Here is a 57,435-nt window from a genome sequence, read left to right as displayed (position 1 = left end):
CGAAAACCGGAACATTGTCGAAAATCTTGGTGATGTAGGCCTCGATCTTCGCCTCGTCGCCCTCATAGGCCTCCTTGGCCCAGGCGTAAGCGGCAAGATAGGTGTAGCGGGCGTTGCCTGACGTCTTCGGATTGGGGAAGACCGCGTGGACATCGTCGCGCGCCAGATCGGCCCAATCCTTGATGTTCTTCGGATTGCCTGCCCGCACCAGGAATGACGGGAAGGAATAGAACGGCGAGGCATTGTTCGGGAAAGCCTTCGCCCAATCCTTGGCGACGAAACCATTCTTGGCCAGGAATTCGATGTCCGTGGTCTGGTTGAAGGTCACGACATCGGCCTCAAGGCCTTCGAGGATCGAGCGCGCCTGCTTGGAGGTGCCCGCATGCGACTGGTCGATCGTCACGCCCGGATGTTGCTTGATGAACGCTTCGTTCTCAGCAACGAAAAGCTCGCGCGAAACGTCGTATGAGGCGTTGAGGAGCTTCGTGGGCTCCTCAGCCAGCGCGGGTGTCACGAAGTGCGCAGCAAGGGCTGCGCCGAGAATGAGGAGGCGTTTCATGCAATTCTCCGGTGTTGTTTTCCCAGAGAACCTACCGGTGGGCGTGGAGAAGCGCGAGGGACCGGGCACTTTGGTTGTGCACCGCCTTAGAAATTCCGTCTAGTTTTCGCCACAATTCGCGGAGTTTTTTGCCCGCAGGTCTTCAATTGGTCTGCCCGGACGCAATCATTGCGCAAGGCACCTGCCCGCCGGCGACAACAGCCGGGTAGGTCCGCGCTACATTCAACAACGCACCTGAAACTCACCCCATCATGCTGCTGCGAAGAACGAAGACATGGCCGCGGGCGGCGCGCACGGAGCGCCAGACGGGGTCTGATTACGCCCCGCCCGTGTCTTGCGTCGCCGTCAGCACGCCTTCCTGCAAACGGTCTCATCGGCGAGAATGGCGGCAGCCTCGTTCAGCAAGACGTCCTTTGCATTCTTGCGGGCATTCTCGATTGCAATGTCAGCGCTCAGGCTACGCTCGTTTGCATTGAGGCCATCATCTCCGCCAGTGTCGTCGCCATCACCTGCGAGAGCGCGCGACTTCCGTCGTTTTTCACGGTCAGCCTGTTCTTTACGGCGTTCGGCTTCATTGAGGGAGACCTCACCTTTCTCGCGCTGCGCTTTCACCTCAGCAATGTCCTTCAGCAGGCGCTGGAAGTCCGGATCGCTCTCGACCCGCGCATCATGGCGGCGTTGCAGTTTCGGCAGCAACGTCGTCACGGTGTCGGCGTGCGCATACTTGGCGGGCTTGATCTGCGCCCACGGCAGGGCATTGTCATAACTGGTCTCGCCGAAGCTTGTCGGGTCGGAAAGTCCCGGCAGGCTGATATCAGGGGTCACGCCGCGCAGCTGCGTCGTGCCGCCGTCGATCCGGAAGAACTGGGCAATCGTCACTTTCAGCTCACCGAGTTCTGGTTTGCTGTTGCGAACCATCTCGTCAAGATTGACGACAGCTTGAACGGTGCCTTTACCGAAACTGGGTTCGCCGATGATCACGCCTCGACCGTAATCCTGGATTGCCGCGGCAAAGATCTCCGAAGCCGAGGCAGAACCGCGATTGATCAGGACGCCCACGGCGCCTGTCCACACGGGCGCCGGAAAATCAGCGCTTCTTACGTCAACCTTGCCGTCACTGCCGCGCTGCTGGACGACCGGACCGTTGCCGATGAACAGGCCGGTCAAATCGATCGCCTCGTCCAGTGAACCGCCGCCATTGTTGCGCACGTCGATAAGAACGCTGTCGATTTTTTCCCGCTTGAGTTCGCCAAGAAGTTTTCGGACATCGCGGCTCGCGCTTCTATAGTCCTTGTCGCCTTTGCGCCGGGCTTCAAAATCCTCGTAAAATGCCGGCAGCGTGATGACGCCGATCTTACGCTCGGCGCCGCCGACTTTCACCGTGAGTACGGTCTTCTGGGCCGCCTGCTTTTCAAGGCTGATCTTGTCGCGCACCAGTGTGACGACGCGATGAGTGGCATCCGCTCCGGCATCTGCCGGCAGGATATCCAAGCGCACGACGGAGCCTTTCTTCCCGCGGATCAACTGCACGACTTCATCCAGCCGCGTGCCAACCACTTCCTTTATCGCTCCGTCCCTGCCCTGACCGACACCGGTAATGCGGTCACCGACCGCAAGCTTGCCGGACAGCTGCGCCGGCCCGCCGGGCACGAGCTCGCGGATCGTCGTGTAATCGTCGCGCTCCTGCAGTACCGCACCGATACCAACGAGCGAAAGCTTCATGGCGATGTTGAAATCGGCCGAAGCGGTCGCGCCGAAGTAATCCGTGTGCGGATCGACGGACGTTGTGTACGCGTTCATGAACGACTGGAAAACGTCATCGCTCTTGTACTTGTAGGCGCGATCGAGAGCGTTCGTGTAGCGCTTGGTGAGCGTTTCGCGAATGGCCGCGTCGGACTTGCCGCCCAGTTTCAATCGCAACCAGTCGCTTTTTACGCGCTTGCGCCAAAGGTCGTTGCTCTCGGCCTCCGACTGCGGCCAAGGCGCCTTGTCGCGCAGTACCGGATAGTTTTCCTGCTTGCTGAAATCGAAATCCTGCTTGAGCAAGTCGCGCGCGTAGGTCATGCGGTCGACAACGCGCTTCCCGTACACGTTGAAGATTTTGAACGGGATCTTCAAATCTTTCTGCTTGATGGCGTCGTCGATCTCGCTGCGGTCAGACATGAACCTGTCGATGTCCGTCTGCAGGAAGAGCACGCGATCCGGATCGAGTGATTTGATGAACCGATCCATGACCTTGGCCGACAAGGCGTCGTCGAGTTCAACCGGCTTGTAGCTGAAACGCGTGAGAAACTTTGCACTCAACTGCGCAGCTTGCGCCTGTTGCTTCAGCGGCTCCAGAACAGGAGGTGGGGCGACTTCAGCATAGGCGGACTGCACGATTGCAAGAAATGCACCAAGGAAGACGTATGATATGCGCATTCAGCGTTGATCCAATTCTTAATGCCGAGTGTCGATGTCAATCTAGGTGAAGCAATTATGGTTTTTTGGCAACCGGCAGGATCATCCGCGGCAGTCCTTGCGACTGAGTAACCGTTCAATAGACGGCGAGGCCGATCCCACCGCTGTTCACGCGTTGCCGTCAGAATGACCTCCACGTCATCAGAAAAACCGCATATGATGGCCGCCCGCCCAAAAGCTTCCCGGAGGATCCTGATGATCCGGCTCGAACCACCGCTACGCATTGCAAGCGAGGCAGATGCGAAGGAGTTGGCTGATCTCGTCAACTTCGCGGGCCAGGGTTTGCCCCTATACATATGGGAGGGGCTTGCAAAGGACGGGCAGGATCCGTGGGACGTTGGCCGCGCCCGACAAATGCAAAGGGTGCGCGAGGGCCAGATTGTCGTCGTGGACTTTGGCGATGGCGCCGTGGCAAGCCTGACCGGTTACCCGATTGGATCGGAGCCCGAGCCAATCGCCGATGATTTCCCTGCCCTGTTCCGACCACTGCAAGAACTGGAAAATCAGGCACTCGACAGCTGGTATGTGAATGTACTGGCCTGCTATCCCGAGTACCGAGGGCAAGGACTTGGCTCGCGGCTGCTCGGTCTCGCAGAAGAGATAGCGCGGGACCAGGCGCTCCGTCGGATGAGCGTCATCGTCGCCGATAACAATGTCGGTGCCAGGCGGCTCTACGAGCGCAGCGGCTACGAGCAAGTGGCAACGCTCGCCTGCGTCAGGGAGGGCTGGAAGGGCGATACGGAAAACTGGGTGCTTCTGATGAAATCGCTTCGTCCATCGGATGGCTGATGAGCCCTCCTGCCCTTAAGGTCCGGAGCTTTCCACACTGCGGTCATGAGATCCAAACGAAGCACCTGGCCAAGACGCCAAAATCGTCGCGCCGCACGTGCTGAACCACAACAGCCGCTTCCCGATTCGCATCGATACGACCGCGACTTCTCCCTCTCGCGCAGTCAATCCTGGGGCCGTCAATCCACTTCCACGGCGCCCGTCTCCCTTGCGGCAGTTCACGTTTTGAAATGAACGGTCACGCAATATGACTTCCTATTCTGGGCCAGTGTGGTCATGTGACGATCAAAATTCGTCTGAGTCCTCCCTCGACGACTAACGGACCAAAGAGCTGACAGTATGGAAAACCCGATCGCATTGAACCGTCTTGCCGAGAACAGCGTCTTTCGCAAAGGAGATGTTTTCGTTCTCTTCGGCGAACTGTTTGGTCGCGGATACGCGACTGGCTTGCTCGACGAAGCCCGGCGGGCTGGAATGGAAATCGTTGGGATCACGGTCGGGCGGCGCGACGAGAACAACGCGCTGCGGCCTCTGGACGCCGAAGAACTCGCCGCCGCCGAAGAGCGGCTTGGCGGCAAGATCATCAACATCCCTCTGATGGCGGGCTTCGATCTCGACGCTCCGGCCGGTGGCCCAACTCCGACCGATCTTCTCGCGGACATGACGCTGGAGAGCTGGCAGGACGACAGGCTTGACTGGAACTACATCAAGCAGTGCCGGGACATCGCCACGACGCGGTTCACGAATGCGCTCACGCAGGTCATGGCCGTTCTCGACGGAATGATCGCCGACGGCCGCAACGTCTTTTTCGCCCACACGATGGCCGGGGGCATCCCGAAGGCGAAGGTCTTCCTGGTTATCGCCAACCGAATCTACAAGGGTCGCGGCGCGCGCCACATGTCGTCGCAAGCCCTGCTCGACAGCGATATGGGCAAGCTCATCCTGCAGAATTTCGACGAGGTCTCCGCAATCACCTTCCAGCATCTCATCGACTTCAGCACGGCGATCCGGGAGCGGATCGAGGCATCGGGCGGTCAGGTTCGCTATACGGCCTACGGCTACCATGGAACGGCTGTCCTGATTGACGGCAGCTACCGTTGGCAGACCTACACCAACTACACGCAAGGCTACGCCAAGATGCGGCTTGAAGGCATCGCGCAGGATGCCTGGACCGCGGGTATCAAGGCGACCGTCTATAACTGCCCCGAAATCCGGACCAATTCGTCCGACGTATTCACCGGCATCGAGCTCCCACTGATACCGCTGCTGCTTGCATTGAAGAAAGAGAACGGCGGCCAGTGGGCAGAGCACCAGTGGCAGGCCTGCCAGCAGCTTCTGGCAGACGGCTTCACGATGAAGGATGTGTTCCAGAAGATTACCGACATGCAGGCCAACGAAGTTATGAGTCCGTTTTACGACTTCTCGGCATGGCCCATGGCGAACAGCCAGGCACAGTCCGACCTGACCATCGGCACGTCCAACGAAATCACGCAGATGCACCGCGACGGCAAGATCATGATCAGCGACCACCTGAGTGCGCTGGTGGTTGAGGCGACGGGCCAGCTCATCTTCGGCGCATCTTCGGAACCGTCGGGCCCCGTCCAGTGGCTCAACCACGATATCGTGGCGCGCCGGCTCAACGCTTCCCACATGCAATGGGAAGCGCCGTCGAGCGCGGAAGGGGAGAGAGACTCTCAGCTCCAGGTGGCCTGAAAGCGGGAGAACGGGTGACGAAAGACGCGGTCCGGCGCGGCGACGTCATTCTCGCCCCCGCACTGCACGCCCCGACAAACCGGATCGACGCGACGGTCTAGGTTCTCGCCTCGGAGGCAAAGCCCATCGACCCTTCTGCAAGTCAGGATCGGGCTTGTTCGCCTCGGCTTCGAGGCGCTTGTCGAGCTGGTCCTGGTCGGGCTTCGTGAAATACAGGTCCGGGGACTTGAGGCCGGCTGCTTCACCGTTTTCGCGCTGGATCATCTGCACCATCAACATGTCGCGTTCCCGCGTGCCGGCGCCGAGTCCGGTGTTCACGGTCGCATCCATACCGGCATTCCAGTGCCGAGGGTCGAACGTCGTCCACTGACCGCGTAGGCGCACGGTGCGCGGCTGATCCTGATGCTTGATGGTCAGCTTCAGGAGGCCCTGGAAAACTCGCTTCAGGCCCTGAGCGAAAGTGCGAACTATCAGCTCGGTCTGGCCGATGCCGGCGGCCTCGATCATCGCCGAGGCCTTGGCGGTCATGTTCTGCAGGGCATCCGGCGCCATACCGCTCGATGCGTCTGAAATGCCGGTGCGGTCGGTCGCCTCCTGATCGAGATAGGACAACATCGCAGAGGACTTGTTAGCGACCATCGGCACGACGTTGTAACCGACGGCGACGCGGACGTCGGTCCCTTGGCTAACCAGGATCGGCTGACCGAATTTCGGATTGAGCACCGCCTCGGGGTTCTCGATCGTGCCTTCCTGGACGATGGGTTGCTGGTTGTTCTGCCAGTACAGGTTTGATGTTGACATTCAAATCCTTCGGCATCAGCGAGGCGACAACCTTCAGGAAGTTCCTGGGGGCGTTTCTCGATCACAGTGTGAATGGCCGCCGCGCCTTTGCTCTCCCAGGCTGCGAGCATGTCCTCGATGAACATCTCTCCTAGCTTGTTGCGCGCGCCTTTCGGACGACCGGGGTTACCGGGCTTGAATTGATGTTCGACGGGAGGGCTGCCCCTTCCCGTTTTCTTCCCGTTGTTTCGGGGTTCGTTGCTCATGTTCAGAAATCCAGATTCAGGACAAAGCAAGCGCATTTGAACGAAGTTTGTAAGAATTCTCTCAAATACGCCTTGTATCAAGGTGGCACACGCTCAAGGCGCTCTGGGCTGGACAGGACCTAGCGGCGCCGGCCGTAGAATCGGAAGCTTCTTTCGGGGGTTGCGATGATCGAAAAGGCATTCCGGATTACGGCGATTGTGGTGGTGATCACTTCGGCCGTCGCACTGATCTGGCTGATTCTGTCGCTCACGTGAGCGCCACTGGGATTGGTTGCCGCGCGTCTGAAATGCCTGAACGAAACCGACGGAGAGCGGGCTTGCGGACTGAACATTACCGGCAGAAATGCCTCGAATGCGGCGCAGAGCACGTTGTCACGGAAGAGTACCATGACAACGCCACATACAACCAAGAGCGCATCACAGTGTCATGTGTACGCTGCCAGACGACGCTGGCGTCAGCTAACTGTGTACGCCTTTCTGCGCATCTCGCCTGACAACGGGCACTCTGGGGCGCCTCGCGGTCAGCCTTCACCTTCTGCAGGTCGATGACGGTCATGCAATCAAAGCCCAGATGAGCCAGGTGACAAACCGGGCGGGTTGGGCGTACCCTTGGATAGTGGGCTGAAAGCGGTATTGCTCGTCCATCAACCAGAGGAGTTTAGGGGTGATGGCTAAAGGTCAGGTTCGAAGCAATAAAGAGACGCGCAAGCCGAAGAAGGATAAGGTCGAGAAAACGGCACCAGCCCTGGGCTCGCAGGTAAAGAATAGCGAGAGCACGCTCAAAAAGAAGTGAGTGTCGCACGCTGTTTCGCAAAACTCTGCCTCCGGGTGACCCTATCTTGGGAGTAGGTTCTATGCCCCAGAGGCAGGCTCCCGACAGGACTTGAACCTGCGGCCTCCAGCTTATGAGGCTAGGCGAGCTACCGGGCTGATCTACTCCGACAAACCCTGAATTTCTACTGAAAGTATAAGTTCTAATACTCACCAAACGTCGTAAGAACGTGGCGTGTACGAAAGTGGATTTCTACCCCTTTCGGATGAGTGGAAAATTGACGCGCTCAGATCCTGATGCGGTCGCGTGTCGGTTGAGAAACAGGAGGAGCAGCCTCAATACGCACCAGAACGATCCGAGAACGACTTGTTTGCCAAAGTTGGACACCTCAACCCAGTAGAATTTAGGGACAGCGACCACCCAGCGCATAGACGGTCGCCGAGTTCGCCCGTTTCATCTCCGGTTTTGGTTGGCGTGGTACAATTCGCTCGTCTGATGCATCCAGTAGGAGTGAAGCTTGAGCCGAAATACCGTCCTCGGAACGATTCTCTGGCTGATCACGGTGCTCACTTAAGCGTCGGTCAGGCTCCGGTCAGTTAGCGCGAGTAAAAGGGCCGCCGCGCGCGCACCTACGGAAGACAGCAGATGCAACGACATAACAAGCTGGTCACATTCACCGCCGTAGGCGATTTCCATATCGGAGGAATCGACTTGCCGCCCGGCAGCTATAGTGGGGTTGCGCGAGCAGTTCAGGTGAAGCGCACAGATGGTAGCTCTGCCTTGACGACGAAGTATGAGCTACGTGTCGGGGACGCGGATTTTGACATCACTGTCTGGGTGAAGACGGGTATCCTGAACGTCGTCTAGGCCACCCTAAGCTGGCAGGTGCCGCATGCATGCGCGATGATAGAGGTACCGCCCCTTGCGCTTCTCGTCTTCGCGCTGGCGGCGGCGTTCGTTTCTCGCTGTGGCGCCCACTTATTCCGAGGGCGGGTCGATCTGGACGAATTTGTCCTTTGGCAAATTGTTCCAATCAGTGAACATCGGTTGGCCAAAACCCGCCTTTTGAGGCGGGTGATTGGCGACGCCCGGTCGCACTTCTGACGTTGGGAAGACGCAACCGGGGTTTCGCGTCGAAAGTCAATTCATTTCGTGAACGAAACGTTACTTGTACCCAAAGCATTCGAAGTCGACCGAGAAATAGATTGGGTAGCAATTGGGTAGCAACGAGACTCTACGGCGACACCAAGACGGTAAAAATAGCTGCATGAAATCAATAAATTGAGGGGATTCATGCCCGGTTGCATGGCCGGACTTCAAATCCGGTTGGGGCAGCGAGCCTGTCCCGGGTGGGTTCGCCCCCTCCGCCAAGGCGACCGTGCGTGGAACGCGAAAATCTCGCCCGTTTTGCTGTGGTTCCAAAGCACGCCATTTCTGCCACAACCATAGCTCTATCGCTCAACGCTCGAGTTGCAAGTACGCGCCTGCATTGGCATTGTTCCGCCTTGAACGAGGAGCGGACAATGCCTAAGGTCGTTGGAATAGGTGGTGTGTTCTTCAAGGCGGCAGACCCGGCCGGCCTCGCAGCGTGGTACGAAAAGCACCTTGGGATCGACGATCTGCACAAGTCCGTGTGGAAGCAAGAAGCGGGCACAACAATTTTTGGGCCCTTCTCTGCAAACACCGACTATTTTGGACGTCCAGAACAGCAGTGGATGATCAACTTCCGCGTCGATGATCTCGATGGGCTCATTACCGAACTCAGAGCGAGCGGGATGGCGGTAGAAACCCGCACCGAGTGGGATTCGGAAGTCGGCCGGTTTGCGCGCATTCACGATCCTGAAGGCAATCCGGTCGAGCTCTGGGAACCGACGACCCCGTAAATGGTGGTGAACGGTTTCCCGACATTCGTGCCACCGACCCCGTGTCGCCATCACATTTGGCTTTGGAACTCCGTGTAAGCCGCGGAGCGGAAATCGAACAGCCCGATCCCCGTCAAGACCGCCGTCGCCGCCTGATTTCGTGCCCGCGCCTGAACGACCTGCTGGCTAGATTTGCATGGCGTTCTACCGCGCCGGGTCAGCGGCAAGGGCGGATCCGCCTTTGGCGCATCCGAACGACGGCCGGTAAATCCGTGGTCTTTGAAGCTAGTGACCGGGCAAGCTCGGCGGCGCGACAAACTGGTAGTATGACCACACCCCGATCAACGCAGCGACCAGCGCAAACCAAATCAACGCCTTTCGCTGCACTCGACTGGCCGGCCTGGCCTCCTTCTTTGGCTTCGGTCGCTCAAACTTGATGATGTTGTCGTCGTCCATCTTGATCCCATCCTAAACAAGCTCACTCGTCCCGCATCCCCATGCATATAGCCGGCACGCCGTGATTGATACGCCCTCAAGCTCGCCTTCTTGACCTAAGCTCCTGAATTGGCGTCAATAAGATATGAGCACAGGCTCACCCTCACCCTGGTTATCAAGACGTGGGAGGCAGCAGCATGGCTTGGCGCTATGAAGTACCGCAGCATTCCAACGCCGCAGATGGGTACGCGGACGACCTGTACGTCGAGAAATTGACCTTGGCTTTTCTGCTTCGCCTATCGGGCCCCGAACGGTGCCGACCGGAACGTCAGATCCGTACCGGCCTGGCCAATTACCAACTGCGTCGGATCACCGAATATCTATGCGCGCATCTTTCGGAAGGCACAAACCTGCGGGAACTGGCGAGCATCGTTGGTCTGTCGCGGCTCTACTTCAGCAGCGGGTTTCGCCAATCCACCGGCATGCCGGTGCATCAATGGCTGATGCAGAAGCGCATTTCGAAGGCGAAGGACTATCTGGTGGCTACTGAATGTCCCGTTGCTCAAATCGCCCTTGTCCTGGGGGTTTCGACCAGATTCATTTTACCAGGGCATTCAACCAGACCGTCGGGATAAGTCCGGCGAAGTGGCGCCGCGCGCGACGCCACTGAAAATCCAAGGCAAATGCTTGTTCTCCTCAAAGGAGCATCGCCATGAATTTCAACACTCAACGACTTGAATTTGCGGGCCATTCCGGCGCGACCCTCGGCGCGCGCCTCGACCTTCCCAACGGTCGCGTGCGGGCCTACGCGATTTTCGCCCACTGCTTCACCTGTTCCAAGGATTTGGCCGCGGTGCGTCACGTCGCGGCTGAACTTGCGCGTGAAGGGATCGCGGTCCTTCGTTTTGATTTTACGGGCTTGGGGTCGAGCGAGGGTGAGTTCGCCTCAACCAATTTCTCCTCCAACATTGCCGACCTGCTTTCGGCTGCAGATTATCTGCGCCGACACTTCGAGGCGCCGTCACTGTTGATCGGCCATTCCCTCGGCGGTGCCGCAGTTCTCGCGGTTGCCGGGCACATTCCCGAGGTCCGCGCGGTGGCGACGATCGGCGCACCCGCCGATGTCGGCCATGTGCTGAAAAACCTCGGGGCCAGCCTCGAGGAGATCGAGGATCGCGGTAGCGCCAAGGTCGATCTTGCCGGACGCAAATTCCTGATCAGAAGACAATTCGTCGAAGACGCCCGCGCGCATCGTATCCTCGATGCCGTCGCAAAGCTGAAGAAGCCCCTTCTCGTTCTTCATGCGCCGTTGGATCAGACGGTCGGTATCGAGAATGCGAGCGATATCTTCCACGCGGCAAAACACCCCAAGAGCTTTGTCTCCCTGGACAAGGCTGACCATCTGCTAACCAATCCTGCCGACGCCGCCTTCGCTGCCCGGATCATTGCCGAATGGCTGGGCCGCTATCTCGTGGCGGACCCGCAACAGGGCACGGGGCCGACGGAACAGGTTCGCGTGATGGAAACGGGGGAAGGCAAATTTCAGAACTTGGTCCAAGCCGGCAGCCACCGCCTTTTTGCCGACGAGCCACAAAGCGCGGGCGGGCTGAATTCCGGTCCATCGCCTTATGACTTTCTCGCGATCGGGCTCGCTGCGTGCACTTCGATGACGCTGCGCCTTTACGCCGACCACAAGAAACTGGCGCTGGGGCGCATCAAGGTGGAAGTCTCGCATTCCAAGGTTCACGCAAGAGATTGCGAAGAATGCGCTGCATCCGAACGCGCCGAAAGCGGAAAGATCGACCGATTCGAGCGGGTCATATCAGTCGCCAGCGAGGTTTCGGACGAACTTCGCGCCAAGATCTCCGAAATTGCCGACAAGTGCCCAGTTCATCGAACACTGGAAGGGATAGCCACGATAAAGACGGCCGTGAGATAACCCCAAATCTCACACATCGCACCGGTCCCGAACGCGCACGCTAGGCTTTGCGCGGGCGATCCGCTGCTTGAATTGCGTCTCGCCGTTCCGGCAGGTTCCTGCAACCGGCCATCGATGGCAGGGCGGTCTTGCATGCCCGACTTGGAGAGCCCCGGAGCGCATGGCGGCTCTCGGCCCACGTGCGGCAATCACGCCAGGCATGCTCACCGTCTTGCATCAGAGGTCGATCGGTTGAGGGCGAAATCAGCGGCGATCTAAACTATCGTAGCCCGGGTGGCGAAACTCGTCCGGAAAAGTGCGTCATGCGCGACGGTGTCGGGATCGAAGCAGCAGTCACGGACGATGTAGACTTTGTAGTCTGCATCGCTTGACCACCCGACGCTGGAGAAGAGGACTCCGCTGCTTGCTATCCCGGCCATGACCAACGTCTTGATGCCTTTCGCCTGCAGGTCCTCGTGCAAGGTGGTGCCATGAAATACGTTGGCGCGCGGACATGCGTATCGCCAGTCGCTTTCGGCTACATCAAGCCCATTGACGGGCGCAGGGTCACGAAAGAACCCTGTCTTCATGATGTTGCTGATCAACATGTTGTTGTCACTGGGCGTATCATAGTCGATCGCGAAGTTCGCGAAGATCGTCGGGTTCCCCGTTTCACGCCACCGCCCAATCAGTAAATTGGTGCGGTCGAGCAGATCCGTTGGAATTTCGTTTGCAAGGATCGAAAAGACGTCGGCCTGATAATGCATGACCAACAAAGCCGCATCGGCGACGTCCAAATCATCCATATACGACACAGCAGCCCTCCCGCTCGCTTCGACATAACCAGTTGGCCGAACGCGCAAATCATCGAACAGCCCTCGCCTCATTCAAAGTCGACACGGCGGATCGTGTCAATCGCGGCAACGGGCGATCAGGTTGGTGCTGCAGAATTCGACGACAGGTCGGTCCGCAGCAAGACGAGCATGGTTGGGCGGCAGCGTACGTCCTCCCCAGCAGGCTGCGCCAGCGACCGGCCATTATCGATGATGTCGGCTCCCGGCGCGATCGGCTCTTCCATGCTCCAAGCGCCCCCGAGGCGATCTTGGAGCCTGAAGACGACGAGATGCCTTGCTAGTGCTTCAGGATCTGGCTGAGGAACAGTTTCGTCCGCTCGTGCCGCGGATTGGTAAAGAACTCGTCCGGGTTTGCTTCCTCGACGATCTGCCCGGAGTTCATGAAGATCACACGGTCGGCAACCGCCCGGGCAAACCCCATCTCGTGCGTGACGCAGACCATCGTCATGCCGTCCTTCGCCAGGCTCGTCATGGTTTCCAGAACCTCCGACACCATCTCCGGGTCGAGGGCGGATGTCGGCTCGTCAAACAGCATCACTGCCGGCTGCATGCAGAGCGAGCGCGCGATCGCGACGCGCTGCTGTTGTCCACCTGAAAGCTGGACGGGGAACTTGTTGGCCTGTTCCGGAATTCGTACCCGCTCCAGGAAATTGAGCGCTCTTGCCCGCGCCTCCGCTTCCGGGACGCCATTGATCCACATTGGCCCGACCATGCAGTTCATCAGCACGGTCATGTGCGGAAACAGGTTGAAATGCTGGAACACCATTCCAACATTGCGCCGCACGTCTGAGACATTGCGCATCTTGGTATGCAGGTTGATGCCGTTGACAACGATCTCACCTTCCTGGTGTGCCTCCAGGCGATTGAAGCAACGGATCAACGTGGATTTTCCGGAGCCGGACGGGCCGCATATGACGATGCGCTCGCCTTTGCGAACCGTCAGGTTGATATCCGTCAGCACCTGGAAGGCGCCGTACCATTTGGAAACGTTTCTGACGTCGATGATGGTCTCGGCATTCATCTGACTTTGCTCCTGGCATAGTGACGTTCAATGCGGGACTGGATCAACTCGAGAGCGATGGACATGGTCCAGTAGAGCATCGCGGCGGAGATGAGCATTTCCATGTGCTGGAATGTCTTCTGGCCAAGTGTGCGGGCGAGAAACATCAGTTCCCAGACACCAATGACGGAGACCAGCGAGCTGTCTTTCAGCATGGAGATGAACTGGTTGCCGGTCGGCGGGATGATGACCGGCAGCGCCTGTGGCAGAATGACCTTGCGCATCGTCAGCCCGAAGCCGAAGCCGATGGAGCGCGATGCCTCCCACTGGCCGCGGTCGATGCTCTGGATGCCGGAGCGGAAGATCTCCGTCATGTATGCCCGTAGCAGAGCGAAAGCGCCAGGATGCCGGCCGGCACCGCGTCGATGATGAAGCCTAGCTGCGGCAGGCCGAGATAGATCAGATAGACCTGCATCAAGAGCGGCAGGCCGCGAAAGAAGGACGTGTAGAAGCTGGCAATCGCATAGGCAAAGCCGTTGCTCGATAGCTTGGCCACGGCGCCGAGGATGGCGATCGCCGAGGCAATCACGATCGAGATCGCCGAAACGTAGACCGTCGTCACCAACCCTTGCGTGATGAGGAACGGCAACTTCTCCTCGATAAAGGGCAGGCTGAGGTTGAAGGTCTGGAAGAAGGCGAGGAACAGCGCGAGCAACTCGAGCCAGACGACGGCGATCTGGACCCTGAGGCTCGCAAAACCGATCAGGACAATGTTGAGGCAGAACAGCACTGCCACCACGAACGCGGTCGCAAAGCGGCCGTAGAACCCGCTTTCGAGCGGCTCGCCGATCACCGGCCGCATCAGTTCGCCCATCGTCGTTCCGGTCAGGCCGAAGGCCGTGAAGGCAATGAGGACGGTGGCGAAAATACTGGCCACGAACCACGGCTTGTGGACGAGTATTTCGGACTCAACTGTATCCGGATAAAGCATCTTTGGTCCCTTTGGACAACGTGCGGTCCGGTCTCCCGGACCGCCAGATATGGGTGCCTTACTTCACGATGGTGTAGTCGACGCCGTACCACTTCTCGGAAAGCTTGCTCAGCGTGCCGTCGCTCTGCATTGCCTTGATCGCTTCGGCGATCTTGTCGCTCAGTTCCTGGTCGCCATGTTCGATGGCGACTGCCAGCGGCTCGTAGAAGACAGGTTCGCCAACCTGCTTGATCGGATAGCCGGCCTTGATCGCATCGCGGATGCTCGGCTGCGACGACACAACCGCATCGAGGCGGACACCGTCGCCGAGGCGCAGATCATCAAACGCGGTCGTCGAGTTGGCGTAGGATTTCACCTCCTTCGGCTTGAACGTGTATTCGAAGGCAGGCGCGCCAGCGGCATCGAGCGTCAGATCCTGTTTGGCATAGGCTTCGAAGGTGGACGTCGCCGTCGCACCGACAACCTTGCCGTCCAGATCGATCAGGCCGACGACAGGGCTATCCTTGTGCACGGCCACGGCGGCCGGCGTGTAGTAGTAGACGGCCGGGAAATCGAAGACCTTGGCGCGCTCCTTGGTCGGCGTCATCGAGCCGACATGCATGTCCCAGCGACCCTGCCAGTTGCCGGCGGTGATGATGTCCCAACCCGGAGTGACAAACTCGACGCCGACACCCAATCGCTTGGCGAGTTCCTTGGCGACGTCGACATCAAAGCCGTCCATCTCGTTCTTCTCGTTCATGAAGGATTGCGGCGCCCAATTGGCGTCGGTCGCTACCTTCAGCGTCTTTGCATCGAGCACGTGGTCGAGCACGGCACCGGCGTGAGCGGGAAGGGTCGCGAGCGACAGGGCAAGCGATGCCGCCGCGGTGAGTTTTGCGAATGTGTTCATGCTGTCGTTCCCTTTGTCGTTCTGGTTTTGACAGGATCCTCTTCCTGCCATCGGGTTGATCTTGAGTTCTGAGCCCGCCTTCCGTCTTCCGGCGATACGAGGTAGCGCGGCGCTGCCCTTTCCTAGAAACCGTGGAAGTCAGCGCTCTCCTTTCTCAGCCATCTCGTCGCGGACGCTACGCGCCACACGGAAGGCTTCGACGCCCGCGGGAATGCCGCAATAGATCGCGATCTGGACGAGTGCTGCGCGAAGCTCGTCATCCGTCAAACCGTTGCGGATCGCCCCGCGGAAATGGATGCCGAATTCGTGCATGCGGTTGAGCGCTGCAAGCATTCCGAGGTTCAGCAGGCTGCGGCTCTTCAGATCGAGGGCCTCGTCCGTCCAGGCGGTCCCCCAGCAATACTCGTTCAACAGATCCTGGAAGGGACGCGAGAAGGCATCGCTGTTGCCGACTGCGCGATCGACATAGTCGTCGCCGAGCACCTGGCGCCTGATAGTTTCTCCCCTTGCCCGCAGTTCCTCATCCATCAACCGTCTCCCCCTGGCTCATAAACTCGCCCATCAGCGTTGCCACGACGTCGGGCGCCTCGATGAGGATGGAGTGGCGCAGGCCCGGCAGGATGCGAAGCTCGGACCCGGGAATGCGCTCGTGCATGTAGCGCGCCATGCGCGGATTGGAGCCGGCATCGTCTTCGCCGGTAGCGATCAGGGTCGGGCAGCGGATCTGGTCGAGAAAGCCGCCGAAATCCGTTTCCGCCAACACACGATAGGCGGCCGCGTAGCAATCGGGATCGTTTTCGGCGTCCCGCGCCCTGAGCCGTTGGATTACCTCCGGGTTGTTCTCCTGGAACTCTTCCGTCAGCCAGCGCGACAGCGAGGCATTGTGATGATCGGCAGGCGTGCCGGCCCTGAGGGCCGCGAGGCGGTCGAGAACCCGCTCACGCTCGGCCGGCGTGCGACCGGCAACCGTCGACAAGAGCGCCAGCCTGCGCAGACGACCCAGATGGGTCAGAGCGAGACGCTGGGCGATCAGGCCGCCCAGCGAAAAGCCCGCGAGATGGAAGGTCGGAAATCCCGCCGCGTCGGCGAGGCCCAGCGTCTCGTTGACGAAGTCATCGATCTCGTAGCGGCCCTTGACTCGGCTGGAGCGGCCATGACCGCGAAGGTCGAATGTCAGGATCGTGAACCGATCCTTCAGGCGTTCGACCACGCCCGACCATGCCTCGAGATACGAGCCGACGCCGTGGATGCAGACGAGCGGTTCGCCTTCCCCTTCGATGCGATAGTTGAGCGTCACCTCTCCAATGGTATGGTGCTGAGCCCCTGCCATCGTCAGCCACCCACCGCAACGCGCTTCTGTTCCTTCTCTCGCGCTGCAAAGAAGGGCATGATTTCCCTGATGAACAATTCCAGCGTCCGCTTCTGCAGTTCGAACGGCAGATTGAAGGTCAGGCCCAGGCAGTACTGGTCTACGCCGGCGGCCTCATAGACCAGCAGCTTCTCGATCGCTTCGTCCGGCGTGCCGAACATCAGGTTCTTGCGGATGTTTTCCGGATTGTAGTTGTCTTTGCCCTTGACCGCTTCATAGGGCACTGCCTCGGGGAACCCCTCGCGCACGGTCCCGATATTCTGCATGAGGTTTTCGAAGGCGCGGCCGTAGTCCATGCTGTGCTTGACGGCGCGCTCCCAGCCATCCGGCCGGTCGTAGACGCAGGTGCGACGCTGCATCATGAAGCGCGGACGCCGTACTTCAGGATGATCGGCAACCGCCTTGCGAAACTTCTCGGCGAGCACGTGGATCTCGACCTCCGGAGCGGAGAGCGGTGTCGACAGGATGCTGGCGCCGTTCGCGATCGCCCAGTCGAAGGTTCCGGGATCGCGCGCCGCCACCCAGATCGGCGGGTGAGGCTGCTGCAGCGGCTTCGGCACGGCCGCCGTGATCGGGAAGTTCCAGTATTGCCCCTCATGGGCATAGTCACCGGACCAGAGCTTCTTCACGGCCGGCACGATTTCCTTCATGTAGGCCACGCCCTCCTGCTGAGGCATGCCGCCTGCCATGCGATCGAACTCGTACTGGTAGGAGCCGCGTGCAATGCCGAACTCCAGGCGCCCGTTGGTCAGGTGATCGCAGAGCGCCGACTCTCCGGCGAGCCTGATCGGGTTCCAATAGGGTGCAACCAGGGTAGAGGTGCCGAGCCGGATGCGATCCGTGTGCTGAGCAAGCCAGACCAGCGTCTGGAACGGATTGGGAGAGATCGTGCATTCCAGCGTGTGATGTTCGGCGGTCCACAGCGTTTCGAAGCCGCCTTCGTCGGCAAGCCGCGCAAGGTGCAGCAGGTTGTTCTTCACCTGCTCCATCGGAATATCGGGGGAGAAGCGTTCCATCGTGAGGGAAACTGCGAACTTCATGTTTTCTGCCTTTCCTGTGCCCGTGCTTTTGCTGTCATTTCAGACGGATGACGAAGGGGTCCTGCATCGCGCCGGAGTAGTCGACGATGACGTTCTTCAACCGCGAGAACTCGTGCATGACCTCGAAGCCGCCGCGCCGGCCGTAGCCGCTTTCCTTGAAGCCGCCGTTGGCGGACATGAACGAGGCGGAGCGGTAGGTGTTGATCCAGACGGTCCCAGCATCGATCCGGTTGGCGAACCGCAATGCCCGGTCGATGTCCTTGGTCCAGATGCCGGAGGCGAGGCCGTAGCGCGTGTCGTTGGCGAGCCGGATCATTTCTTCCTCGTCGCGGAACGGCATGACGCCGACCACCGGGCCAAAGAGTTCGTCGCGCATGAAGGTCATGTCGTTTTCCGCATCGACCATCACGGTCGGCTCGAAATACCAGCCCCCTGACGAAAGCCCTTGCCGCTGCGGACGCCGCCCGCCGGCCGCAATGCGTGCCCCTTCCCTGACGCCGGAGGCGACGTAGGATTCGACCTTGGAGAGCTGATCGGCGAGTGCCAGCGGACCGATGTCGGTATCTTCGACCGTCGGGAGACCGACGCGGATGCGTTGCGTTCGGGCGACGAGCGCCTCAACGAAGCGATCGTAGATGCGCTCCTCGACGAAGCAGCGAGAGCCGGCAACGCAAGTCTGGCCAGCGGCTGCGAAGACCCCGGAGACGACGCCGTTGACCGCATGTTCGATGTCGACATCGCCAAAGACGACGTGAGGCGACTTGCCGCCGAGTTCCATCGAGCACGGAACAAGGTTCTGCGCGGCGTTACCGGCGATGCGGCGGCCCGTGGCCGTGCTGCCGGTGAAGACGTATTTCGCCACACCGGGATGGCGGGTCAGCGCCTCGCCGGCGCTCTGGCCGGTGCCCGTCACTACATTGACGACCCCGGCGGGAAAGCCCGCCTCGTGGATCAGCTCCGCGAGCGCCAAGGTCGAGGCGGTCGCATGTTCCGAGGGCTTGATGACGACCGTATTGCCGATTGCAAGGCAAGGCGCCAGCGTGCCGGTCAGAAGCATCAGCGGCGAGTTCCACGGCGTGATCATCCCGACGACGCCCAGGGGTTCGCGCAGATTGAAGTTCAGCGTATCGAGACGATTGATCGGGATCGTCTCGCCCTGCAATTTGTCGGCCATGCCGGCGAAATAGTGGTAGCTGTCGGGCATGGAGCGCATCTGCGCCCGGGTTTCCTTCAGCAGCTTGCCGTTGTCGCGTGTCTCGATTTCGGCGAGCGTGTCGGCGTTGGCGCGAACGAGTTCGGCGAGCCGGCGCATCAGCGCGCCGCGATCGGTCTGCGTCATGCGGCGCCAGGCCGGATCGCGAAAGGCGGCATTGGCAGCGGCCACTGCCGCCTCGACATCATCCGCATCCGCTTCGGCGAAATGATACCAGGGCTCGCCCGTGGTCGGGTCGAAACTGGCGATGTAGTTGCCGTTCTTCGGCGGCACGAACTGCCCACCGATGAACAGGAGCTGGCGCGAACCTTCGATGGAACTGACCGTCGTCTTCATATCATTGTCCTTGGTCTTGGGAAGTCTGAAGCCAGGTACGGGCTTCGCCGTCGATCATCGCGATACGGCCGCCGTCGTCGGAATCCATGTAGATGCCGAAGCGGCCGGCCTGCCTCTCGCGCACATAGCGCCGCAACATGGATCGCAGTTCGTGCGTCGCGATCGCATCATCGGGAAGATCGTCGAGCGGAAAGAAGCGCAGATCGGCCGGAAGCCTGGTGTCGACGCCACCTTCGCCCGCCAGTCTGGCGCGATAGACGAGGTAGCCCGGGTCGCTGTCGGCGACATCGAAGACCGAGTAGAGGAAGGTCTCGTCGGGGACGAGCCGAAGTGCATCGCCGCCGTCGATGACGAGCTGGCTGTCCGCCTTGCGTCGCCGGGCAGACGGCAGAACCCAGCCGCCCTTGCCGTCCGAGCGCAGAAGCAGGCCGTCACCCGCTTCGATCAGATAACCGATGATCATTCCATGCGACGCGAGCCAGCCGTTCGGCAAGGGGTCTTTGACGCTGGCATAGCGGCCGCGGCAGAAGCCGAGCGGCGCGGTCGGACTGGTGCCAAACGCCCTCACCTGGCCGATCAGGATCGCATGATCGCCGGCATCAACAGTGCTGTAAGTCGTGCAGTCGAACCAGGTCAGGCTGTCGGTCAGGACCGGCGCGCCCGTGTGAATGTGATCGTGAGTTACCGACTGGAATTTGTCCGGAGACTTTGAGGCAAAGGTTCCGGAGACGTCGACCTGTCCCTCATGGAGGATATTGACCGCAAAGCACCCGGCATTGGTGAAGGCAGGATAGCTCGAAGCCGACTTCGCAACGCAGACCAGAAGCAGCGGAGGATCGAGCGAAACCGAGGTGAAGGAGTTCGCCGTCATTCCACGTGGCGTGCCATCGTCATCGCGTGTGGTGATGACGGTGACACCGGTCACGAACGTGCCGAAGGCGCGGCGAAGCGCAATCGGATCAATCGGCACGTCCGTCGATGCTGCTGTCTCAACCATGCGCTTCTTGCCTCCTCACCATCAGGTTGATTGGAGGCTACTGCCGTCACCGCAGCCGTTCTTCCATCACTTCGAAGGAGTGGAAGAAGAACTTCTGCATCGAACCCTAGGAGGCGATTGAAGGTCGCGAAAAGGGGTGGCGACGCGGTCGCAAGACGGCTCGCGGCGGGCGAAGAAATGCTAGCTGCGGAGACTGGAGCGATTGTCGATGACGCCGTGCAGGCGGATCGCGAGTTCGACGGCAAAGCGCTTTTCCGGCGTTTCGACGTCCACGCCGAACAGTTCCTGGATACGCGCCAGCCGATAGCGTAGCGTCGTCACATGCAGGCCCATCGCGTCGGCGCACGCCTGGCTGCGACACCCCTCCTGCAAGTAGATCGACAAGGTTTCGAGATAGGGGGTTCCGTTATCCCGATCGTGATCGGCGATCGCCCCAACACTCTCGTGCACGAAGCCGCGCACGTCGCCGGCCTCGCAGGCGGCAACCAGCATCGGCAGCGGGCCGAAATCCTGGGCCGAGACCGCGCCGGTCAGACCAAAGGAGCGGCCGATGCGGATCATTCGGGCGCAGCGCTCCCAGGCAGGCGGATAGTCCGACAGGGCCGCACACCGATTGCTGGCGACGACGATCGGCGCCTCATCGAAGTAGCGGCCGAGTTCCTCGGCGATACGACGGGCGAGCTTTGTCGTGCGCTCCTGCCGCTTGCCCGTATCGTGGGGAACGAGGCAGACGACGCCGCCCTCTACCGCAATCAGGCTCGCCTGAACGGATGCCTGCTGCATGACACGCGACAGGGTGTGCTCCACGTCGACGGAAGCACCGCCGAAGGCCTTGGTCTTGTCCGGAAAATCGACGACGATCATCTGTTGAGGTGCGGAAAAACTCAGGCCGAGCCGCTGGGCGCGCTGGGCGACATCGCTGGCATTGCGCCACCGCGCCTCCACGATCTCGAAGAAAAGTTCGGTCTGCGTCCGCGTCTCGAACCGAAACCGGATGAAGCTTCGCATCATCTGCACGCTCAGCGCAAACTTCGCGCTGTCGAGCATCAGGAGATCGAGATCGCTGAACGCGCGGTTCGTCGGGAAGATGATGAGCGCCCCGACCAGTTGATTGTCGACCATCAGCGCTTCGACACGAGCCGTTATCGTGGAGCGTTGCCTGCCGTCGTCGAGGTACAGGTTGACGGCATCGGTCGTCCCGCGCTCGACAGCCTCTCGGGCGGCCTTCATCAGCGGCCGGCTAAGAACAGTGGAGGCCGCTTCCTGCCAAGTGGCCTCGTCGTAGAGCGCGTTCGGCGGCCGGCTGGCAACTACCTGATTGGCGGTGAGATCAACCACCACCGTCGGATTCGGCAGCATCCTCCCGACCATGGCCGAAAGCGGTGCGACCGAGCCGTCGCTCAGCACATGCTCTAGAAGCGAGGTATGCGCCTTGAGGGCGCGCTCCAGCCGCTGCGCCGACCGCTTCTCCGCTTCGAGGCGATGTTCCCGTTCGACGGCGATGGCACCGAGGTGGATGATCGTACCGAGAAAGGCGAGATCGTCTTCCGACACCTCGGCGACCTCGCGGGCAATGACGCTCAGAACCATCGGGCGCCCCTCGGCATCCCGGCAGTTCATCGGCATCACGAGCACTGTGCGATAGTCACGCTCGAAAGCCTCTTTTCTGTAGCCCGGGAACTCGACGGACTCGCGCGCATCCCTGATGTAAACGGGTTCGTTGCGCTGCAAGGCGATCAGGGAGGGGCTGGTCGCCAGCTCCCACTTGTCGGGCAACTGCCGCTCGATCAGCGTCGGATCATGACGCACGACGACATAGGCATAACCATGCGCCGCGTCGATGGCCATGATCGACCCCAGGGCCCAGTTCGCATGGCGGCACGCAGCGGCGATGAGCTGCTGCAGCGCCGTCTGAAGATCGCTGCCGCTGTTGATCTGGCTCGCAATGTCGCGGAGCGACAACATCCGGGATTTCTGATCCAACTGTCTGGCCTCTTGATTTCTATCAACCAACATGCGCGCGGACAGCGGACGTGTCTACTCCGCTTCGATGGATAACGACGGGTCAATCTTTCTATGAAAAGCAGTATCGCCAATTCGAGGTCGTCACTTCCCGATTGCGATTTGCCTCCATCGCGTGGACATGCTTGCTTTAGCAGGAACCATCGAAGTTCACTTCCTCCAAACAGAGGAAGAAATCTTCAACCACCCCGGTAAGTTGCCGCAAGTTTCCACGATCAGCGGCTATCCAAATGACACTCGGCATCAGAAAAATTTGCACCTTCCTGGAAGAGACCCTCGTAGAGGGCGGCAAGACGGCGCCGCGGCCCGTCAACATCGTCGTGGTGGCGGCGGTGATCCAGAACCCCTGGGCGGGGCGCGGCTTTGTCGAAGATCTGCGGCCGGAAATCATCCGTATCACCGGCGAGCTCAGCCACGAAATGACGGACCGGCTGCTTCGCCAGATGGCGGCGGACAGGATCGAGGCCTGCGGCAAGGCGGCCGCCGTCGGCATCGCCGGCGAAATCGAACATGCCTCGGCAATGATACACACGCTTCGCTTCGGCAATCCCTTTCGCGAGGCGATCGGTGGCACCAATTACCTGGAATTCTCCAACACCCGCAACGCGCCGGGCGCGCTGCTGTCGCTGCCGATGATGCACAAGAGCGAGAGCGGCAAGCGTTCACATTTCCTCACCGCCAATTTCCAGATCGCCGACGGCCCCGGCCCTGACGAGATCATCGTCGCGATCGGCGCCTCCGACAGTGGCCGCGCCCATGCTCGCATCGCCGACCGCTTCCAGGACATCGCCGAGATGGAGGCGGAAAAGGCTGCATCGCTCAGCAAGGCTTGATAAGAGCAGACAAACGATTTGCGCGGGAGTTTGCCATGAAGCTTGATGCGATCGACCTGCGCATTCTCGATGCAATCCAGCGGGATGGACGCATCACCAAACTTGCGCTCGCCGAAGCGGTGGGGCTTTCTCCAACGCCCTGTTGGATTCGGCTGCGCAAACTGGAAAAGGCCGGCATCATCAGCGGCTATCACGCACGTATTTCCATGCGGCGTATTGCGCCGGTTGCCAGCATCATGCTTGAGCTGACGCTGGCCAATCACCGCCAAGCCGACTTCGACAGGTTCGAACGAGCAGTCCGTGATATTCCGGAAATCGTCTACTGCTGGTCGGTCGGCGGCGGCGTCGACTACATCCTGAAAATTGTCACCGCCGATATCGACGCCTATCAGCGCCTGATCGACACGCTTCTCGACAGGGATCTCGGCATCGCGCGCTACTTCACCTACATCGTCACCAAGACCGTCAAGGAAGAGGCGGTGCTTCCCGTGTCCTTGTTGATGGCGGAGGAGAATTAGCAAAGACTGGCGCGGGACCAGCAGGACATGGGCCCCCGGCGGGATCTGCTTGAGAACTAGATCGCGCCGAAGTTGCGCGTCCATAGCTCGCGAAGGTCGGGATCGGCGTCGACACGCTGCGCAATACCGAGCAGCTTCGGGCAGGTTTCCGCCAGCCAATTACGCCCGGGCCGCCAGCGCGTCATTGCCGCGATCCAGATATCAAGGGCAGAGAAACGCCCTCCGAGCGCCCACGGCGCGGGGGCAATCTCGTCCTCCCATTGCCGCCACAGGTCCATGCGACGTCCAAGCACCCGGCCACGCAACTCGTCCGGCACGCTCGGAGCCCAACGTTCCGGGTAGTCAGCATAGGTGAAGGTCCCATATACCGCGGTCACGAGCCAGATCAGTCGACGAAGAAAGACAGGACGAAGCGGGTCCCCGACCGGTGGCGCAAGTCCGGCCTCCGGGTGCGTCTCCGCAAGATGAAGCAGAATGGCCGCGCTCTCCGTCATGACCGTGCCATCGGGAAGTATGAGCACCGGCACCTGGGCGAGTGCATTGACGGTGAGAAAACGGTCCCGGACCGGACCGGGCCCATCGAACCCTGAGACATCTTCGAGCGTGTAGGGTAATCGGGCTTGCACCAGCGCCGCCTCGACGAGAACGGAACCCCAGCCGGGAACGCCGTAGAGGCGGTAGAGTGCGTGTGTATCGGCCATCATCATCTTTCCTCGCAGCGCACGGCAGCATACGGTGGCATTTAGGTCGCCTCCCCGCAAGGTTGTGCCTGGAAGCGTCAGCCTCCGGATTAGCTGAAGCCGACACTGAGATCGGAAACGATCACGATTGAAGTGGTGGCACTCTCTGCCTGACCAAGGAACAAATTTCCGGGCGAGGCGTTCTGCGCCGTACCGGAGGCAACGCAAATGCAAACTATGATTTGGGATCACCCCGTCAGGCTTGGTGTGAATGGCGAGCGCACCATCAACGGACCACAGGATGCCCTGCAATATCTCAGCGAAATGCCGCAGGGCGGATGGTTTTACGAGCAAGCAAGAAACCGCTGCCATGCGGCCCTTGAACGCGGCGACGAGCTTAGCCAGTCGCGGAAAGCCTTCATTGGCGCGGCCATAGAATCTTCGTTCCCTATCTCGGACGACGACCTTCTTTGCTGAAATCGGTGGCAACTTGGTCGCGCGAATGTCCCGGGCGCGGGCGGCGATGAAGCGCGCGACCGATCACGCGACCGATAGTGTTGAGCCGTAGCGACGCGCGTTACGACCCTTGCTCCGTGGTCTTGCCGAATGCAGGCGCGGGATTGTTTTTCGCTTCCATGGCGGTCTCGATCTCCCTGATGACCGTGACGGCCTCCTGGAGGATCGCCCGCATCTCGTCATCGTAGAGATGCACCGGCACCCCACCGGCGCGGATGATATCCATGGTTTCCGCCGACTCTTTCAGCCGGTCGGGCTGCCCGAGCATTTTCCAGCCCTCCTGGATCGCGACATAGGCCCGAACGACGAGGCGAAGCTTTTCGCCCTCCGTCAGCATGTGAACCTCACGCGCGGCTTGGGTGAGTTCGGCAACGACGTCTGAAGTACTTCTCATAGGACACCTAGGCTACGCAGATACCGCGGTCCAACCGTTTCATTCAGTATGAGCTAACGTATGGATCGGAGAAAACAAGTGGCCTTGCCCTGGCCGACGGATTCGGCAAGCGAAAGCAGAGGCAATCGGGCCGGTTGGTCGCGGAAATTCTTCATCATCAAGCCTCGCGAGGGCAGCATCAACGGGTTCTTAATCCTTCATTGACCATAATTTCCATCGAACCGCCGGTCGTTGCAGCCGGTGGATTGTACCTCGAATGAATCGGAAGCCGCCGTGTCTGAGTATCCAGTAACCGCGTATCCGGCGCCTGTATCGCGTGGCGTCGCAAGCAACGGCGTTCAGCGCATTGCCCGATGGTTTGGGCGTGTGACCGCGATCGCCGCCATCGCTGCGTCCACCATGGCCTTCACGACAACCGCGTCTTCAGCGGAAGTTCGATCATTAAAGCTGTTCTTCACCCACACCGGCGAGCGCGCGACGATCACCTTCAAGCGGGATGGAAAATACGACCCGAAAGGGCTCGCACAGATCAATCGCTTTCTCCGCGACTGGCGCAGGAACGAGCCGGCCCGCATGGACCCGCGTCTTCTCGACCTCGTCTGGGAAGTCTACCAGCGCGCCGGAGCCAAGGACTACATCAACATCGTCTCCGCTTATCGCTCGCCCGCCACCAACAACATGCTGCGCGGCCGCTCGCGCAGTACCGGTGTCGCCAAGAACAGCCAGCACATGCTGGGAAAGGCGATGGACTTCTACATCCCGGGCGTGAAACTCACCCGACTGCGTGAGATCGCCATGCAGATGCAAGTCGGAGGGGTCGGCTACTATCCGACCTCCGGGTCTCCCTTCGTGCATCTCGATGTCGGCAATGTGCGCGCCTGGCCGCGGATGTCACGCCAGGAACTGGCCCGCATTTTCCCGAAGGGGCAGACACTCCATCTTCCGGCCAGTGGCGGAGCCTTGCCGGGCTATGACCAGGCAATGGCCGACTACAAGCGACGGGTCAAGTCAACGTCGATCGTGGCAGCCAACAGTGCCGGTCCTGCAAAGTTCAAGACTGCGGCCCCCTCCGACAGCACCCTTTTGACCGCAATGCTCCCAACGCGCAAAAGCCGCGGGGAAGAAGCCCTTGAACGCCAGACCCTCAAGCAGGCTGTCGAGGAACCGCCGTTCTTCGACCTTGCTTCCATCACCGTACCGCTGCCGACGCTTCGCGCGGTCGCCAGCGAGCGCGCGCTCCCTGTAAACACCTCTCAATTCGTTCCGTCCTCGTCGTTCAAGATCGCACTTGGCACGGGCACGATGCGGGCGCCGAGCGCCACCGAATCCAGCCTCACGCGCGCTGCGTCCACAAGCACGGAGTGGGCCATTCGCGACGCCACGCTTCTCAAGTGGGCGCTGGCGCCGGCCAAGGATCTTGAGCAGCTCATCCTTCCGGCAGCCCTCGGGTTCTCGGTGGCCAGCGCCGAGGATGCAAAGCGCGCGCCGCAGGATGGCTCCCAACTCGGCGAACAGAAAAAGGCCTTTGACAAGGAACGCTTCTGGTCGGACGGCTGATTGCAGCGCGGTCGCGCGCCCTGGCGACATGCAGTCGAACAGACTTCCAGTCAATCGATCGGCCGGCTTGGCCTGCCACACCGGCCACTTCACGGAGACGTTCTGACGCTACGATCTAGCTCCGTCAGCCATGCTGCTGATGTAGGCGCAGAACATGTCGGCCATGGCGCCGGCATAGGCCTCTATCTCGGCCTCACTCCGCGGCGTCTCTGAAAACTCCTTACCGACAGTGGTCATCGTCGTGACAATCAGATCGGCCGCCAGATGCCGGGCCGCACCGGTGCTGTGCGGAAGCACCTCCAGCATGAAATTTTCGAAGATCGGATCGCCCGCTTCCTTTGCCTCCCGAGCTTCGGGTGCATCGCGGTAGAGCGGGGCGGCGTCATCAAGCGCGACGCGGACCGCCGCCTCTTCGCATTCGGACCGGACAAAGGCGTGGACCAGGGTCCGTAGCCGCAGAAGAGGCGGTTGCGAGCGGTCCTCGAGGATATCCCGCAGAAGATCCGTGGTCTGCCGCCACTCGTCGCTTTGCAATCGAAACAGGATTGCGGCCTTGTTGGGAAAATACTGGTAGAGCGATCCGATGCTCACGCCGGCTTTTTCCGCCACCCGCGCGGTCGTGAATCTCGGCGCGCCCTCCTCTGCCAAAACCTGAACAGCAGCCTGCAATATGGCGCGGACAAGCTCGTTCGAGCGAGCCTGCCTCGGCTGTTTTCTTGAGGATATACGGGCACTTGGACGATCCGTCATTGGCGCGCTCGGCAATGCGATTAGCGAATGCGACGAATTATTCGTATTTTCAATTCCAACACAAGTCGCATTCCTGCAACGGAGTTTTTTATGACAACCTTGATGACAGAACCTGTCGCACCACTTCTCGTTCGCCTCTTCAGAGAAGCCAGCGCGGCATCGAGTCCGGCGATGGCCGCGCTTTCGCGCGAGGAGCGCGAACGCCTCCTGCGCAGCAAGACTGAATATCTCGATCTGTATGGCCGACTGAAGGATCTCTGGCTCCCGGTGTCGCGCGAAACGGGCACGCTGCTCTACATGCTCGCTCGCAGCTGCGGCGCAAAATCGATCGTGGAATTCGGCACATCCTTCGGCATCTCCACGCTCCACCTTGCCGCCGCGCTGCGGGACAATGGCGGCGGGCGATTGATCACCAGCGAGTTCGAACCGGGCAAGATCGGACGGGCACGCCAAAACCTGGCCGACGGCGGCCTCATCGACCTCGTCGAAATCCGGGAAGGCGATGCGCTCAGGACCTTGAGCACCGATCTTCCCGAGACGATCGATCTGCTGCTGCTCGATGGCGCCAAGGCCCTCTATCGCGACGTGCTGAATCTGGTCGAAGACCGTCTGAAACCAGGCGCATTGATTGTCGCCGATAACGCCGACGATTGCCCCGACTATCTTGCCCATGTTCGCTCCGCCGCCTCGGGCTACATCTCCGTGCCGGTCGGGGAGGATGTCGAGCTGTCCATGCGGGCCGGATAATTCTTTCGCCACCCATCTTCAAGATCCGCTCGAAGACCGGAGAAACACCATGCATGTATTCGTAACAGGCGCGACCGGCTGGGTCGGCGCTGCGATCGTGGACGACCTCTTGGGCGCCGGCCATCGCGTCACCGGCCTCGTCCGCTCCACGAAGAAAGCGGAGCATCTTGTCGCCGTCGGCGCAAAGATAATCCAGGGTTCGCTCGACGAGCTCGATATCCTGCGCGAAGCCGCGTCGACAGCAGATGCTGTCGTTCATACCGCTTTCAACCATGATTTCATTCATTCCGCCGGGAACGATGGCTTCGCGACATTCCTCGAAAGTGCCGCGCAGGACCAGCGCGTGATCGAGATCCTCGGTGATGCGCTCGAAGGATCGAGCCGGCTGCTGCTGGTAACGTCCGGATTGTCGGGCCTGCCGCGCGGCGTCACCGAAACGGATCCTTCGAACCCGGCCAGCCCGCGCAAGTCGGAGGCGGCAGCAAGAGCGCTTGCCGCCCGGTGCGTGCGCGCGGCAACCGTGCGCCTTGCCCCGTCGGTTCACGGGATCGGCGATTACGGCTTTGTTCCGGTCCTGGTGAAGCTGGCGCGCGAGACTGGCGTTTCGGCCTATATCGACGAGGGATTAAACTGCTGGTCGGGTGTTCATAGGCTGGATGCCGCCCGCCTCTATCGGCTCGCCCTGGAGCAGGGTGTAACGGAAGCGGTCTACCACGCGGTCGCCGACGAGGCGGTCCCGTTCAAGGAAATCGCCAGTGCAATCGGCCGTCAGCTCAGCCTTCCTGTCGAGGCGCGACCGCGTGAACACTTCGGCTGGTTTGCCACTATGGCAGGCGCCGACATGGCCGCTTCCAGCGCACGCACCCGGACATTGCTCGACTGGCAGCCTGCCGGTCCCGGCCTTCTCGCAGACATCAATCGGCCGGGTTATTATTCTCGATGATCGCCAACACAAACCAACCGTCGGCGTTCATGTGTTAACAACACACAGTCCACGGCAACTTTGCCGCCAACATCTGGTGGTTTTCAGAGAGACGCGAACGCGAAAGCTGCCGGGATCCCTATCCATCGGCAGCCAGCCGCCGGCTGCACGGGGCGAGCTCCGGGAGTGGCAACGATGTTGATGCAGACGAACGCGCCAGTGTCACATCCAGGAGCACGTTCGCGCCGGCGGTGACATCGAAAGGTGATGCATATTCTCGGGGATTGTGGCTGACCCCCTCGCGGCACGGTACGAAGATCATCGTGGTCGGCACCCGCCGCGCCACATTGAACGCATCATGCCCGGCGCCGGAAACGATGTCGCGATGCATCAACTGGCGAGCCCTGGCGCTTGCTCTTACCGCCTCGATCAAGACGCCGTCAAAGGTGACCACCGGTGAGTGCCATGTCAGGTGCCCGTCGATGTCCGTTTCCTTGTGGTTCTGACGGAGCGCCTCCAAACCGTCCATCAGTTGCCGATGCATCCTATCGAGCGCCGCTTCGTTGGGATGCCTGAGGTCGACCGTCATATCCGCGCGTCCCGGAACGACATTGATCGCTCCCGGTGAAAGGTCGATCCGGCCGATCGTGCAACGCGCGTCCTCGTCGGTCCGGCCGATTGCCTGCACGAGCTCGATCACATGCATGAGCACGGGCACGGGGTCCTTGCGCAACGCCATCGGCACCGGGCCTGCATGAGTTTCCTCGCCGTGAACCGATATTTCATACCAGCGGATCCCTTGCCCCCCGGTGACAACGCCGACGGTCTTTTCCTCTGCCTCCAGGATCGGTCCCTGCTCGATGTGAAGTTCGATGTAGCAATCGGAATCCGGGAGCCTTGGCGGCGCCTCGCGATCATATCCGAGCCGTACGAGTTCGTCGGCAAGCGTTGTCCCGGCACCGTCGCGGGCGGACAAAGCTTTTTCCAGATCCAGCACGCCACAGGCAACGCCCGAACCCATCATCGCCGGCTGGAAGCGGCATCCCTCTTCATTGGTCCAGACGCAGAGATCGATCGGCCTGGCAGTCTCCACCGCCGCATCATCCAGCGTCTCCAGCACCTCGAGCCCGGCAAGCACGCCGAGCACGCCGTCGAAGCGGCCCCCCGTCGGCTGGGTATCGAGATGACTGCCGATCAGGACCGGTGATGCATCGCGATTGCGGCCGGGACGGCGAATGAAGAGGTTGCCGATCCGGTCTTTGCGGATTTCGTATCCGCGCGCTTCACACCAGGCAAGAAACAACGCGCGACCGGCTTCGTCCGCGTCCGAAAGCGACTGCCGGCACGAGCCGCCCTCGGCCGTGGCGCCGACTTCGGCCATGGCCATCAGCCGCCTCCACAACCGTTCTCCGTCGACATCCTGCCGCATCTCACCCTCCTCGCGCATTTCTTTGTCGACGCCAACTTCCCTGGACGTCCGGGCGCACGCCAGTCACCCATGTGGGGGACTGTGATGGCCGCTCGGCCGCTGGCTACAAAGGACTGAAAGCTCACCCGAGGAGGCAGGTCATGGATACGACACCGGACAGACGATGGCACCGCATTGCGGAAGCGCTGCGCCCCGAGACGCGGATGCTGATCGACGGGCAATTTCGAGCAGCCGGAGACGGTGAAACGCTGGCGTCGATCAATCCGGCAACCGGCGCTCTCGTCGCCAACGTCGCTTGCGGCAACGCCGCCGATGTCGAGACGGCCTGTGATGTCGCGGCAAAGCGGTTCCGGCAAGGCGTCTGGTCGCGCATGCGCCTCAGACAGCGCATCAACGTTCTCACCCGCTTCTCCGAGCTGATCGCCGAAAACCGCGATATCCTGGCGGTGCTCGATACGATGGAAATGGGCAAGCCGATCGCTGAAATGTGCGCCATCGACGTGCCGGGCGCAGTGCTGACCATGCGCTTCATGGCCGAAAGCATCGACAAGATCGCAGGTACTGCCCCGGTCACCAATCCGGACGTGCTGCACTACATCCTGCGCCAGCCGCTCGGCGTGGTCGGCTGCATTACGCCGTGGAACTATCCGCTGATGATGGCCGTCTGGAAGATCGCGCCCGCGCTTGCCGCCGGAAACAGCGTCGTCCTGAAACCGGCCGAGGACACGTCGCTGAGCGCGCTTTTGCTCGGTCGACTGTTCTTGGAAGCGGGCGGACCGGATGGCGTGTTCAACGTCGTGCCGGGGCGCGGCGCTGTGGCAGGACAGGCGTTGGCGCGCTCGATGCAGGTGGAGAAGATCGCCTTCACCGGTTCGACGGCGATCGGCCGGCAGATGTATCGCTATGCTGCCGATACGAACCTCAAGGCGGTCTCGGCCGAACTCGGCGGAAAATCGCCGCAGATCGTGCTTGCCGATGTCGAGGATCTCTCGTCCGTTGCGGAAAAGATCGCGGACGGGCTGTTCGGCAACCAGGGCGAGGTCTGCTCGGCCGGATCACGCATTCTGGTCGACCGGCGCATTCACGACGAATTCTGCGATCTGATCGCCGGCCACGCCGTGCGGAAGTACCGGCCGGGCGATCCGCTCGACCCCACCACGACAATGGGCCCGCTGGTCAACAAGGTTCACCAGGGCCGTGTGTTCGACTACATTGACGGCGCGCAACGGGACGGTGCAACACCGGTGATCGGTGGCGGCCCGGTCGACCGTACTTCAGGCGGGGCATGCTTCGTTGAGCCGACGCTTTTTGCCGGTGTCGACAACCGCATGAAGATCGCCCAGGAAGAAATCTTCGGCCCGGTCGGGGCGATCATTTCGCACGATGGCGCCGAGGATGCGGTGAGGATCGCCAACGACAGCCCCTATGGTCTCGCCGCGGGCATCTGGACCTCAAGTCTCGGCAAAGCCCACCGTATCGCGCGCGATCTCGAATGCGGCATGGTCTGGATCAACGGCTACATGAACGGCGACATGAGCCAGCCCTGGGGCGGCTGGAAACTCTCCGGCCACGGCCGTGACAAATGTCTGCAGGCTTTGATCGACAATACCCAGTCCAAGTCGGTCTGGGTCACGCTCGATTGACCGCCGGCGACTAACAGCAACCGACAAGCGTCCGCCACATTAATGGGAGAGTTCACCTGCATGGATGTCGGGCGTGGTAGTTAGAAAGTCCGACAGAAAAGGTACGAGCCCATGTCCCGAAACATCAAGAGAACGCTGCGATCGCTGACTGGCTTTCTGCTCGCCGCATCGGCGCTTTGCAGTGCGAGCGCTGCCGCCGCCGAAGCGCTTGTCATCACCGATGCCAAGGTCCGCACGATGAACCCGGCCGTTCCGCTGGCAGAGGCCTTGGCGATCGATGAGGACGGCGTGATCCTTGCCGTCGGCGACGAAGCGGGCGTTCTGGAGAAGGCGGGTGCCGACGCGCATGTCGTCAAGCTCGGCGGCAAGCTGGTCCTGCCAGGTTTCCAGGATGCGCACGTGCACCTCATCGAAGCCGGCGTCAATGCAAGCCTCTGCGAGTTCGAAGCCTTTGCCTCTCTCGAAGAGACAAAGGCGACGGTTCGCGATTGCGTGGAAGAGAGCGAAGGCGATTGGGTTGTCGGCTCCGGCGTCAGCATGACCAACCTGCTCGACGAAACCGACGATCCCGTTGGGGTGCTGGACAAGATTTCCAGCGACCGGCCGATCCTGATCCTCGACGACATCGGCCATGGCGCCTGGGCCAACAGCGTCGCGCTCGAGGCTGCCGGCTACGACAAGCTTGAGAGCAATCCGCCCGGTGGCATCATCCTGCGCGATGAAAAGACCGGTACACCGAACGGCATCGTGCTTGAAAACGCCCAACAGAAGCTGCGCAACCTCGCCTTTCCCGACACGCCCGAAAACGTCAAGTTCGCCTATGAAAGCATGCTGCCGACGTTAAAGACGATGGCCGAGAACGGCATCACCACCGTCAGCGATGCCGGCGGTTTCTGGCCGCAGGGACATCTGAAGGCATGGGAGATGGCCGAGAAGAACGACACCCTGACACTCAGAGCCGCCAACGCCCTCTATGTCTATCCCGACCTGCCCTTCGACGCGCAGGTGGAAAAGCTCTCGAGTTTCTACAGCAACGATCCGAACCGGCTTTTGAAGTTCAACCAGGTGAAGATCTATGTCGACGGGATCCTCGAGCAGCGCACCGGTGCCTTGCTTGCGCCCTACAGACAAGGCCCGGGCATCGACCACGGTTTCGACAGCGGCTTCCTCTATTTCGACGAGGCAATGCTCGACCGCTATTCCAAGGTGCTTTCGGAAAAGGGCTTCAAGCTGCACTACCATGTGACCGGCGACCGCGGCGCACGCCTGGCGCTCGACGCCATCGCGCAGTCGGACCCGACGCCCGGCCCGCACCGGCTGACCCATATCTATCTGCTCGACAAGGCGGATTATGGCCGGTTCAAGGACGAAGGCGTCGTCGCCGATTTCCAGTTGGCGCCGAGCTCTCTGAGCCGCGAATACGACACGTTCATCCGCAAGTTCATTGGCGATCGCGCCGACAACATGATGCCGGCCGGAAGTATCGAGAAGACGGGCGCGACCGTCGTGATGAGCAGCGACTTCGATGCAGACGAGCTCTCGCCGCTGGTCAAAATCCAGACGGCGCTTGAGCGCAAGAAGGACGGCGCGCCGGATGTGGAAACGGCCGTCAAATGGATGACGATCAACCCGGCGAAGCTTTTGAACCAGGACGACAAGACGGGCACTATCGAGTCCGGCAAATTCGCCGACCTCGTCGTCATCGACAAGGATATCTTCGACATTCCGATCAAGGAGATCGGCAAAGCTGCCGTCGAAGCCACCTTGCTCCAGGGAGATCCCGTTTATGACGCGGAAGGCCTGTTCTCCGGCAACTAAGTCCTAGCCGCTGGCACCTCCGAGCAGGAGCGAGAACAACTCGCCCTGCGAGGAGATCTTCAGCTTGGAATAGATGCGCTTGCGGTGGACCTTCACCGTCTCCGGGCTGTTGCCGAGAATGCGCGCGATGCTCTTGGTCGAGTGCCCCTTGAGCATCAGTCGGATGATCTCCCCCTCGCGCGTGCTCACCTTCAACTGCGACAGGGTAGCAAACACCATATCGGCCGCGGGCTCGCTTGCGGCCGATCCTGCGACGGGCTGCGGCCAGTGCTTGCGGCAAAGTTCTGAGACCACGGGCAACAGGCCGTCGAGATGGGCGCGGGCCTGCGGCCCGGGGCGACAGTCCGCCGTCCGCTGGCCGAGCGACAGCGCGATCGCGGTGCCTGCAGCACTTGCGACCAGCATGACGATTTCATCGTAGAGCCCGGTTTCGGCATAGAACATGCGATAGTATTCGCTCTCGCGAAAATCGTCCGGGGCGCAGTCGTCGAGGCTCACCACCCGGTCGCCGGGATCGCTCAAATAGAGACTGTAGAACGGATCGAGCAGGTAGGCGAAGCTCAAGTAAGGCCCGATCGTGCGCCTGGTCGCCTCCGGATCGAGGTCGCTATAAAGCTGCAGCGGCGGCTGGTCAGCCGAAAAGACCGAAACGAACAGGCTGTCGAAACCGTAGACGTCAAGGCAGAGCTGTCTGAGCGCGTCAGGAAAGGCCGGGCTGCCGATCGCAGCCACGGCCTTGCCGATCAAAGTCATCTGTTCAAACGGAAATCCCGTCATTCCCCGCCTTGTCGTCAAGAATCCCTCGACGATCAAAGCGGTTCCTGCTGGGTAATGCAATGGATGCCGCCGCCACCGATGGCAATGGCATCGATCCTGACCTCGCGCACGCGTCGATCGGGAAACAGTGAACGGAACATCTGCCGCACAACCGTGTCGGACTCGATGCCGTAACACGGCATGATCACCCCGCCGTTGACGAGGTAGGAATTGACATAGGAACGGCAAAACTTCGGATGGTCCGACGGCGCATCAACCGCTTCCGGAATGGTGACGATTCGGATCGGCCGCCCCTTCGCATCGGTCTGGCCCTGCATCGCCTCCAGGTTCAGGCGGATGTAGTGGTTCCATTCGTCATCCTTCTTGCTACCCCCCTCGCCAGGGCTTTCCATCAAAACGACGCCGGGCGCGACGAAAACGGCGATGCCGTCCACGTGGCCATCGGTCTCGTCCTCGATCGGATTGCCGGGCAGCCAGATCACCTTTTTGCCGCCGAGCATGTCGAGAAGCTCGCGCTCGATGTCGTCGCGACTCCAGCCGGGATTGCGGTTGCCGTTCGGGAAGCAGGTTTCGGTGGTGATGATCGTGCCCTCGCCGTCGACGCTGACACCGCCGCCCTCGGCGATCAGATTAGAAACGAAGCCAGCGACGCCCGCCTTCTCCAGCACTACGCCTGAAAAGGCGGCATCGCCGTTGAACGGATGGTACTTGCCGCCCCAGGCGTTGAACTTGAAGCGCGCGCCGGCACGCCGGCCGTCGGCTGCGGTCAGGAAGCAGGGGCCGGCATCGCGCGCCCAGCTGTCGTCGATATCGGCTTCGACCAGATCGATCGACGGATCGAGGATGGCGCGGGCTTCGGCCATGTCCTCGGGCCGCGCAGCCATCGTCACTGGCTCGAACTCGCGGATCGCGTGGGCGACGGCCGCGTAGTCGCGGCGGGTCGCGGCGATATCGTCCCAGACTTCGTGGCGGCAGGGCCACATCATCCAGGTACGGCGATGCGGCTCCCATTCGGCCGGCATGCGAAACCCGGCTTCGCGAGGTGTCTGGTTTTTCATGGTCTCATATCCTTCCCGTCCGGTCCTGTCGCCCGCGATTACGCAGGCGGCCAGCAACCTCGGCTTCACATTGTTGTTTGTTTGAGAAAAGGCCTTCAGCCGATCGTCGTCTGGCCATCGAGAGTGCGTATGGCGCCATAGAGATCCGGCCGGCGATCGCGGTAGATCCCCCAACTGCGCCGGAAGGTGCGAACCGCGTTGAGGTCGAAGCGCGCCGTCAGATAGGTTTCATCGGTGCGGCTGGCCTCGGCAACGATCGCGCCCGTGTGGTCGGCGATGAAGGACGTGCCATAAAACAGCGCCTCGTTGCCGCCGGCCACTTCAGTGCCCACCCGGTTGGAGGCGATCACCGGCACCATGTTGGCGGCCGCATGACCCTGCATCGTGCGGCGCCAATGGCCGGAGCTGTCGATCTCGGCCTTCTGTTCGCTGCCGATCGCCGTCGGGAAGAACAGAAGCTCTGCCCCCTGCAGGGCGAGCGCTCGGGCGGTTTCGGGAAACCACTGGTCCCAGCAGATGCCGCAGCCGATCCGCGCATATTTCGTGTCCACCGCCCGAAAACCGGTATCGCCGGGGCTGAAATAGAACTTCTCCTCATAGCCCGGCGCCTGCGGGATGTGGGACTTGCGGTAGTTCCAGACGATCTCGCCATCGGCATCGATGATCGCGAGCGAATTGTACTGTGCCGGTCCCGCCTTCTCGTAGTAGGAGATCGGCAGAACCACGCCGAGCTCCTTCGCGATCGCTCGGAAATGCCTGATTGCCCGGTCCTCGCCGAGGCTGGCGGCCAGATCGAGGTGGTCGATCGTCTGCTCCAGGCAGAAGTAGGGCGTCTGGAACAGCTCCTGCAGAAGGATGATCCGGGCGCCATCCTCATGGGCAAGCCGCACCAGCTCCTCGGCCTTTTCGATGTTCTCGTCGATGTTCCAGCTGCAGGCCATCTGCGTCGCTGCGACGGTGACTTCGCTCATGTCTTGCTCCTCAAGCGCGGGATGCCATGAAAGCGGCGATCGATTCCGAAAGCGCGGAAACGATCGTGTCGCATTCGGCCTCGGTGACGATCAAGGGTGGCGATACGATGAGCCGGTTGCCGACCGGGCGGACGATGACGCCGCGGGCAACGCATCCCTGGAAGATCGATTCACTCGCCTTCTCATGAGCCGGCAGGGGCTCTCTCGTCGCTTTGTCCGCGACGAGATCGATGCCAAGCATCAGGCCGGCGCCGCGCACGTCGCCGACGATGTCGTGGGCGAGAAGAGCCTTTGCCCGGCTCTGCAGGTGCGCGCCGGTACGGGCGGCGTGCGGCAACAGCCGTTCCCGCTCCATGATGTCAATGTTCGTGAGTGCTGCGGCACAGGCGACCGGATGACCGAAATAGGTTAGCCCCATGGAGAACACGCCGCCTTCGCACTGCGGACGGCTGATGACGTCGTAGATCTCGTCGGAAATTAGCGTTGCGCCGAGCGGGATGTAGCCCGACGTGATGCCCTTGGCCGACACCAGGATGTCCGGCTGGGTGTTGTAGATCGCGTCCGACGCGAACCACTCGCCGAGACGGCCGAAGCCGGTCACGACTTCATCGGCGATGTAGAGGATATCGTTGCGGCGGCAGACCGCCTGCATGCGGCGGTGATAGCCCTTCGGCGCGACCAGTACGCCACCGGCACCCATGATCGGCTCGGCGATGAAGGCGGCGACATTCTGAGGGCCGAGTTGCTCGATGCGCATCTCGAATTCGCGCACCAGCAGGTCGCAATAGGCCTCCTCGGTCATACCATCAGGACGGGCGTAACAATCGGCGGCGGAGACGTGGTGGATGAAGTCCTCACCGACCTGGGCAAAACCGTATTTGGTGCCGTGGATACCCGTCAGCGCCGCCGCCACATAGGTTGCGCCGTGGTAACCGTTGTTGCGCGAGATGATCTTGCGCTTGCCCGGCTTGCCGCGCATGGCGAAATAGTAGTGCACGATACGGATAGCCGCATCGTTCGCCGTCGAGCCGCCGCAGGTGTAGTAGACGTGGTTGAGGTTGCCGGGCGCAAGCTCCGCGAGCCGTGCGCCGAGCTCGGCTGCCGGCACGTTGCCCGACGCGCCGAAGGGATTGTAGTAGTCCATATCCATGACCTGAGCGGAGATGGCGTCCGCCATCTCGCGGCGACCGTGGCCGATGTTGACGCACCAGAGACCGGCGATACCGTCGAGCAGCCGCCGTCCGGTATTGTCGACGACGTAGGCACCCTCGGCCTTCTCGATGATCTGGCTGCCGGTTGCGGCGAAGGTCGAGAAATCGGTATAGGGGTGCAGCACGTGATCCCGGTCCTTCTCGAAGGCCGAACGGCTGTTCGGCCGGTCGGAGCCGACGGCTGCAACGGATTGAACGATAGTCATTTTCTTCTCCAGAATGGCATGAGGCATGGTTTGCGCAGGGTCAGCGCAGAAGCTTGGTCCAGACGCGGTCGTAAAGTTTGGTGACGGCGGGTGTGCAGGCGGTCAGGAATTCCGGCGCCGGCGCGCTCTCGGGCGGGCTCAGTTCCGGGGCGCCTGCGAGCGCCTTGTCGACAAAGGCTTCGGAGCCCTTGATGCCGTTGGCATAGCGGGCGTAGTTGGTGATCATGGCCGCGTTTTCCGGATCCATGACGAAGTTGATCCAGAGCTTGGCGTTCTCGAGGTCCGGCGCGCCCTTCGGAACGGCGACATTGTCCATCCAGCCGGTGTAGCCTTCCTTCGGGTAGATGTACTCGATCGACGGTCTCTCGTCGCGAGCACGCATGGCGTAGCCGTTCCAGCTCATGGAAACGGCAGCCTCGCCCGAAACCAGCAGTTCCTTGGTCTCGGAGTTGTAGCTCTTGACGAATTGTTTCTGCGTCGAAAGCAGGTCGAGCACCGCTTTCAGGTCCTCGGGATTGTCGTTGCAGCGTGGCTTGCCGAGGTAGCGCAGCGCCATGTTGATGACGTCGTTGACGTCGCGCAGCATGTTAATCTTGCCCTTCACCGCGTCATCCGGCTCGAACAGGATCTTCAGCGACGTGTCGTCGCCCTTGACGATATCGCGATCGACGGCAAGACCGGTCGAACCCCAGGCCCAGGGTGCCGAATAGAGGCGCCCCTTGTCCCAGAAGACGTCCCGCCACATCTCGTCGACATGCTGGTAGTTCGGCATCGCCGCAACGTTGATCGGCTCGAGCAGCTTCTCGCCGATCAGGATCGTCATCGTATCGTGGCCGGGCACGATGATGTCGTAGCCGCCTGCGCCCGACTTCAGCTTGGCGAGCATGGTCTCCATCGAATCGTAGGTGTCGATATGCACCTTGACCCCATAGGTCTTCTCGAATTTCTCCACCATTTCGGGCGGCGTGTATTCGCCCCAGGTGTAGATGAAGAGGTCACCAGCGGCGAAGGCGGGTGCGCTCACGGTCGAGGCAAGCAGGGCAGTCAAAACGGCAGCTTTTTTCATCTGATGTTCCCTTTCTCTTTTTCTGATTTTCGAATGTGTTCGCGGGCGTCAGTGCTTGCGACCCGCCTGCCCCAACAGCCCCGAAATCAGCACCAGCACGGTCGAGGCGGCGAGCATCAGCGTCGAGATCGCGTTGACCTCGGGCGTCATGCCGAGCCGGAGCATGCCGTAGATGTGCAGCGGCAGGGTCGTGGCGCCGGGACCGGCGACGAGTGCGGTGATGATGAAATCGTCGAGCGAGATGATGAAGGCGAGTAGCCAGCCAGAGACGAGGCCTGGCAGCAGCAACGGCAGGGTGATGCGCAGGAACGCCTTGGCCGGGGAGGCGTAAAGGTCGGCCGCCGCCGAAGGCAGCGTCGCGTCCATGCTTTCGAGCCGTGCCTTGATCGGCAGATAGGCAAAGGGGATGCAGAAGACGATATGGGCGATCAGGATGGTCGCGAAGCCGAGGCTGATGCCGACGGCGACAAAAAAGACCAGCGAGGCGACAGCGGTGACGATTTCCGGCACCATCAGCGGAAAGGTGAGCACGACATAGGCCCCCTCGCCGCCGCCCTTCTTGCCGTTGACGGTCGCGATAGCGGCCCCGAGCGCAAAGACCGTAGCGACGGTCGCCGCGATGACGGCAATCACCACCGAATTGATGGCCGCCGTCTGGATGTTCTGGTTGGCAAAGACGGTCTGGTACCAGCGGAACGAAAAGCCGGCCCAGCGGGTGACCGAGCGGCCATCGTTGAAGGAGTAGATCGCAAGGACGACGATCGGCGCATAGAGGAAGACGACGCAGCCGACGGAGAGAAGGCCGAAGCCTGGAAAGACGCGCAGGTCGCGCAAGCGGGCGGTGGACATGGCGGGCCTTTCTTAGTTCGATTGCTGCTGCTGCGCGGCGCGGCGCGCAAGCCAGAGAAGGACGATGAGGGTGATGGTGAGCAGGATCATCGACAGAGCCGCACCGAACGGCCAGTTGCGCGCCGCCTGGAACTGCGTGCCGATGAGGTTGCCGATCATCAGCGTCTTGCCGCCACCGAGAATGTCGGGCGCCAGGTAGGAACCGACGGAGGGGATGAAGACGAGCAGGCTGCCCGCAATCAGGCCCGGCCGCATGACCGGCAGCACGATTCGGAAGAAGGCGACCTTTCGGCTGGCGTAGAGATCGTAAGCCGCCTCCAGGAGCCGGAAGTCGAAACGCTCGAAGGCCGAGTAAAGCGGCAGCACCATGAAAGGCAGAAACGAGTAGATCAGGCCAAGCGAGATGGCGAAGCCGTTGTAGCTCAGTGCCAGGGGCTGACCGATCACGCCAACGTCGATCAACGCGCTGTTGATCGGACCGTCGTCCCGCAGCACAAAGAGCAGCGCAATGGTGCGGATCAGCAGGTTCACCCAGTAAGGAATGGTGATCAGGAACAGCCAGATGTTCTTTACCCGATCGGAGCGGGTCGCGATGTAGTAGGCGGTCGGGACGCTGATGACGAGGCAGAGAAGCGTCGCGACGGTCGCCTGCGTGAGCGAGCGGGCCACGATGATCAAATAGTCGGGTGTGAACGTCAGGCTGTCGTCGAGGAAATCACGCTCGAACAGGATTTGCTCGTAGGCCGCCGTCGAAAACGTCCACTCGACGCCACCATAGGCACCTGGCACGAGGAAGGAATAGGTGAGCATGATCGCAATCGGCGCGACCATGAACGCCAGGATGATGCCGAGCGACGGCCAGAGCAGACCGGCATGGGCGAGCCCCGGCGGGATGCGCGAGGAAAGAGCGAGAGGCCGGGCGCTCATGACAGGAGCACCTTGATGGAACCCGGCTCGAACCCGAGGCTGACGACGTCGCCGGGGGCGAAGTCCTGCCGACCGCGCAGGCCGCCACGCGGAGACCGGGCCGTCAGGGCATGGCTGCCGGCGCGCAGATGATACTCAACCGCATTGCCGAGATAGGTGCGATCAGCGACCGTTGCCTGCGGCCCCTCACCATACACCGCGCCAAGAACCAGCCGTTCGGGGCGGATCGAGAGCCAGACCTCCTGCCCTTCCTGGAGGCGCTCCGCGATCGGTGCATGGACCTCACCAAAGCCCTCGATATCGAGCGCCGCCTCGCCTCCCGTGATACCTGCGACCTTTGCCGCGATCAGGTTCGATTCACCGATGAAGTCCGCAACGAAGCGGCTTTGCGGTTGTTCGTAGATATCCTCGGGCGAACCGACCTGCTGCAGGCGTCCGTTGCTGATGACGGCGACGCGGTCGCTCATCGCCAGCGCCTCTTCCTGGTCGTGGGTAACGAAGATGAAGGTGATACCGGTTTCGCGCTGGAGCGACTTCAGTTCCAGCCGCATTTTCTGCCGAAGCTTCAGGTCGAGGGCCGAGAGCGGCTCATCGAGCAGCAGAAGTTTCGGTTGCGGTGCGAGCGCTCGGGCAAGGGCAACACGCTGACGCTGGCCACCGGACATCGTGTCGGGGCGGCGATCCGCGTATGCGGTCATATGGACCAGATCGAGCATGCGCTCGACGGTACGCTCGACCTCAGCGCGGGGCTTGCCGAGCATCTCAAGGCCGAAGGCAATGTTGCGGCGGACCGTCATGTGCGGAAACAGGGCATATTGCTGGAAAACGGTGTTCACCGGGCGCGCTTCCGGCGGCAGGCGGCTGACGTCCTCGCCGAAGATGCGGCACGTGCCCGACGTCAGCATTTCGAAACCACCGAGGATGCGCAGCAAGGTCGTCTTGCCGCAGCCGGACGGACCGAGCAGCGTGAAGAACTCATTGGCGCGGATAGAAAGATTGACGTCTTTCAGCGCTTCGTGGGCATGGGGCGTGCCGGCGTTGTAGGTCTTGCGGAGGTCACGAACCTCGGCGGCGACGCTGCTTGGATGCTGCACCGGAACGGAGCCAGCCATCGGCACGATGTTGCTTTCGGCCCGCGTCCTCGGATCGGGGTGTTTGACGGCGCGCTGCATGTTTTTCCTCCACTTGGGCCGACGGGAGCGACACACCGCTCGGCATGGAGGAACTATGCGTGGCACCGCCCGGGGGCGTTAGTCCCCCAGAGGGGGTACCTCCGACGACGCGGTTTCCGGACGTTCGGAAACGTGAAAAGGCGGCCCTTGAGCCGCCCTAGGAAACCGGGGTCTGCAGGCGTCGTCTGCCCGCGTCGGTGATATTCAAACCTTTGATTTGACTATACGATCAGCTCCGTCTGCACCTTATGCCTCGGACTTCCGCAGCAGAATGACCACGGTCGTCGCGAGGATCATGATCACCGAGATGGCGGCGACGGTCGGGTCGAGGTCCAGCCGCAGATTGTCCCATATGCGTTTCGGCAGCGTGATGACATTGACGCCGCTGACGAAGAGGGTGACAGAGCTCTCCTCCCACGACATGACGAGGCTGACGAACCAGGCGGCAAACAGCCCGAAGCGGATGTTCGGCAGGATAACCCGGAAGATCGATTGAAGCTGGGACGCCCCGAGGTTTCGTGCGGCAAGCTCGAGGTTCCGGTCCAGCCGACTGAGTGCTCCGAGGATGGCGATCACCGAGAACGGCACGATCATCACCACATGGGAGAGAACCAACCCGGCAATCGTGTCGAGCAATCCGATCTGCGCCAGCAGGAAGTAGAGCGCAACGGCCGACGTTACCGGCGGAACGATGATCGGCAGGAGAACGAGGCCGATCAGGAAGCGCCCGCTTGCCGGTCGGCGCAGCCAGATGCCGATGCCGAAGGCGGCCGCAAGCGCGGTTGCAATGACGCTCGAAAGCAGTGCGACGAGCGTGCTTGTGCCGATGCTTGCAAGCCAGGTGTCGGGATCGAAGATCGCCAGATAATGCCTCAGCGAATACTCCCCATCGGGCATCGACAGGAAGCGCTTGGCGGTGAAGGAAAAGGGAATGACGGCGACGAGCGGCAACAGGAGGAAGAGCCCGGCTGCACCGGCAAGAAAACCGCCAAGACGTGATTTGCCAAACATATCTGCCCTACCGCGACATGAGTTGTTCGATGCGCATGACACGCTGCGACAGCCAGAGGATTGCAAAGACGACGACGAGCAGCACGACGCCGAGGGCGGCACCCAGCCCCCAATTGGCCGTCTGGAACATCTGGACGAACACCGATTCCGCCGTCAGCACCACCCGCCCGCCGCCGAGGATCATCGGGGTCACGAAGAAGCCGAGCGAGAAGATGAAGGTCATCGCCAGCGTCGAAAATACACCGGGCATCGACATCGGCAGGTAGATCCGCCAGAAGACGCCGAGCGGTCGGCAACCAAGTCCAAGCGCTGCCAAGAGCACCCGCCTGTCGATCTTGCGCATGACGGAGGCGATCGGAAGGACCGCGAAGGGCACCATGAAATGCACCATGCCCGTGATGACCGACCAGACGTTGCGGCCCGTTGAAAGCCCACCAAGACCGAATGCACCTGCAACGTCACTCGCAAGCCCGTTGTTGCGCAGGATCACCACCCAGCCGAAGGCCCGCACCAGCACCGAGATCCAGAACGGGATGAAGATGCAGATTTCGACCAGTCGGCTGCGCCGCGCGCTGCCCATGACCCAATAGTAGGCGAGCAGATAGGCGATCGGGATGGTGATCGCGGTGCTCACCAGGCACACCCAGAAGGTCCGCAAGAAAATCGCCTGGAAGTCCGCGCCGGTGAAGATGCGGACATAGTTTTCGAAGCCGAACTCGGGCCGGGTGACGCTCCAGAGCGTCACGCCTGCAAAGGGCAGCACATAGGCAAGCGTCAGGATCACCGGCAATGCCCAAAGCATCGCCAGCGATCCGGTTGCGGCGAAGCGCCTGACAGGGATCGACTGCGTCCGCATCATGATGCCGTCATCGCCAGGTACTTCTCGAGCGCCTGGTCGCCTCGGGCAGAATACCAGTCCATGTCCATCAGCACCTGCTGCGACATGTTCTCAGCCGAGCTGCAGTCGAGCCGCTTAAGCTCCGCCGGCACGAGATCGTGGGCCAGCGGATTGGTCGGCCCGCAGCCGAGCGTTCGCAACAGATCGACCTGGCGCGCCGGATCCTGGCAATAGCGGATGAAGTCCATGGCCCGGCTCGCGCCAGCTGGGTTGCCCTTGATCACCGCCCAGCCCGATGGCGCAAGCACGCCCTGCGCATAGGTCCAGCTGACGGCGCCGCCGGTGTCCTTTTCCACGAGATTGGCGCGGGTGTGCCACATCAGCGCCATCGAGGCCTCGCCGTCGCGCATCAGTTGCTGGCTCTCGGCACCGGAATCCCAGAAGCTGACGATATGCGGCTTGATCTCGTTGAGCTTGCGGATCGCGCGTTCCTCGTCGAGCGGATAAAGCTGATCCATCGGCACGCCGTCGGCAAGAAGTGCTGCCTCCATGCAACCCGACATCCACTTGTAGAGCGACCGCTTGCCGGGGAATTTCTCGACGTTCCAGAAATCCGCCCAGGACTTCGGCGGGTTGTCGCCGAACTGCTTGGCGTCATAGGCGATGACGTAGCTCAGGAAGTAGTTGGCGACGCTGTACTCGTAGGCAAAGCCCGCCTGCACCTTCTCGCGGTCGACCACCTTGTAGTCGATAGGCTCGATCATGCCGGCTTCGCCGAGCGACTTGGTCGCGCCCGGGTCGGCGTCGCAGACATCCCAGGAGACAGCACCGCTTTCGAACTGCGCTTTCATCGCGCCCTTGGTCGGTCCGGAGCCGTCAATTTTCACCGCGATGCCCTGCTGTTCGGCGTAGCTTCCCGTCAGCGCCGCCTCGAAGGCGCCGACAGCGTCCCCTCCCCAGTTGGTGACGACCAGCTGGCCATCGGCGGCCCGCGCCGATCGGCCGCCGAGATGCGGCGCAGCACCGAGCAAGACGAGACCGGTCAGAAACGTCCGTCGGTCGATGCGCCCCGCAAGGTGGCCATCCTTCAGAAGCTCGAGGCATTCCGTCTTCAGATCGTTATTCATCGCATTTCCCCTTGTTGTTGTTTGGTTCCCATGCATTTGAAGCGCCGTCAGCCGGCCATCACTCGCCCGTCCAGATGGCCCCAGCGGACCCAGAGCTGTTCGCCGCGCGCCGGCGGAATGCCCAGCGCATCGCGTGCGGTCGTCAGCGTCAGGCTCGTGCCCTCGGGGGCGCTGCCTTTGATGATGGTCGTTCCGCCCTGGAAAATGACGCCATCGACGGTCATCGGCAAAAGGTTGAAGTCGGTCTTCGGCCGGTCGCGACAAAGGGTGAGTTTTTCCGGGCGGATCGCCAGCACGGCCGGCGCACCCGCCAGCTGCTCGGCGTCGGGCAGCACCGCCCGCACGCCGAATTCGCCGACATGGGCATGAAGCTCGCCAGCGACCGCCCGTTGCCGAGAAACCGGCAACGTGTTCATGGTGCCGAGAAATTCGGCAACGAAACGGGTGTTGGGTTCATCGTAGAGCACGTTCGGCCGGTCGAGCTGGACGATACGGCCACGATCAAAGATCGCGATCCGATCGGACATGGCCATCGCTTCCATCTGGTCGTGGGTAACGAACAGGAAGGTCGTGCCGGTCTTGCGGTGGATGCCGACCAGTTCATCCTGCAACTGCTCGCGAAGGTTCTTGTCCAGCGCCGAGAGCGGTTCGTCCAGAAGCAGAAGCTCGGGCTCGAACACCAGCGCACGGGCGAGTGCAACGCGCTGCTGTTGGCCGCCAGACAAAGCCGAAGGACGCTTGTGCTCATGTCCCCTGAGGCCGACGAGATCGACCATGCGGGTAACCCGCTGTTCCACTTCGGCCCGCGCCACCTTCCGAACGCGGAGCGAAAAGGCGATATTCTCCGCCACGGTCAGATGCGGGAACAGAGCATAGCCCTGGAACACCATGCCGAAGTTGCGCTTGTCGGCCGGCGTTGTGCTGATGTCCTCGCCGTTTCTCAGGATCGCGCCTGACGACAGCGGCTCGAAGCCGGCGATCGCGTTCAGGAGCGTCGACTTTCCCGATCCGGACGGGCCGAGAAAGGTGAGGAACTCACCTTTCTCAATGTCGAGCGAGACGTTTCTCAGAGCCTCGAAGCTCCCGAAGGACTTGCAGGCTTTGATAATGGAAATATGGGCTGGCATGGCTGCCTCCGATCAATCGACGCTGTCGCGGATTAGCGGACTCGTCGAGCAATGGATACCGCCACCATTGAGCTGAACCTTGTCGTAGTCGATCTCAAGCACGGTGACGTTGTTGCGCTCCAACGCCTCGCGGGTCCGGTCCGAAAGCCCACGCGGCATGACCACCCGGCCGCGCGCGATGGCGAGACCGTTGACAATCCAGGGATTGTCGTCCTCGTTCATTTCGATCGTGCGGATGCCGAGTTCGCGGAGTTTTTCGAGGAAGACGAAGGGGAGACCGCGCGGCCAGATCAGCGCGAGATCGACGTCGATCATCAGGAAATGCCCGTCGATGTGGATGTCGTAGCCGCAGAGGTCGACGACCAGCAGTTCGACGCCCTGATAGCGCAGAACCTCGGCGATTTGGCTGATGCCGTCGTCGTTGATGCGGATGCCGCGGCCAATGACGGCGGTGCGGCTGTTGAGCCAGGCAAAGCTGCCGCCCTCAGCCATCGCCGTTCCGTGCAGGGTGCGAAGCACCGGCATGCCGTGTTTTGCGAGCGTCCGCGTCACCGGCAGTTCTTCGCCGTGGCGCATGCGCGGCGCCAGCCGCGGCACGATCGCGCCGCCTTTGACGGCAATGCAGGAGTCACGGGTATAGACGGACTTGAAACGGCCGCGATCGACGCCCTCGACATAAACGACCTCGACGCCCTCCGCGCGCAGCAGATCGGCAAGACCGTCATGTTGGGCCTGCAGTTCTTCGAGCGTCGGGATGCTGTCGCTCTGCCAATACCAGCCGGCCTCAAGATCGCCATAGGTGCCGATTTCCTCGATGCGCTTGGTGCGATCGATGACGGAAAATTCGTCTCCGGGACGGTGCATCAGCACAGTGCGCAGCGTGCCGACATCATTGTCGCAGCCCCAGTTGCGTCCCCAGAGGCGAGAGAGCCGCTCCGGTGCTTCGAAAGCCGGCTCGGGAACGGAGCCGAAATACTTGATCGTCGCGGAATAGAGATCTTTCTTCTTGGGCGGTGCGGCGTTCACGTCAGGTCCCCTTGCTGCAGGCCGGCGGCTGTTGTCGGCTCGGCTTCTTGTTTCGATAGAGAAGATGCTAACGTATCGTTTTCCTCCTTCATAACGAATTGATTTCCGCTCATACTTGAGGTTTCCTCAACAACGAGGCCGGATCGGGGAGAACCACGTGACGAGATTGCCGCCGCTAAACGCACTGCGCGCCTTCGAGGCGAGCGCCCGCAACAAGAGCCTGACGAGGGCCGCCAATGAGCTTCATGTGACGCCCGGCGCGGTCAGCAAGCAATTCCGACAACTGGAAGAGCATTTCGGCTTCGCGCTGGCGACGAAGTCGCGCGACAGCTTCGTCCTGACCTCACAGGGACAGGAGCTCTTCTCCAAACTCACGCAATCCTTCGAAACGCTCAACGACGCGGTGCTCGGGCTCCAGCGGAACCCGATCGCCGGGCGCCTCGCCGTGCGCTGCATGCCGGCCTTTGCGACCCGGTGGCTCGTGCCGCGGCTCGGCAAGTTCTACGAGCGCTACGAGCGCGTCGAGCTGCAGATCCTCTCCATGCCGGAATGGGGCGAGCCCTTTCCCGACGGCCAGGCGGATCTTGCCATCATGTTCGGTGATCCCGCCGTCGCCAAGGGGGAGACGACGCCGCTCAAGCAGATGGAGTTCTTTCCGGTCTGCAGCCCGATCCTTCTCAACCGAGATGGCGACATCAAACGCACCAAAGACCTGACCCGCCACGTCCTTCTCGACGGAGTCGGGTCCACGCACTGGAACGACTGGTTCCGTCACCACGACCAGGAGATACCCGATACCGTTCGCCGATTGAGTTTTGAGGATTTCAACCAGAACCTGGCGGCGGCACGCTGCGGAATTGGCATTGCGATGGGAGACAACATCACGGCTGGCGAAGAGCTCGCACAAGGGGCGCTCGTTCGCCCGCTCAAAGGTTTCATAAAATCGGCGACGAAAGGCTACTACGTCATCACGCAAAAGAACCGGGACCATTCCCCGCTCGCGAAGGTGTTCATCGACTGGGTGGTCACCGAGGCCCAGGCCACGATAGAATTTGCCTAGAGGCACGGAGCAACTGCGAAATTGCGCCAAATAAGGGTACCCGTCGGCTCGTCGTCGGATCAAGCACTCGGACGATTGAGCAACGGTGCAAACTGGCGCCATGGTGCTCCCGCATATTTCAGGAGAAAACGACATGCATGAATTCGCAATTCTTGTGACCATCCTGGGCGTCTTTCTCCTTGGAGCCATGAGCCCTGGCCCAAGCTTTATCGTGGTGTCGCGCATTGCGATCGCCCGGTCACGCGCCGACGGAATGATGGCGGCAGTTGGCATGGGAATTGGCGGCTTTCTGTTCGCCTGCATTGCGGTCGCCGGCCTCACAGCGATCCTCCTTCAAGTGGAATGGCTCAACATGCTGCTGAGGCTCGCCGGTGGCGCGTACCTTGTCTGGATCGGCATCGGCATCTGGCGTGCTGCACCCCAGACGATAGCGATCGCCGATACGCCCGCCGATCAACCAAGCACGCTGTGGAGATCTCTGCTGCGAGGCCTTTTCGTGCAGATCTCCAATCCGAAGACGGCCATCTTCTACGCCTCCATGTTCGCTGCGCTGTTGCCTTCTCCGACGCCCACCTGGATGCTGCTGGCGCTGCCGCCACTGCTCTTCATCAACGAGTTCGTGTGGTATGCGATCGTCGCCCTCGGCTTTTCTTCACGCGCACCGCGGGTCGTCTATCTGCGCTCGAAGACCTGGATTGACCGTGCCGCTGGCGCTGTCGTGGGCGCGCTGGGCATAAAGCTGATGGCCGACAGCGTTAAAACTATCGGCTAATGCAACGATCGGCAGTCCTGCCCACGCTTCAGGGCCGCAGGCATCGGCATCTCCGCCGTCGACCGCGTCATGAATGTGTGGCGATGGTGTGCGCGAGCACACCTTTCCGTTCGCGATTTTCACCGCCCCCTATATCTGAGCGATACCGGTGCGCCGTGCGCGCACCGCATGTCCTTGAGCGAACTGCCCAATCGATAGACGGTGGGTTATCCAAAGTTTGTGTTGACCGTATTCGACGGCGCGGCGACACTTACGACCGGGAGCGAGGAGGAGGACGAATGATGGCCGAGCCAGACCACTGGCGCCACATGGCAAGCGCACCGAAAAACGGCAGTCGGATCCTCGTCACGATCCGCCCATCCGAACAGGGCACGGCAGAAGTTGACCTCGCCTATTGGTCGAATGGCGATCAGTTCGGTCGAGAAGGCTGGCGCGCCTCCGATTCCTCGCCCGGCCGCATCATCGAATACGCCGAGCCGGAACTGAAGTGCTGGATGCCGATGCCCTCGGCCAACATCAATCTGACCTCGATGCCCTTGCCCTGGGAAGGCGATGACGAGCATGAACTGGACGGGTCGGGGATTTAACAAGGCGACGAGCAAGCTGCAGACCGGCCCGCTATCCGGGTCCAGCAAGTCCGGATGCCCTCGTCGGCCGACCAGGGAATGATCTGTGCCCCCCAAGCGGGGAGAGAGTGCATTGCGTCTTCTCCCGCCATCCGCGCATGCCCTTGAATGGTCATCAGTGTTCAGGCAGTCCCGCCTTGCGCAGCCCCTCGGCCATTTGGTCTTGCCACCGCGGGATGTTTTGAAACCAGGGAAGCGCTCGATATCGGTCGATCGTAAAACCTGGCTCGGCCGCCAATAGCTTCCCGGCAGCCCATCGGGCAGTTTCCAAGTCTCCGCTCATCGCTGACCAGGCAGCGAGATGACGGTAGGACCATGTCACGTCGGGATAGGTGTTGACGACCTCGTGGGCTATCGCAAGCGCCTGTGAAAGATGCCCTTCCATAGCCAAGGAAAAGGCCATCCCCAATTTCATGTTGAATGCGAGCGGGTCTCTTGGACTTAAGGTCATCGCCCGCTGGAAACGTTCCGTCGCGTAAGCCGCCTCGTCCTTGTAGATCGCGAGCCACCCCAGGCGCGCCCATGCCCAGGCATTGTTTGGATCAAGCGCAAGCGCCTTTTCGATAAAGGTGGTCGCGCGCTCCAGGTCGCCGCAGATGCTCGTGGCCGCACCGGCAGCAGTCAGGGCGGTCGGATCGTCGCTGATCGAGCCTACAGCCTCAACAGCGGCGCGCGCCTTTTCCAACTCTTGTTCCGGCTGTTCGGTCCACAGGTACGAGGCGTTCGCGGCGTGGCACCACGCCAGAAGTGCATGCGCGCGGCCATAGCCCGGATCGACAGCGATCGCTTGTCGAAGCAGTTCGATCGCTTGGTTGTTGGTATCCTTGCGGCGGCCCCAGAGGTTCGGGTAGGCGCGCATGACGAAGTCATAGGCCCTGAGACTGGTCGGCGGCCTCCGCCTGGCCAGTTCGATCTCGGCATCGCGGATCGCCGGGTGAATGGCGCCTGCCACCTGCGCCGCGATCCGATCCTGGAACTCGAACATATCTTCGATTGCACCCTCGTAGCGGTCGGACCAGAACTGGGTCCTTGTCTCCGCATCGACCAATTGCACCGAAATGCGCAGTCGGTCACCGCCTCGGCGAACAGTGCCCTCGACCACATAGTTGACGCCGAGTTCCCTGCCGACCTCACGCACGTCGACGAAGCGCCCCTTGTAGGTGAACGCGGACTGTCGCGCGATGACGAAGAAATTCCGGACGCACGAGAGTGCTGCGGTGATCTCCTCTACAACGCCGTCGACGAAGTATTCGTCGCCCCGCCCGCTAAGGTTGTCGAATGGCATGACGACGATCGATGGCTGGTCCTTGCCACGACGGGCGGCAAATGGTGGCGCGAGCGCAGTGCCGCCTTCGACAGGCGTCTCTTGCTGCCAATCGACCTGAAAGACGAAAATTGGCCGCGGGATGTTCTTCAAGGTGCGCTCGCCAAGGCTGGTCAGCGGGAACGCCACTTTCCCATCGAGGTGCTCGCGAACCGATGCGGAAATGCAGATGCCCGACGGAGCGGCGATCTCCTGTACGCGTGCTGCGATATTGACGCCGTCGCCGAGCAGATCTTCTCCCGCCACAACCACGTCACCGAGGTTGATGCCGATGCGGAACTCCAGGCGGCGATCGGTCGGGCGGTCATTTGAGGCACTAAAAAGACGACGCTGGATTTCGACCGAGCACCGTACGGCCTGGACAGCGCTTGGAAACTCGGCGACAAAGCCGTCACCGGCAGTATTGAAGATACGGCCGCCATGCTCCTTCACAGCTTCGGCAATCCTGTTGCGGCACACATTGAGTGCCGCGAGCGTACCTTCCTCGTCCAGCGCCGCAAGGCGACTGAAGCCGGCAACATCGGCTGAAAGGATGGCTGCGAGCTTTCGATCCACAGCGATGACCGCTCCTGCGACCCACGAAACCGTTGGGCCTAATATGCGCGCATATTCCCACAATCACCGATGCTTGTCGCCAGCCAGAACGGAGGAAAGGCCGCAGCTCACCCGTGATGCATCGCCACACGGTGAACAGACGCGTGGCGATGCAGATTTCGGTTACCGTTGCGCGACCGGACGCACCAGCGGCGTCACGCGTCGGATGGTCACGCGGCGGTTTTCTTCCTCAGGTTCCTCCGTACGGACTTTCAGGAAGCGCTCCCCATAGCCCTGCGTGACGAGGTTTTCCGCCGGGATGCCATAGACCTCGGTCAGGAGGACTGCCACGGACTCCGCACGTTCATCGGAGAGGACCAGGTTCGAGCGGTCAGAGCCGACAGCGTCCGTATGCCCCTCGATGAAGAAGGTTTCACCGGGATCCTTGTCCAGAACCTTCTGCATTGCGTCAGCAACCGTTCGCAGTGTTTTTGCCTGCGACATCGAGACTTCGGCACTCCCTGTCGCGAAGTGGATCGTGTCGAGATCGATGCGCCGGACCTTGTCACGGAGGCGGGCTGAGTTGCGGACTTCATCGATCGTGTAGACCCGCTCGACGCGTTCGACTGGCGGCTCGGACAGGAATTCGTAGTAGTCCCGATCCGGATCCTCCGAGTAATCGACAATGTAGTCGTCGACCGGGATCGTCAGACGCATCGGCGGCAGTTCGTAGCCGACATCGACGATCGCCGGACGCCGATCCTCCTGATACTCCGGCGCATACATCAGCACATATTCGTTTCCGTCGCCGTCGACCCGCGAGCGCTGCAAGATGTCGCCGTAACGGTCGTAAACAGTGACGATGCGGTAGCCGCCAGGACGGACGATCGTTTCGCGAACGCGGCCGCGCGGAAGCTCGTCGTAGTAGGCCTCCTGCGCATCATGGCGCAGACGCGGACGATCATCGCCACGCACGAAGATCTGATCGCCGACGCCAAGGACAACGCGATCGTCGAGCCTCTCGACCACCTGCACCTCGGTCACGTCATGGTTGGTGGTATTGTTGACCGTCGTGTTGTTGATCACCGTGTTATTGACGACCGTGTTGTTGATGATGTTGGTCGTCTCAGGAACCGCGAAGACCGGCGCCGCTTCGATGCGTCGTCCTTCTTCCTTGATCGCAGCCTCGATCCTCTGCGGCACAGCCTGGCGCACCTCTGCCGGAATCTCAGCCTGAGCTGCGGCATCGTCTGCCGGCGGCGCTAGGTTCTGATCCTGGCTGCGCAGCGCCTCGCGCTGCTTGCGCCGAGCCTCGCGCGCCGGGTTGCCCCCGGAATTGTCGGCGTCCTTGTCGCTGTCGAGCACCGCCGCGCCATTCTCGACCGGAAGCACCACGGTTTCGTCGGTCGCCGCCGGGTCCTCGGCGATCTTGCGCTTCTCTTCCTTCGTGCGCTTGTCGACGACGATCGGAGCGGGCTTGGCCTGCAGCTCCTCACCCTGGCGCTGCTCGGCCGTTGCGGGTTGTTCGCTCCCCGGAACCGGCAGCAACTCATCCTCGCCGGCCTGTTGGTCGGCTGTGGTTTCGCCTTGCGGTGCAGCACGCTGTTCGAGGGCCTTCTGCTCCTCGGGTTGCCGCCCTTCAGCCTGCTGCTTGCGCTTCCTGGGGACCGGTACCGGCTGCTCCTCGGCCTGCTGAGGAGTGCCTTCCTCTGCGGCCGGCTGCTGCTCCTCAATCTGCTGTTTGTGCTTCTTGCGCACAGGAGCTTGTTGCTCGTCAGCCTGCTGCGGAGCTCCTTCGTCAACGCCAGGCTGCTGCTCCTCAGTCTGCTGCTTGTGCTTCTTGCGCACGGGCGCCTGTTGCTCGTCAGCCTGCTGCGAAGCTCCTTCATCGACGCCAGGTTGCTGCTCCTCAGTCTGCTGCTGGCGCTTCTTGCGCACGGGCGCCTGTTGCTCGTCAGCCTGCTGCGGTGCGCCTTCATCGACGCCAAACTGCTGCTCCTCAGCCTGCTGCTTGCGCTTCTTGCGCACCGGCGGCTGTTGCTCATCAGCTTGCTGCGGAGTGATTTCCTCGACGCCAGGCTGCTGCACCTCAACCTGCTGCTTGCGCTTCTTGCGCACCGGCGCTTGTTGCTCTTCGGCCTGCTGCGGTGCGTTTTCCTCGGAGCCCGTTTGCTGCTCTTCGGCCCGCTGTTTGCGGTTCTTGCGAACCGGCTCTTCGGCCTGGCGCTGCGGCTCCTCGGCTTGCGGTTGCTGCCGTTCTGCCTGTCCTTCCTCCGCCGCACGCTGCTTCTTGTGCTTCTTGAGCGGCAGCAAGTCCTCGGGCGACTGCTGGTCTGTCCCTTCCTGCGCTACCTGGAACGGCGTCAAGCTCTCAGCCAGCACCGGCTGTATTGCGAATGATACGGCGAAAACAGGCAAAGTCACCGTTGCGAAAAGTTTGGATCGAATAGACATGGTCTTCCTTCTTCTTGCTGAGAGGTCCCCGCGCCAGCTGCGCTTATTGCCCTCATCAAAGCCGGTCGAGCGACACGCCGGTTCGCGCGCTCCAAGGGGCCATGCCCGGCGGCCCCGACTTTTTTGTGTCGACCGAAGGCTACTCCCAACGCCACAGCGCCCGATCGGTTCCCGTTCAAGGCCGATCCCGAACCTGCTGGTGGCAGATCGCGTTGTCATTCGTGCTGATCTGAAGGGCGAACTGGGCGGCCGCAGGCGGGGAGCGTGAACGTCGCCTGACCGACTGGCAGCGAGGGAGACGGGCCGGAGGACCAATTCTACGCCACCTGGCAGGACCAGCCGCTGCTAACGGGCTCGTCCTATACGCTGTCCGACGAGGCATGGCAGCGGCTAAGCTATGCCGAGAACCTCTATTATCGGGTCGGAACGACGACAAGCGAGACCGGATGGGAGAATTACATGGTCTCCACGGACGGCTCAGATTGGCAGAATGCACCTTCCATTCGGATCGAGGTTGGGCGCTCGCTTGCGCGCAGGGACGGTAGTTCGAAGAGAGCGGTGGCGTACTGACGGCGCGACCGCGGGCGGGCGCTGGTATGGACGATCTCGGCGTCGCGGTTTCTGGCGCTGTGGCCCTTGAACGTCAAAAAGCCCGCGGACGTTTTTGTCTGGCGGGCTTTTTGTTTGATTTGGTTGCGGGGGCAGGATTTGAACCTGCGGCCTTCAGGTTATGAGCCTGACGAGCTACCGGGCTGCTCCACCCCGCGTTATCCGGGTTTTGCCGGAAGCAAAATCCCGTTTGATCCGGTCCGGGTTTTGCGAAGCAAAATCCCGTTGTTTGTCTTGGTCTAGCAAAACAAAAGGGCCGCTTGAGGGCGGCCCGTGTTCGGCTGGGCCGAGGGATGAAGAGAAGATGATCGTTTGATTTCCGGATTTTTCTTGCGATTTGCAGACCTGGCAGCGACCTACTCTCCCGCGTCTTAAGACGAAGTACCATCGGCGCTGGGGCGTTTCACGGCCGTGTTCGGAATGGGAACGGGTGCAGCCACCCCGCCAGAACCACCAGGTCGGCAAAGCGCAAGATTTGCGCTAGCGAAGCGCAAACCGGATTGAGAAGCTGGTTGAAGTCTGCGTAAACCGCCTGCGGTTTATCGCTTTCACTTCATTTGTTTTGAACACGTCGCTCATCCGGACGAATGCTTTGCATTCGCCTTGTGATGAACACAAGCAATGGGAACGATCAAGCCAATCGAACGATTAGTACTGGTAAGCTTCATGCGTTGCCGCACTTCCACACCCAGCCTATCAACGTGGTCGTCTTCCACGGTTCTCAAGGGAATACTCGTTTTCAGGTTGGTTTCCCGCTTAGATGCCTTCAGCGGTTATCCATTCCATATATAGCTACCCTGCTATGCCCTTGGCAGGACAACAGGTCCACCAGAGATATGTCCATCCCGGTCCTCTCGTACTAGGGACAGATCCTGTCAATATTCCTACACCCACGGCAGATAGGGACCGAACTGTCTCACGACGTTCTGAACCCAGCTCACGTACCGCTTTAATTGGCGAACAGCCAAACCCTTGGGACCTGCTCCAGCCCCAGGATGCGATGAGCCGACATCGAGGTGCCAAACAACCCCGTCGATATGGACTCTTGGGGGTCATCAGCCTGTTATCCCCGGCGTACCTTTTATCCGTTGAGCGATGGCCCTTCCACGCGGGACCACCGGATCACTATGACCGACTTTCGTCTCTGCTCGACTTGTCAGTCTCGCAGTCAGGCGGGCTTATGCCATTGCACTCGACGACCGATTTCCGACCGGTCTGAGCCCACCATCGCGCGCCTCCGTTACTCTTTCGGAGGCGACCGCCCCAGTCAAACTACCCACCATACACTGTCCCGGATCCGGATGACGGACCGCGGTTAGACATCCATGACGATAAGGGTGGTATTTCAAGGATGGCTCCACAAGAACTGGCGTCCCTGCTTCAAAGCCTACCACCTATCCTACACATGCCGACACGAATGCCAGTGTAAAGCTATAGTAAAGGTGCACGGGGTCTTTCCGTCTGACCGCAGGAACCCCGCATCTTCACGGGGAATTCAATTTCACTGAGTCTATGCTGGAGACAGCGGGGAAGTCGTTACGCCATTCGTGCAGGTCGGAACTTACCCGACAAGGAATTTCGCTACCTTAGGACCGTTATAGTTACGGCCGCCGTTTACTGGGGCTTCGATTCAGAGCTTGCACCCCTCCTCTTAACCTTCCAGCACCGGGCAGGCGTCAGACCCTATACGTCGTCTTGCGACTTCGCAGAGCCCTGTGTTTTTGATAAACAGTCGCTACCCCCTGGTCTGTGCCACCCCAAAAGACTTGCGTCCATTGGGGTCACGCTTCTTCCGAAGTTACGCGTGCAATTTGCCGAGTTCCTTCAGCATAGTTCTCTCAAGCGCCTTGGTATACTCTACCTGACCACCTGTGTCGGTTTCGGGTACGGTCTATAATGGTGGAGCTATTTCCTGGAACCGCGTCCCCGCCCGGACAATCCAATAAGTCCGAACAAGTTAAGCGATCCGTCACTACCACCAGGCCCACGAATATTAACGTGGTTCCCATCGACTACGCGTGTCCGCCTCGTCTTAGGGGCCGGCTAACCCTGCTCAGATTAACTTTAAGCAGGAACCCTTGGTCTTTCGGCGAGAGGGTCTCTCACCCTCTTTATCGTTACTCATGTCAACATTCGCACTTCCGATACCTCCAGGACCCCTCACGGGTATCCCTTCACAGGCTTACGGAACGCTCCGCTACCACACGTCTTGCGACGTATCCTCAGCTTCGGTGCATGGCTTTAGCCCCGTTACATTTTCGGCGCAAAGACCCTTATTTAGACCAGTGAGCTGTTACGCTTTCTTTAAATGATGGCTGCTTCTAAGCCAACATCCTGGTTGTTTTGGGATCCTCACATCCTTTCCCACTTAGCCATGACTTGGGGACCTTAGCTGGAGGTCAGGGTTGTTGCCCTTTTCACGACGGACGTTAGCACCCGCCGTGTGTCTGCCGACTAGTACTCCTCGGTATTCGGAGTTTGGTTAGGATCAGTAAGACGGTGAGTCCCCATAGCCCATCCAGTGCTCTACCCCCGAGGGTATTCGGTCGACGCTCTACCTAAATAGATTTCGCGGAGAACCAGCTATTTCCGAGTTTGATTGGCCTTTCACCCCTAAC

48 protein-coding genes, 2 tRNA genes, 2 rRNA genes and 3 pseudogenes (2 of these 55 only partly in view) are annotated in these 57,435 nt (G+C 61.1%); 19 read left to right on the top strand and 36 right to left on the bottom strand.

Annotation, left to right across the window (positions count from 1 at the left end; genetic code table 11):
• Together cysP and PWG15_RS22900 are read right to left on the bottom strand one after the other, a co-directional pair.
• A protein-coding gene (gene cysP, locus PWG15_RS22905) for a thiosulfate ABC transporter substrate-binding protein CysP (protein ID WP_275026308.1) crosses the window boundary here: on the bottom strand, nt 1-559 show its 5' portion. Its footprint begins 428 nt before the window's first position; only the first 559 of its 987 coding nucleotides appear in the window; its start codon is at nt 557-559; the stop codon falls past the left edge of the window.
• Between the two features lie 316 nt (nt 560-875).
• Nucleotides 876-2,980, bottom strand: a pseudogene (locus PWG15_RS22900) (carboxy terminal-processing peptidase).
• 234 nt (nt 2,981-3,214) lie between these two features.
• Between PWG15_RS22900 and PWG15_RS22895 the strand changes: the two are divergent.
• Both PWG15_RS22895 and PWG15_RS22890 read left to right on the top strand, forming a co-directional pair.
• Nucleotides 3,215-3,808, top strand: coding sequence for a GNAT family N-acetyltransferase (locus tag PWG15_RS22895; protein WP_275026305.1), 594 nt, complete (start codon nt 3,215-3,217; stop codon nt 3,806-3,808).
• Nucleotides 3,809-4,147: 339 nt separating this feature from the next.
• Nucleotides 4,148-5,521 carry an enoyl ACP reductase FabMG family protein gene (locus tag PWG15_RS22890; RefSeq protein ID WP_275026304.1) on the top strand — a complete coding sequence of 458 codons (1,374 nt, stop codon included), beginning with the start codon at nt 4,148-4,150 and terminating at the stop codon, nt 5,519-5,521.
• Nucleotides 5,522-5,653: 132 nt separating this feature from the next.
• On the opposite strand, the pseudogene PWG15_RS22885 reads toward PWG15_RS22890, so the two are convergent.
• Nucleotides 5,654-6,310, bottom strand: a pseudogene (locus tag PWG15_RS22885) (portal protein); the annotation flags it as partial.
• A 924-nt stretch (nt 6,311-7,234) separates the two neighbouring features.
• Here PWG15_RS22885 and PWG15_RS22880 point away from each other — a divergent pair.
• The 3 genes from PWG15_RS22880 (at nt 7,235) to PWG15_RS22870 (ending at nt 9,222) form a co-directional block, all read left to right on the top strand.
• Complete coding sequence (locus tag PWG15_RS22880) at nt 7,235-7,360, top strand: hypothetical protein (RefSeq protein ID WP_275026302.1); 126 nt, start codon at nt 7,235-7,237, stop codon at nt 7,358-7,360.
• Between the two features lie 1,266 nt (nt 7,361-8,626).
• Nucleotides 8,627-8,709 (top strand) — tRNA-Sec (locus tag PWG15_RS22875).
• Nucleotides 8,710-8,862: 153 nt separating this feature from the next.
• Nucleotides 8,863-9,222 (top strand): VOC family protein, encoded by a 360-nt coding sequence (locus PWG15_RS22870; protein WP_275026301.1) that lies wholly within the window; start codon nt 8,863-8,865, stop codon nt 9,220-9,222.
• Nucleotides 9,223-9,486: 264 nt separating this feature from the next.
• On the opposite strand, the gene PWG15_RS22865 is transcribed toward PWG15_RS22870, so the two are convergent.
• On the bottom strand, nt 9,487-9,657 hold the full coding sequence (locus PWG15_RS22865) for a hypothetical protein (RefSeq protein ID WP_275026300.1): 171 nt from the start codon (nt 9,655-9,657) through the stop codon (nt 9,487-9,489).
• A gap of 176 nt (nt 9,658-9,833) precedes the next feature.
• On the opposite strand from PWG15_RS22865, the gene PWG15_RS22860 reads away from it, so the two are divergent.
• Both PWG15_RS22860 and PWG15_RS22855 read left to right on the top strand, forming a co-directional pair.
• Nucleotides 9,834-10,271, top strand: coding sequence for a helix-turn-helix domain-containing protein (locus tag PWG15_RS22860; protein WP_275026299.1), 438 nt, complete (start codon nt 9,834-9,836; stop codon nt 10,269-10,271).
• A gap of 77 nt (nt 10,272-10,348) precedes the next feature.
• Complete coding sequence (locus PWG15_RS22855; RefSeq protein WP_275026297.1) at nt 10,349-11,575, top strand: bifunctional alpha/beta hydrolase/OsmC family protein; 1,227 nt, start codon at nt 10,349-10,351, stop codon at nt 11,573-11,575.
• A 254-nt stretch (nt 11,576-11,829) separates the two neighbouring features.
• Here the strand turns inward: PWG15_RS22855 and PWG15_RS22850 are convergent, their stop codons facing one another.
• From PWG15_RS22850 to PWG15_RS22805, 10 genes and pseudogenes are all read right to left on the bottom strand, one after another.
• Nucleotides 11,830-12,360 (bottom strand): isochorismatase family protein, encoded by a 531-nt coding sequence (locus PWG15_RS22850; protein ID WP_275027168.1) that lies wholly within the window; start codon nt 12,358-12,360, stop codon nt 11,830-11,832.
• Nucleotides 12,361-12,685: 325 nt separating this feature from the next.
• Nucleotides 12,686-13,429 carry an amino acid ABC transporter ATP-binding protein gene (locus tag PWG15_RS22845; RefSeq protein ID WP_275026295.1) on the bottom strand — a complete coding sequence of 248 codons (744 nt, stop codon included), beginning with the start codon at nt 13,427-13,429 and terminating at the stop codon, nt 12,686-12,688.
• Nucleotides 13,426-14,399 (bottom strand): annotated as a pseudogene (locus PWG15_RS22840) (amino acid ABC transporter permease). The gene PWG15_RS22845 and the pseudogene PWG15_RS22840 overlap by 4 nt, the downstream one beginning before the upstream one ends.
• A gap of 58 nt (nt 14,400-14,457) precedes the next feature.
• Nucleotides 14,458-15,288 (bottom strand): transporter substrate-binding domain-containing protein, encoded by an 831-nt coding sequence (locus PWG15_RS22835; protein ID WP_275026294.1) that lies wholly within the window; start codon nt 15,286-15,288, stop codon nt 14,458-14,460.
• 138 nt (nt 15,289-15,426) lie between these two features.
• Nucleotides 15,427-15,816 carry a carboxymuconolactone decarboxylase family protein gene (locus tag PWG15_RS22830; RefSeq protein ID WP_275026292.1) on the bottom strand — a complete coding sequence of 130 codons (390 nt, stop codon included), beginning with the start codon at nt 15,814-15,816 and terminating at the stop codon, nt 15,427-15,429.
• A complete protein-coding gene (locus PWG15_RS22825) occupies nt 15,809-16,618 on the bottom strand; it encodes an alpha/beta fold hydrolase (protein ID WP_275026291.1) in 810 nt (269 codons plus the stop codon). Before PWG15_RS22825 ends, PWG15_RS22830 begins: the two co-directional genes overlap by 8 nt.
• A gap of 2 nt (nt 16,619-16,620) precedes the next feature.
• Entirely contained in the window at nt 16,621-17,697 is a 1,077-nt protein-coding gene (locus PWG15_RS22820; RefSeq protein WP_275026290.1) for an LLM class flavin-dependent oxidoreductase, read from the bottom strand.
• A 34-nt stretch (nt 17,698-17,731) separates the two neighbouring features.
• A complete protein-coding gene (locus tag PWG15_RS22815; protein WP_275026289.1) occupies nt 17,732-19,246 on the bottom strand; it encodes an aldehyde dehydrogenase in 1,515 nt (504 codons plus the stop codon).
• Between the two features lies 1 nt (nt 19,247).
• Nucleotides 19,248-20,243, bottom strand: a complete 996-nt coding sequence (locus tag PWG15_RS22810) for a flavin reductase (RefSeq protein ID WP_275026288.1) — start codon at nt 20,241-20,243, stop codon at nt 19,248-19,250.
• Between the two features lie 180 nt (nt 20,244-20,423).
• Nucleotides 20,424-22,226, bottom strand: coding sequence for a helix-turn-helix domain-containing protein (locus PWG15_RS22805; RefSeq protein ID WP_275026286.1), 1,803 nt, complete (start codon nt 22,224-22,226; stop codon nt 20,424-20,426).
• 269 nt (nt 22,227-22,495) lie between these two features.
• On the opposite strand from PWG15_RS22805, the gene PWG15_RS22800 reads away from it, so the two are divergent.
• Nucleotides 22,496-23,098 (top strand): amino acid synthesis family protein, encoded by a 603-nt coding sequence (locus PWG15_RS22800; protein WP_275026285.1) that lies wholly within the window; start codon nt 22,496-22,498, stop codon nt 23,096-23,098.
• A gap of 35 nt (nt 23,099-23,133) precedes the next feature.
• Nucleotides 23,134-23,616, top strand: a complete 483-nt coding sequence (locus PWG15_RS22795) for an Lrp/AsnC family transcriptional regulator (protein ID WP_275026284.1) — start codon at nt 23,134-23,136, stop codon at nt 23,614-23,616.
• Nucleotides 23,617-23,672: 56 nt separating this feature from the next.
• Here PWG15_RS22795 and PWG15_RS22790 read toward each other — a convergent pair whose 3' ends face one another.
• On the bottom strand, nt 23,673-24,317 hold the full coding sequence (locus PWG15_RS22790; RefSeq protein WP_275026282.1) for a glutathione S-transferase family protein: 645 nt from the start codon (nt 24,315-24,317) through the stop codon (nt 23,673-23,675).
• Between the two features lie 207 nt (nt 24,318-24,524).
• Here PWG15_RS22790 and PWG15_RS22785 point away from each other — a divergent pair, with 207 nt between their 5' ends.
• Entirely contained in the window at nt 24,525-24,773 is a 249-nt protein-coding gene (locus PWG15_RS22785; protein WP_275026280.1) for a DUF982 domain-containing protein, read from the top strand.
• A gap of 100 nt (nt 24,774-24,873) precedes the next feature.
• On the opposite strand, the gene PWG15_RS22780 is transcribed toward PWG15_RS22785, so the two are convergent.
• A complete protein-coding gene (locus PWG15_RS22780; protein ID WP_275026279.1) occupies nt 24,874-25,206 on the bottom strand; it encodes a hypothetical protein in 333 nt (110 codons plus the stop codon).
• A 273-nt stretch (nt 25,207-25,479) separates the two neighbouring features.
• Here PWG15_RS22780 and PWG15_RS22775 point away from each other — a divergent pair, with 273 nt between their 5' ends.
• The gene (locus tag PWG15_RS22775; protein WP_425536805.1) at nt 25,480-26,763 is read left to right on the top strand and encodes a peptidoglycan L,D-endopeptidase MepK; all 1,284 of its coding nucleotides are present in this window, start codon (nt 25,480-25,482) and stop codon (nt 26,761-26,763) included.
• A 108-nt stretch (nt 26,764-26,871) separates the two neighbouring features.
• On the opposite strand, the gene PWG15_RS22770 is transcribed toward PWG15_RS22775, so the two are convergent.
• Complete coding sequence (locus tag PWG15_RS22770) at nt 26,872-27,513, bottom strand: TetR/AcrR family transcriptional regulator (RefSeq protein WP_275026278.1); 642 nt, start codon at nt 27,511-27,513, stop codon at nt 26,872-26,874.
• 90 nt (nt 27,514-27,603) lie between these two features.
• On the opposite strand from PWG15_RS22770, the gene PWG15_RS22765 reads away from it, so the two are divergent.
• Both PWG15_RS22765 and PWG15_RS22760 read left to right on the top strand, forming a co-directional pair.
• A complete protein-coding gene (locus tag PWG15_RS22765; protein ID WP_275026277.1) occupies nt 27,604-28,260 on the top strand; it encodes an O-methyltransferase in 657 nt (218 codons plus the stop codon).
• A gap of 49 nt (nt 28,261-28,309) precedes the next feature.
• Nucleotides 28,310-29,203, top strand: a complete 894-nt coding sequence (locus tag PWG15_RS22760; protein ID WP_275026275.1) for an SDR family oxidoreductase — start codon at nt 28,310-28,312, stop codon at nt 29,201-29,203.
• A 118-nt stretch (nt 29,204-29,321) separates the two neighbouring features.
• Here PWG15_RS22760 and PWG15_RS22755 read toward each other — a convergent pair whose 3' ends face one another.
• Nucleotides 29,322-30,611 (bottom strand): Zn-dependent hydrolase, encoded by a 1,290-nt coding sequence (locus PWG15_RS22755; RefSeq protein WP_275026274.1) that lies wholly within the window; start codon nt 30,609-30,611, stop codon nt 29,322-29,324.
• 140 nt (nt 30,612-30,751) lie between these two features.
• Here PWG15_RS22755 and PWG15_RS22750 point away from each other — a divergent pair, with 140 nt between their 5' ends.
• Complete coding sequence (locus tag PWG15_RS22750) at nt 30,752-32,254, top strand: aldehyde dehydrogenase family protein (RefSeq protein WP_275026273.1); 1,503 nt, start codon at nt 30,752-30,754, stop codon at nt 32,252-32,254.
• A gap of 111 nt (nt 32,255-32,365) precedes the next feature.
• On the top strand, nt 32,366-34,072 hold the full coding sequence (locus PWG15_RS22745) for an amidohydrolase (RefSeq protein ID WP_275026272.1): 1,707 nt from the start codon (nt 32,366-32,368) through the stop codon (nt 34,070-34,072).
• Nucleotides 34,073-34,075: 3 nt separating this feature from the next.
• Here PWG15_RS22745 and PWG15_RS22740 read toward each other — a convergent pair whose 3' ends face one another.
• From PWG15_RS22740 to PWG15_RS22680, 13 genes are all read right to left on the bottom strand, one after another.
• On the bottom strand, nt 34,076-34,849 hold the full coding sequence (locus tag PWG15_RS22740; RefSeq protein WP_275026271.1) for a helix-turn-helix transcriptional regulator: 774 nt from the start codon (nt 34,847-34,849) through the stop codon (nt 34,076-34,078).
• Nucleotides 34,850-34,881: 32 nt separating this feature from the next.
• Nucleotides 34,882-35,907 carry an agmatine deiminase family protein gene (locus tag PWG15_RS22735; protein ID WP_275026270.1) on the bottom strand — a complete coding sequence of 342 codons (1,026 nt, stop codon included), beginning with the start codon at nt 35,905-35,907 and terminating at the stop codon, nt 34,882-34,884.
• 95 nt (nt 35,908-36,002) lie between these two features.
• Nucleotides 36,003-36,878 (bottom strand): N-carbamoylputrescine amidase, encoded by an 876-nt coding sequence (gene aguB, locus PWG15_RS22730; protein WP_275026269.1) that lies wholly within the window; start codon nt 36,876-36,878, stop codon nt 36,003-36,005.
• A 10-nt stretch (nt 36,879-36,888) separates the two neighbouring features.
• Nucleotides 36,889-38,295: an aminotransferase gene (locus tag PWG15_RS22725; RefSeq protein WP_275026267.1), complete on the bottom strand. Its 1,407-nt coding sequence runs from the start codon at nt 38,293-38,295 to the stop codon at nt 36,889-36,891.
• Between the two features lie 40 nt (nt 38,296-38,335).
• Nucleotides 38,336-39,361: an extracellular solute-binding protein gene (locus PWG15_RS22720; RefSeq protein ID WP_275026265.1), complete on the bottom strand. Its 1,026-nt coding sequence runs from the start codon at nt 39,359-39,361 to the stop codon at nt 38,336-38,338.
• A gap of 48 nt (nt 39,362-39,409) precedes the next feature.
• On the bottom strand, nt 39,410-40,210 hold the full coding sequence (locus PWG15_RS22715) for an ABC transporter permease (protein WP_275026263.1): 801 nt from the start codon (nt 40,208-40,210) through the stop codon (nt 39,410-39,412).
• Nucleotides 40,211-40,222: 12 nt separating this feature from the next.
• Complete coding sequence (locus PWG15_RS22710; protein ID WP_275026261.1) at nt 40,223-41,137, bottom strand: ABC transporter permease; 915 nt, start codon at nt 41,135-41,137, stop codon at nt 40,223-40,225.
• A complete protein-coding gene (locus tag PWG15_RS22705) occupies nt 41,134-42,249 on the bottom strand; it encodes an ABC transporter ATP-binding protein (RefSeq protein ID WP_425536826.1) in 1,116 nt (371 codons plus the stop codon). The genes PWG15_RS22710 and PWG15_RS22705 overlap by 4 nt, the downstream gene beginning before the upstream one ends.
• A 306-nt stretch (nt 42,250-42,555) precedes the next feature.
• The gene (locus tag PWG15_RS22700) at nt 42,556-43,320 is read right to left on the bottom strand and encodes an ABC transporter permease (protein ID WP_275026259.1); all 765 of its coding nucleotides are present in this window, start codon (nt 43,318-43,320) and stop codon (nt 42,556-42,558) included.
• Between the two features lie 7 nt (nt 43,321-43,327).
• Nucleotides 43,328-44,179, bottom strand: coding sequence for an ABC transporter permease (locus tag PWG15_RS22695; RefSeq protein WP_275026258.1), 852 nt, complete (start codon nt 44,177-44,179; stop codon nt 43,328-43,330).
• A complete protein-coding gene (locus PWG15_RS22690; RefSeq protein WP_275026257.1) occupies nt 44,176-45,285 on the bottom strand; it encodes an ABC transporter substrate-binding protein in 1,110 nt (369 codons plus the stop codon). Before PWG15_RS22690 ends, PWG15_RS22695 begins: the two co-directional genes overlap by 4 nt.
• Nucleotides 45,286-45,332: 47 nt before the next feature.
• A complete protein-coding gene (locus PWG15_RS22685) occupies nt 45,333-46,412 on the bottom strand; it encodes an ABC transporter ATP-binding protein (RefSeq protein WP_275026255.1) in 1,080 nt (359 codons plus the stop codon).
• Nucleotides 46,413-46,424: 12 nt separating this feature from the next.
• Nucleotides 46,425-47,438, bottom strand: a complete 1,014-nt coding sequence (locus PWG15_RS22680; RefSeq protein WP_275026254.1) for a dimethylarginine dimethylaminohydrolase family protein — start codon at nt 47,436-47,438, stop codon at nt 46,425-46,427.
• 157 nt (nt 47,439-47,595) lie between these two features.
• Here PWG15_RS22680 and PWG15_RS22675 point away from each other — a divergent pair, with 157 nt between their 5' ends.
• From PWG15_RS22675 to PWG15_RS22665, 3 genes are all read left to right on the top strand, one after another.
• Nucleotides 47,596-48,498, top strand: a complete 903-nt coding sequence (locus PWG15_RS22675; protein WP_275026253.1) for a LysR substrate-binding domain-containing protein — start codon at nt 47,596-47,598, stop codon at nt 48,496-48,498.
• 133 nt (nt 48,499-48,631) lie between these two features.
• A complete protein-coding gene (locus PWG15_RS22670; protein ID WP_275027164.1) occupies nt 48,632-49,270 on the top strand; it encodes a LysE family translocator in 639 nt (212 codons plus the stop codon).
• A gap of 281 nt (nt 49,271-49,551) precedes the next feature.
• A complete protein-coding gene (locus PWG15_RS22665; protein WP_275026252.1) occupies nt 49,552-49,857 on the top strand; it encodes a hypothetical protein in 306 nt (101 codons plus the stop codon).
• Nucleotides 49,858-50,011: 154 nt separating this feature from the next.
• On the opposite strand, the gene PWG15_RS22660 is transcribed toward PWG15_RS22665, so the two are convergent.
• Both PWG15_RS22660 and PWG15_RS22655 read right to left on the bottom strand, forming a co-directional pair.
• Nucleotides 50,012-51,775 carry an adenylate/guanylate cyclase domain-containing protein gene (locus tag PWG15_RS22660; RefSeq protein ID WP_275026251.1) on the bottom strand — a complete coding sequence of 588 codons (1,764 nt, stop codon included), beginning with the start codon at nt 51,773-51,775 and terminating at the stop codon, nt 50,012-50,014.
• A 162-nt stretch (nt 51,776-51,937) separates the two neighbouring features.
• Nucleotides 51,938-53,512, bottom strand: coding sequence for an OmpA family protein (locus PWG15_RS22655; protein ID WP_275026250.1), 1,575 nt, complete (start codon nt 53,510-53,512; stop codon nt 51,938-51,940).
• 9 nt (nt 53,513-53,521) lie between these two features.
• Here PWG15_RS22655 and PWG15_RS22650 point away from each other — a divergent pair, with 9 nt between their 5' ends.
• Nucleotides 53,522-54,154 carry a hypothetical protein gene (locus PWG15_RS22650; RefSeq protein ID WP_275026249.1) on the top strand — a complete coding sequence of 211 codons (633 nt, stop codon included), beginning with the start codon at nt 53,522-53,524 and terminating at the stop codon, nt 54,152-54,154.
• A gap of 744 nt (nt 54,155-54,898) precedes the next feature.
• On the opposite strand, the gene PWG15_RS22645 is transcribed toward PWG15_RS22650, so the two are convergent.
• The 3 genes from PWG15_RS22645 to PWG15_RS22635 all read right to left on the bottom strand — a co-directional run.
• A tRNA-Met gene (locus PWG15_RS22645) sits at nt 54,899-54,975 on the bottom strand.
• Nucleotides 54,976-55,160: 185 nt separating this feature from the next.
• Nucleotides 55,161-55,275: ribosomal RNA gene (gene rrf, locus PWG15_RS22640) — 5S ribosomal RNA — on the bottom strand.
• A 169-nt stretch (nt 55,276-55,444) separates the two neighbouring features.
• Nucleotides 55,445-57,435, bottom strand: a 23S ribosomal RNA gene (locus PWG15_RS22635); it runs 806 nt beyond the window's last position.

Origin of the sequence: Ensifer adhaerens (genome assembly GCF_028993555.1) — a bacterium.
Lineage (GTDB): Bacteria > Pseudomonadota > Alphaproteobacteria > Rhizobiales > Rhizobiaceae > Ensifer > Ensifer adhaerens_I.
Note: the sequence above shows the minus strand (reverse complement) of the source record. Positions and strands in the feature narration are given on the sequence as shown.

Coding starts and splice junctions, on each gene's coding strand:
- PWG15_RS22895 (WP_275026305.1), top strand. CDS start 3,215: ATGATCCGGCTCGAACCACCGCTACGCATTGCAAGCGAGGCAGATGCG.
- PWG15_RS22890 (WP_275026304.1), top strand. CDS start 4,148: ATGGAAAACCCGATCGCATTGAACCGTCTTGCCGAGAACAGCGTCTTT.
- PWG15_RS22880 (WP_275026302.1), top strand. CDS start 7,235: ATGGCTAAAGGTCAGGTTCGAAGCAATAAAGAGACGCGCAAGCCGAAG.
- PWG15_RS22870 (WP_275026301.1), top strand. CDS start 8,863: ATGCCTAAGGTCGTTGGAATAGGTGGTGTGTTCTTCAAGGCGGCAGAC.
- PWG15_RS22865 (WP_275026300.1), bottom strand. CDS start 9,657: ATGGACGACGACAACATCATCAAGTTTGAGCGACCGAAGCCAAAGAAG.
- PWG15_RS22860 (WP_275026299.1), top strand. CDS start 9,834: ATGGCTTGGCGCTATGAAGTACCGCAGCATTCCAACGCCGCAGATGGG.
- PWG15_RS22855 (WP_275026297.1), top strand. CDS start 10,349: ATGAATTTCAACACTCAACGACTTGAATTTGCGGGCCATTCCGGCGCG.
- PWG15_RS22850 (WP_275027168.1), bottom strand. CDS start 12,360: ATGGATGATTTGGACGTCGCCGATGCGGCTTTGTTGGTCATGCATTAT.
- PWG15_RS22845 (WP_275026295.1), bottom strand. CDS start 13,429: ATGAATGCCGAGACCATCATCGACGTCAGAAACGTTTCCAAATGGTAC.
- PWG15_RS22835 (WP_275026294.1), bottom strand. CDS start 15,288: ATGAACACATTCGCAAAACTCACCGCGGCGGCATCGCTTGCCCTGTCG.
- PWG15_RS22830 (WP_275026292.1), bottom strand. CDS start 15,816: ATGGATGAGGAACTGCGGGCAAGGGGAGAAACTATCAGGCGCCAGGTG.
- PWG15_RS22825 (WP_275026291.1), bottom strand. CDS start 16,618: ATGGCAGGGGCTCAGCACCATACCATTGGAGAGGTGACGCTCAACTAT.
- PWG15_RS22820 (WP_275026290.1), bottom strand. CDS start 17,697: ATGAAGTTCGCAGTTTCCCTCACGATGGAACGCTTCTCCCCCGATATT.
- PWG15_RS22815 (WP_275026289.1), bottom strand. CDS start 19,246: ATGAAGACGACGGTCAGTTCCATCGAAGGTTCGCGCCAGCTCCTGTTC.
- PWG15_RS22810 (WP_275026288.1), bottom strand. CDS start 20,243: ATGGTTGAGACAGCAGCATCGACGGACGTGCCGATTGATCCGATTGCG.
- PWG15_RS22800 (WP_275026285.1), top strand. CDS start 22,496: ATGACACTCGGCATCAGAAAAATTTGCACCTTCCTGGAAGAGACCCTC.
- PWG15_RS22795 (WP_275026284.1), top strand. CDS start 23,134: ATGAAGCTTGATGCGATCGACCTGCGCATTCTCGATGCAATCCAGCGG.
- PWG15_RS22790 (WP_275026282.1), bottom strand. CDS start 24,317: ATGGCCGATACACACGCACTCTACCGCCTCTACGGCGTTCCCGGCTGG.
- PWG15_RS22785 (WP_275026280.1), top strand. CDS start 24,525: ATGCAAACTATGATTTGGGATCACCCCGTCAGGCTTGGTGTGAATGGC.
- PWG15_RS22780 (WP_275026279.1), bottom strand. CDS start 25,206: ATGAGAAGTACTTCAGACGTCGTTGCCGAACTCACCCAAGCCGCGCGT.
- PWG15_RS22770 (WP_275026278.1), bottom strand. CDS start 27,513: ATGACGGATCGTCCAAGTGCCCGTATATCCTCAAGAAAACAGCCGAGG.
- PWG15_RS22765 (WP_275026277.1), top strand. CDS start 27,604: ATGACAACCTTGATGACAGAACCTGTCGCACCACTTCTCGTTCGCCTC.
- PWG15_RS22760 (WP_275026275.1), top strand. CDS start 28,310: ATGCATGTATTCGTAACAGGCGCGACCGGCTGGGTCGGCGCTGCGATC.
- PWG15_RS22755 (WP_275026274.1), bottom strand. CDS start 30,611: ATGCGGCAGGATGTCGACGGAGAACGGTTGTGGAGGCGGCTGATGGCC.
- PWG15_RS22750 (WP_275026273.1), top strand. CDS start 30,752: ATGGATACGACACCGGACAGACGATGGCACCGCATTGCGGAAGCGCTG.
- PWG15_RS22745 (WP_275026272.1), top strand. CDS start 32,366: ATGTCCCGAAACATCAAGAGAACGCTGCGATCGCTGACTGGCTTTCTG.
- PWG15_RS22740 (WP_275026271.1), bottom strand. CDS start 34,849: ATGACGGGATTTCCGTTTGAACAGATGACTTTGATCGGCAAGGCCGTG.
- PWG15_RS22735 (WP_275026270.1), bottom strand. CDS start 35,907: ATGAAAAACCAGACACCTCGCGAAGCCGGGTTTCGCATGCCGGCCGAA.
- aguB (WP_275026269.1), bottom strand. CDS start 36,878: ATGAGCGAAGTCACCGTCGCAGCGACGCAGATGGCCTGCAGCTGGAAC.
- PWG15_RS22725 (WP_275026267.1), bottom strand. CDS start 38,295: ATGACTATCGTTCAATCCGTTGCAGCCGTCGGCTCCGACCGGCCGAAC.
- PWG15_RS22720 (WP_275026265.1), bottom strand. CDS start 39,361: ATGAAAAAAGCTGCCGTTTTGACTGCCCTGCTTGCCTCGACCGTGAGC.
- PWG15_RS22715 (WP_275026263.1), bottom strand. CDS start 40,210: ATGTCCACCGCCCGCTTGCGCGACCTGCGCGTCTTTCCAGGCTTCGGC.
- PWG15_RS22710 (WP_275026261.1), bottom strand. CDS start 41,137: ATGAGCGCCCGGCCTCTCGCTCTTTCCTCGCGCATCCCGCCGGGGCTC.
- PWG15_RS22705 (WP_425536826.1), bottom strand. CDS start 42,249: ATGGCTGGCTCCGTTCCGGTGCAGCATCCAAGCAGCGTCGCCGCCGAG.
- PWG15_RS22700 (WP_275026259.1), bottom strand. CDS start 43,320: ATGTTTGGCAAATCACGTCTTGGCGGTTTTCTTGCCGGTGCAGCCGGG.
- PWG15_RS22695 (WP_275026258.1), bottom strand. CDS start 44,179: ATGATGCGGACGCAGTCGATCCCTGTCAGGCGCTTCGCCGCAACCGGA.
- PWG15_RS22690 (WP_275026257.1), bottom strand. CDS start 45,285: ATGAATAACGATCTGAAGACGGAATGCCTCGAGCTTCTGAAGGATGGC.
- PWG15_RS22685 (WP_275026255.1), bottom strand. CDS start 46,412: ATGCCAGCCCATATTTCCATTATCAAAGCCTGCAAGTCCTTCGGGAGC.
- PWG15_RS22670 (WP_275027164.1), top strand. CDS start 48,632: ATGCATGAATTCGCAATTCTTGTGACCATCCTGGGCGTCTTTCTCCTT.
- PWG15_RS22665 (WP_275026252.1), top strand. CDS start 49,552: ATGGCCGAGCCAGACCACTGGCGCCACATGGCAAGCGCACCGAAAAAC.